At 73.1% G+C, this 53,901-nt stretch carries 53 protein-coding genes and 1 riboswitch; of the genes, 30 read left to right on the forward strand and 23 right to left on the reverse strand.

What is annotated here, in order from left to right; all coding sequences use genetic code 11:
* The first annotated feature begins 158 nt into the window (after positions 1-158).
* The gene (locus tag ACZ4TG_RS35555; RefSeq protein ID WP_468171634.1) at positions 159-1,613 is read left to right on the forward strand and encodes an amino acid permease; all 1,455 of its coding nucleotides are present in this window, start codon (positions 159-161) and stop codon (positions 1,611-1,613) included.
* 10 nt (positions 1,614-1,623) lie between these two features.
* The gene (locus tag ACZ4TG_RS35560) at positions 1,624-2,079 is read left to right on the forward strand and encodes an Lrp/AsnC family transcriptional regulator (RefSeq protein ID WP_030388502.1); all 456 of its coding nucleotides are present in this window, start codon (positions 1,624-1,626) and stop codon (positions 2,077-2,079) included.
* Between the two features lie 89 nt (positions 2,080-2,168).
* Here ACZ4TG_RS35560 and ACZ4TG_RS35565 read toward each other — a convergent pair whose 3' ends face one another.
* The 6 genes from ACZ4TG_RS35565 to ACZ4TG_RS35590 all read right to left on the reverse strand — a co-directional run bounded on the left by ACZ4TG_RS35565 (position 2,169) and on the right by ACZ4TG_RS35590 (position 7,300).
* Complete coding sequence (locus ACZ4TG_RS35565) at positions 2,169-2,462, reverse strand: WhiB family transcriptional regulator (RefSeq protein ID WP_468171638.1); 294 nt, start codon at positions 2,460-2,462, stop codon at positions 2,169-2,171.
* 92 nt (positions 2,463-2,554) lie between these two features.
* Positions 2,555-3,724, reverse strand: a complete 1,170-nt coding sequence (locus ACZ4TG_RS35570; RefSeq protein WP_468171641.1) for an LLM class flavin-dependent oxidoreductase — start codon at positions 3,722-3,724, stop codon at positions 2,555-2,557.
* Between the two features lie 46 nt (positions 3,725-3,770).
* Positions 3,771-5,138 carry an NtaA/DmoA family FMN-dependent monooxygenase gene (locus ACZ4TG_RS35575; RefSeq protein ID WP_468171644.1) on the reverse strand — a complete coding sequence of 456 codons (1,368 nt, stop codon included), beginning with the start codon at positions 5,136-5,138 and terminating at the stop codon, positions 3,771-3,773.
* Positions 5,139-5,157: 19 nt separating this feature from the next.
* The gene (locus ACZ4TG_RS35580) at positions 5,158-6,330 is read right to left on the reverse strand and encodes an LLM class flavin-dependent oxidoreductase (protein ID WP_468171647.1); all 1,173 of its coding nucleotides are present in this window, start codon (positions 6,328-6,330) and stop codon (positions 5,158-5,160) included.
* 64 nt (positions 6,331-6,394) lie between these two features.
* Positions 6,395-6,517: a putative leader peptide gene (locus ACZ4TG_RS35585; RefSeq protein ID WP_468171650.1), complete on the reverse strand. Its 123-nt coding sequence runs from the start codon at positions 6,515-6,517 to the stop codon at positions 6,395-6,397.
* Positions 6,518-6,589: 72 nt separating this feature from the next.
* Positions 6,590-7,300: a GNAT family N-acetyltransferase gene (locus tag ACZ4TG_RS35590; RefSeq protein ID WP_468171653.1), complete on the reverse strand. Its 711-nt coding sequence runs from the start codon at positions 7,298-7,300 to the stop codon at positions 6,590-6,592.
* A 46-nt stretch (positions 7,301-7,346) separates the two neighbouring features.
* Between ACZ4TG_RS35590 and ACZ4TG_RS35595 the strand changes: the two genes are divergently transcribed.
* The 4 genes from ACZ4TG_RS35595 (at position 7,347) to ACZ4TG_RS35610 (ending at position 11,345) form a co-directional block, all read left to right on the forward strand.
* On the forward strand, positions 7,347-7,574 hold the full coding sequence (locus ACZ4TG_RS35595; protein WP_468171656.1) for a hypothetical protein: 228 nt from the start codon (positions 7,347-7,349) through the stop codon (positions 7,572-7,574).
* 427 nt (positions 7,575-8,001) lie between these two features.
* On the forward strand, positions 8,002-8,631 hold the full coding sequence (locus ACZ4TG_RS35600; protein ID WP_468171659.1) for a glutathione S-transferase family protein: 630 nt from the start codon (positions 8,002-8,004) through the stop codon (positions 8,629-8,631).
* A 156-nt stretch (positions 8,632-8,787) separates the two neighbouring features.
* Positions 8,788-9,588 (forward strand): carbon-nitrogen hydrolase family protein, encoded by an 801-nt coding sequence (locus tag ACZ4TG_RS35605; protein WP_468171662.1) that lies wholly within the window; start codon positions 8,788-8,790, stop codon positions 9,586-9,588.
* A gap of 59 nt (positions 9,589-9,647) precedes the next feature.
* Positions 9,648-11,345, forward strand: a complete 1,698-nt coding sequence (locus tag ACZ4TG_RS35610) for a flavin monoamine oxidase family protein (RefSeq protein ID WP_468171665.1) — start codon at positions 9,648-9,650, stop codon at positions 11,343-11,345.
* Between the two features lie 76 nt (positions 11,346-11,421).
* Here ACZ4TG_RS35610 and ACZ4TG_RS35615 read toward each other — a convergent pair whose 3' ends face one another.
* The 4 genes from ACZ4TG_RS35615 to ACZ4TG_RS35630 form a co-directional block, all read right to left on the reverse strand.
* Positions 11,422-12,006 (reverse strand): hypothetical protein, encoded by a 585-nt coding sequence (locus ACZ4TG_RS35615; RefSeq protein WP_468171668.1) that lies wholly within the window; start codon positions 12,004-12,006, stop codon positions 11,422-11,424.
* Positions 12,007-12,048: 42 nt separating this feature from the next.
* Complete coding sequence (locus ACZ4TG_RS35620) at positions 12,049-12,690, reverse strand: DUF5995 family protein (protein ID WP_468171671.1); 642 nt, start codon at positions 12,688-12,690, stop codon at positions 12,049-12,051.
* Between the two features lie 136 nt (positions 12,691-12,826).
* Positions 12,827-14,233, reverse strand: coding sequence for a uracil-xanthine permease family protein (locus ACZ4TG_RS35625; protein ID WP_468171854.1), 1,407 nt, complete (start codon positions 14,231-14,233; stop codon positions 12,827-12,829).
* A gap of 78 nt (positions 14,234-14,311) precedes the next feature.
* On the reverse strand, positions 14,312-15,526 hold the full coding sequence (locus tag ACZ4TG_RS35630; RefSeq protein WP_468171674.1) for an MFS transporter: 1,215 nt from the start codon (positions 15,524-15,526) through the stop codon (positions 14,312-14,314).
* Between the two features lie 56 nt (positions 15,527-15,582).
* Between ACZ4TG_RS35630 and ACZ4TG_RS35635 the strand changes: the two genes are divergently transcribed.
* Positions 15,583-16,740 (forward strand): ROK family transcriptional regulator, encoded by a 1,158-nt coding sequence (locus tag ACZ4TG_RS35635; RefSeq protein WP_468171677.1) that lies wholly within the window; start codon positions 15,583-15,585, stop codon positions 16,738-16,740.
* Between the two features lie 38 nt (positions 16,741-16,778).
* Here ACZ4TG_RS35635 and ACZ4TG_RS35640 read toward each other — a convergent pair whose 3' ends face one another.
* From ACZ4TG_RS35640 to ACZ4TG_RS35650, 3 genes are all read right to left on the reverse strand, one after another.
* The gene (locus ACZ4TG_RS35640) at positions 16,779-17,516 is read right to left on the reverse strand and encodes an SDR family oxidoreductase (protein ID WP_468171680.1); all 738 of its coding nucleotides are present in this window, start codon (positions 17,514-17,516) and stop codon (positions 16,779-16,781) included.
* A 54-nt stretch (positions 17,517-17,570) separates the two neighbouring features.
* Entirely contained in the window at positions 17,571-18,455 is an 885-nt protein-coding gene (locus ACZ4TG_RS35645) for an RNA polymerase sigma-70 factor (RefSeq protein WP_468171683.1), read from the reverse strand.
* Between the two features lie 107 nt (positions 18,456-18,562).
* On the reverse strand, positions 18,563-20,944 hold the full coding sequence (locus ACZ4TG_RS35650; RefSeq protein WP_468171686.1) for a chitinase C-terminal domain-containing protein: 2,382 nt from the start codon (positions 20,942-20,944) through the stop codon (positions 18,563-18,565).
* Between the two features lie 289 nt (positions 20,945-21,233).
* A riboswitch (FMN riboswitch) is annotated at positions 21,234-21,364 on the forward strand.
* A gap of 226 nt (positions 21,365-21,590) precedes the next feature.
* Between ACZ4TG_RS35650 and ribD the strand changes: the two genes are divergently transcribed.
* The 10 genes from ribD to ACZ4TG_RS35700 all read left to right on the forward strand — a co-directional run bounded on the left by ribD (position 21,591) and on the right by ACZ4TG_RS35700 (position 30,257).
* Positions 21,591-22,691 (forward strand): bifunctional diaminohydroxyphosphoribosylaminopyrimidine deaminase/5-amino-6-(5-phosphoribosylamino)uracil reductase RibD, encoded by a 1,101-nt coding sequence (ribD, locus tag ACZ4TG_RS35655; protein ID WP_468171857.1) that lies wholly within the window; start codon positions 21,591-21,593, stop codon positions 22,689-22,691.
* Positions 22,692-23,330 (forward strand): riboflavin synthase, encoded by a 639-nt coding sequence (locus ACZ4TG_RS35660; RefSeq protein WP_468171689.1) that lies wholly within the window; start codon positions 22,692-22,694, stop codon positions 23,328-23,330. It begins immediately after the preceding gene.
* The gene (locus tag ACZ4TG_RS35665; RefSeq protein ID WP_468171692.1) at positions 23,327-23,980 is read left to right on the forward strand and encodes a nicotinamide mononucleotide transporter family protein; all 654 of its coding nucleotides are present in this window, start codon (positions 23,327-23,329) and stop codon (positions 23,978-23,980) included. The genes ACZ4TG_RS35660 and ACZ4TG_RS35665 overlap by 4 nt, the downstream gene beginning before the upstream one ends.
* Positions 23,977-25,275: a bifunctional 3,4-dihydroxy-2-butanone-4-phosphate synthase/GTP cyclohydrolase II gene (locus tag ACZ4TG_RS35670; protein WP_468171695.1), complete on the forward strand. Its 1,299-nt coding sequence runs from the start codon at positions 23,977-23,979 to the stop codon at positions 25,273-25,275. The genes ACZ4TG_RS35665 and ACZ4TG_RS35670 overlap by 4 nt, the downstream gene beginning before the upstream one ends.
* A gap of 118 nt (positions 25,276-25,393) precedes the next feature.
* Positions 25,394-25,879: a 6,7-dimethyl-8-ribityllumazine synthase gene (gene ribH / locus ACZ4TG_RS35675; protein ID WP_468171698.1), complete on the forward strand. Its 486-nt coding sequence runs from the start codon at positions 25,394-25,396 to the stop codon at positions 25,877-25,879.
* 35 nt (positions 25,880-25,914) lie between these two features.
* The gene (locus ACZ4TG_RS35680; RefSeq protein ID WP_031144947.1) at positions 25,915-26,196 is read left to right on the forward strand and encodes a phosphoribosyl-ATP diphosphatase; all 282 of its coding nucleotides are present in this window, start codon (positions 25,915-25,917) and stop codon (positions 26,194-26,196) included.
* Between the two features lie 86 nt (positions 26,197-26,282).
* On the forward strand, positions 26,283-27,131 hold the full coding sequence (hisG, locus tag ACZ4TG_RS35685) for an ATP phosphoribosyltransferase (RefSeq protein ID WP_468171702.1): 849 nt from the start codon (positions 26,283-26,285) through the stop codon (positions 27,129-27,131).
* A gap of 37 nt (positions 27,132-27,168) precedes the next feature.
* Positions 27,169-27,633 carry a PH domain-containing protein gene (locus ACZ4TG_RS35690; RefSeq protein ID WP_468171705.1) on the forward strand — a complete coding sequence of 155 codons (465 nt, stop codon included), beginning with the start codon at positions 27,169-27,171 and terminating at the stop codon, positions 27,631-27,633.
* A 201-nt stretch (positions 27,634-27,834) separates the two neighbouring features.
* The gene (locus ACZ4TG_RS35695; RefSeq protein WP_468171708.1) at positions 27,835-29,184 is read left to right on the forward strand and encodes a hemolysin family protein; all 1,350 of its coding nucleotides are present in this window, start codon (positions 27,835-27,837) and stop codon (positions 29,182-29,184) included.
* The gene (locus ACZ4TG_RS35700) at positions 29,181-30,257 is read left to right on the forward strand and encodes a hemolysin family protein (RefSeq protein WP_468171711.1); all 1,077 of its coding nucleotides are present in this window, start codon (positions 29,181-29,183) and stop codon (positions 30,255-30,257) included. Before ACZ4TG_RS35695 ends, ACZ4TG_RS35700 begins: the two co-directional genes overlap by 4 nt.
* A 28-nt stretch (positions 30,258-30,285) precedes the next feature.
* Here the strand turns inward: ACZ4TG_RS35700 and ACZ4TG_RS35705 are convergent, their stop codons facing one another.
* Together ACZ4TG_RS35705 and ACZ4TG_RS35710 are read right to left on the reverse strand one after the other, a co-directional pair.
* Positions 30,286-32,238, reverse strand: coding sequence for an AAA family ATPase (locus tag ACZ4TG_RS35705; protein ID WP_468171714.1), 1,953 nt, complete (start codon positions 32,236-32,238; stop codon positions 30,286-30,288).
* A 378-nt stretch (positions 32,239-32,616) separates the two neighbouring features.
* Complete coding sequence (locus ACZ4TG_RS35710) at positions 32,617-33,288, reverse strand: uridine kinase family protein (RefSeq protein ID WP_468171717.1); 672 nt, start codon at positions 33,286-33,288, stop codon at positions 32,617-32,619.
* Positions 33,289-33,507: 219 nt separating this feature from the next.
* Here ACZ4TG_RS35710 and ACZ4TG_RS35715 point away from each other — a divergent pair, with 219 nt between their 5' ends.
* The 3 genes from ACZ4TG_RS35715 to ACZ4TG_RS35725 all read left to right on the forward strand — a co-directional run bounded on the left by ACZ4TG_RS35715 (position 33,508) and on the right by ACZ4TG_RS35725 (position 35,795).
* Positions 33,508-34,923, forward strand: a complete 1,416-nt coding sequence (locus tag ACZ4TG_RS35715) for a peptidase C39 family protein (protein ID WP_468171720.1) — start codon at positions 33,508-33,510, stop codon at positions 34,921-34,923.
* A 178-nt stretch (positions 34,924-35,101) separates the two neighbouring features.
* Complete coding sequence (locus tag ACZ4TG_RS35720) at positions 35,102-35,530, forward strand: SPW repeat protein (RefSeq protein ID WP_468171723.1); 429 nt, start codon at positions 35,102-35,104, stop codon at positions 35,528-35,530.
* Positions 35,531-35,642: 112 nt separating this feature from the next.
* Positions 35,643-35,795, forward strand: coding sequence for an SCO1431 family membrane protein (locus tag ACZ4TG_RS35725; RefSeq protein WP_468171726.1), 153 nt, complete (start codon positions 35,643-35,645; stop codon positions 35,793-35,795).
* 94 nt (positions 35,796-35,889) lie between these two features.
* On the opposite strand, the gene ACZ4TG_RS35730 is transcribed toward ACZ4TG_RS35725, so the two are convergent.
* Together ACZ4TG_RS35730 and ACZ4TG_RS35735 are read right to left on the reverse strand one after the other, a co-directional pair.
* On the reverse strand, positions 35,890-36,804 hold the full coding sequence (locus ACZ4TG_RS35730) for a DUF6114 domain-containing protein (RefSeq protein ID WP_468171729.1): 915 nt from the start codon (positions 36,802-36,804) through the stop codon (positions 35,890-35,892).
* A 38-nt stretch (positions 36,805-36,842) separates the two neighbouring features.
* The gene (locus tag ACZ4TG_RS35735; RefSeq protein WP_468171732.1) at positions 36,843-37,451 is read right to left on the reverse strand and encodes a DUF6230 family protein; all 609 of its coding nucleotides are present in this window, start codon (positions 37,449-37,451) and stop codon (positions 36,843-36,845) included.
* Positions 37,452-37,611: 160 nt separating this feature from the next.
* On the opposite strand from ACZ4TG_RS35735, the gene ACZ4TG_RS35740 reads away from it, so the two are divergent.
* A complete protein-coding gene (locus ACZ4TG_RS35740) occupies positions 37,612-38,250 on the forward strand; it encodes a TetR/AcrR family transcriptional regulator (protein WP_468171735.1) in 639 nt (212 codons plus the stop codon).
* A 147-nt stretch (positions 38,251-38,397) separates the two neighbouring features.
* On the forward strand, positions 38,398-39,570 hold the full coding sequence (locus tag ACZ4TG_RS35745) for an acyl-CoA dehydrogenase family protein (RefSeq protein WP_468171738.1): 1,173 nt from the start codon (positions 38,398-38,400) through the stop codon (positions 39,568-39,570).
* A gap of 473 nt (positions 39,571-40,043) precedes the next feature.
* Here ACZ4TG_RS35745 and ACZ4TG_RS35750 read toward each other — a convergent pair whose 3' ends face one another.
* Positions 40,044-40,271: a hypothetical protein gene (locus ACZ4TG_RS35750; protein WP_468171741.1), complete on the reverse strand. Its 228-nt coding sequence runs from the start codon at positions 40,269-40,271 to the stop codon at positions 40,044-40,046.
* A 142-nt stretch (positions 40,272-40,413) separates the two neighbouring features.
* Between ACZ4TG_RS35750 and ACZ4TG_RS35755 the strand changes: the two genes are divergently transcribed.
* A complete protein-coding gene (locus ACZ4TG_RS35755; RefSeq protein ID WP_468171744.1) occupies positions 40,414-41,088 on the forward strand; it encodes a hypothetical protein in 675 nt (224 codons plus the stop codon).
* Between the two features lie 99 nt (positions 41,089-41,187).
* Here ACZ4TG_RS35755 and ACZ4TG_RS35760 read toward each other — a convergent pair whose 3' ends face one another.
* Complete coding sequence (locus ACZ4TG_RS35760) at positions 41,188-41,808, reverse strand: hypothetical protein (RefSeq protein ID WP_468171747.1); 621 nt, start codon at positions 41,806-41,808, stop codon at positions 41,188-41,190.
* A gap of 219 nt (positions 41,809-42,027) precedes the next feature.
* Here ACZ4TG_RS35760 and ACZ4TG_RS35765 point away from each other — a divergent pair, with 219 nt between their 5' ends.
* Positions 42,028-43,161, forward strand: coding sequence for an Rv3169 family protein (locus ACZ4TG_RS35765; protein ID WP_468171750.1), 1,134 nt, complete (start codon positions 42,028-42,030; stop codon positions 43,159-43,161).
* Positions 43,162-43,224: 63 nt separating this feature from the next.
* Positions 43,225-44,322, forward strand: coding sequence for a phosphotransferase family protein (locus ACZ4TG_RS35770; protein WP_468171753.1), 1,098 nt, complete (start codon positions 43,225-43,227; stop codon positions 44,320-44,322).
* A 14-nt stretch (positions 44,323-44,336) separates the two neighbouring features.
* Here the strand turns inward: ACZ4TG_RS35770 and ACZ4TG_RS35775 are convergent, their stop codons facing one another.
* Positions 44,337-44,771, reverse strand: coding sequence for a hypothetical protein (locus ACZ4TG_RS35775; RefSeq protein WP_468171756.1), 435 nt, complete (start codon positions 44,769-44,771; stop codon positions 44,337-44,339).
* Positions 44,772-44,989: 218 nt separating this feature from the next.
* On the opposite strand from ACZ4TG_RS35775, the gene ACZ4TG_RS35780 reads away from it, so the two are divergent.
* The 4 genes from ACZ4TG_RS35780 to fxsA all read left to right on the forward strand — a co-directional run bounded on the left by ACZ4TG_RS35780 (position 44,990) and on the right by fxsA (position 48,940).
* Complete coding sequence (locus tag ACZ4TG_RS35780; protein ID WP_365918508.1) at positions 44,990-45,430, forward strand: Lrp/AsnC family transcriptional regulator; 441 nt, start codon at positions 44,990-44,992, stop codon at positions 45,428-45,430.
* Between the two features lie 84 nt (positions 45,431-45,514).
* On the forward strand, positions 45,515-47,143 hold the full coding sequence (locus ACZ4TG_RS35785) for an amidohydrolase (RefSeq protein WP_468171759.1): 1,629 nt from the start codon (positions 45,515-45,517) through the stop codon (positions 47,141-47,143).
* Positions 47,144-47,454: 311 nt separating this feature from the next.
* Complete coding sequence (locus ACZ4TG_RS35790) at positions 47,455-48,222, forward strand: polyprenol monophosphomannose synthase (protein WP_468171762.1); 768 nt, start codon at positions 47,455-47,457, stop codon at positions 48,220-48,222.
* 136 nt (positions 48,223-48,358) lie between these two features.
* Entirely contained in the window at positions 48,359-48,940 is a 582-nt protein-coding gene (gene fxsA, locus ACZ4TG_RS35795) for an FxsA family membrane protein (RefSeq protein WP_468171765.1), read from the forward strand.
* A gap of 122 nt (positions 48,941-49,062) precedes the next feature.
* On the opposite strand, the gene ACZ4TG_RS35800 is transcribed toward fxsA, so the two are convergent.
* The 3 genes from ACZ4TG_RS35800 to ACZ4TG_RS35810 all read right to left on the reverse strand — a co-directional run bounded on the left by ACZ4TG_RS35800 (position 49,063) and on the right by ACZ4TG_RS35810 (position 51,971).
* Complete coding sequence (locus ACZ4TG_RS35800; RefSeq protein WP_007262928.1) at positions 49,063-49,437, reverse strand: RNA polymerase-binding protein RbpA; 375 nt, start codon at positions 49,435-49,437, stop codon at positions 49,063-49,065.
* A 313-nt stretch (positions 49,438-49,750) separates the two neighbouring features.
* Positions 49,751-51,133, reverse strand: coding sequence for an MFS transporter (locus ACZ4TG_RS35805; RefSeq protein ID WP_468171768.1), 1,383 nt, complete (start codon positions 51,131-51,133; stop codon positions 49,751-49,753).
* Between the two features lie 67 nt (positions 51,134-51,200).
* A complete protein-coding gene (locus ACZ4TG_RS35810) occupies positions 51,201-51,971 on the reverse strand; it encodes a glycerophosphodiester phosphodiesterase (protein WP_468171771.1) in 771 nt (256 codons plus the stop codon).
* Between the two features lie 237 nt (positions 51,972-52,208).
* Here ACZ4TG_RS35810 and ACZ4TG_RS35815 point away from each other — a divergent pair, with 237 nt between their 5' ends.
* The gene (locus ACZ4TG_RS35815; protein WP_468171774.1) at positions 52,209-53,711 is read left to right on the forward strand and encodes an SCO1417 family PLP biosynthesis transcription factor; all 1,503 of its coding nucleotides are present in this window, start codon (positions 52,209-52,211) and stop codon (positions 53,709-53,711) included.
* Positions 53,712-53,901: the final 190 nt, after the last annotated feature.

Below are 53,901 nucleotides of genomic sequence, written 5' to 3' on the forward strand. Positions count from 1 at the left end.
TATCCCTCAGCTCGTAGGCTCACTCGCTGTACGTGGAGTGGCGCGGACCGCCTGCTCGGCGGTCCCCCATGCCCAGGCTGGCTCCTGCCCGCCTGCTCCTGCTCCGGACCGCTGCGGTCGATGCCTTATCCCCACCCGCAGTGTCAAAGGAGTCACCCGTGCTCGAAACCGGCCAGGCGCCACCGCTCACGTCCGAGCCCAGTAGGCCCGTCCACCCGCTGATGCGCCGCAAGCCCGTCGAGCAGCTCGTCGCCGAAGGCGGCCAGGGCGAGGGCGGCTCGCTGCGCCGCTCGCTCACCATGTGGCAGCTGACGATGATCAGCATCGGCGCCACCCTGGGTACCGGCATCTTCGTCGTCCTCGGCACCGCGGCCCCCAAGGCCGGCCCCGCCGTGACGATCTCCTTCGTCATCGCGGGCCTGACCGCCCTGTTCTCGGCGCTCTCCTACGCGGAGCTGGCCGGATCGGTCCCGGTCTCCGGGTCCTCGTACTCGTACTCCTACGCCACCATGGGCGAGCTCGTCGCCTGGATCTGCGGCTGGTGCCTGGTCCTGGAGTACGGCGTGTCCGTGGCGGCGGTCGCCGTCGGCTGGGGCGAGTACCTCAACGAGCTCCTCGACGGGACCATAGGCATCACCATCCCCGAGCAGGTCTCCGCGCCCCTCGGCGACGGCGGCTTCATCAACCTGCCGGCGCTGGTCGTGGTCCTGCTCGCGATGGTCTTCCTGATGCGCGGCGCCAAGGAGAGCGCCCGGGTCAACTCGATCATGGTCGGCGTGAAGATCGTCACCCTGCTGCTCTTCATCGGCATCGGCTTCATGGGCATCAAGGCCGGCAACTACGCCCCGCTCGCCCCGCTCGGCGTCACCGGCATCAGCGCCGCCGCCTCCACGCTCTTCTTCTCGTACATCGGCTTCGACGCCGCCTCCACCGCCGGTGAAGAGGCCAAGAACCCCAAGCGGGATCTGCCCCGCGCGATCATGCTCTCGCTGCTGATCGTCACCGTGCTGTACGTGCTGGTCGCCTTCGTCGCCGTCGGCGCCATGCCGTGGCAGGACTTCGAGGGCACCGAGGCCGCGCTCGCGCAGATCATGACCGACGTCTCCGGCCACACCTTCTGGGGCGTCGTCCTCGCCGCCGGCGCCGTCGTCGCCATCGCCTCCGTCGTCTTCGCCGTGCTCTACGGCCAGACCCGCATCCTCTTCGCCATGTCCCGCGACGGCCTCGTCCCCAAGGTCTTCGCCAAGGTCAACCCGAAGACCGGCGCGCCCCGCGCCAATGTGGTGATCGTCTCCCTCTTCTGCGGAGCCCTCGCGGCCTTCATCCCGCTCGGCAAGCTGGCCGACGCCACCAGCATCGGCACGCTCTTCGCCTTCGGCCTGGTCAACGTCGCCGTCATCATCCTGCGCAGGACCCGCCCGGACATGCCGCGCACCTTCAAGGTGGCGCTCTTCCCGATCACCCCGATCCTCGGTGTGATCGCCTGCGGCTACATGATGTTCAGCCTCGATACCGCCACGTGGATCGTTTTCGGTGGCTGGATGGCCGCTGGCCTCGTGTTCTACTTCCTGTACGGCATCCGCCGCTCCCGACTGGCCACAGCAGAGAAGTGATCCACCCGCAGTGCGACTGAACGATCTCGACGAACGCATCGTGCACGCCCTCGCCGAGGACGCCCGACGTTCCTACGCGGACATCGGCTCCGAGGTCGGGCTCTCCGCTCCCGCCGTCAAGCGGCGCGTCGACCGGCTGCGCGCCGAAGGAGCCATCACGGGCTTCACGGTCCGCGTGGACCCCGCCGCCATGGGCTGGGAGACCGAGGGCTTCATCGAGATCTACTGTCGCCACAACACCTCGCCGGACGACATCCGGCGAGGACTGGAGCGCTACCCCGAGGTGGTGGCCGCGTCGACCGTCACGGGCGACGCGGACGCCCTCGTCCAGGTCTTCGCCTCCGACATGCGCCACTTCGAGCGGGTGCTGGAGCGGATCGCGGGCGAGCCCTTCGTGGAGCGCACCAAGTCGGTCCTGGTCCTCTCGCCGCTGCTGCGCCGCTTCACCTCGGGCGCGCCGGCATAACGGCAGGCACACGCAACGGGCCGGACGCGTCGACGCGTCCGGCCCGTTGCGGCGTTTGCGGGGAGTGCCGCTGCTCCCGAAGAGACGGCCTAGACGTGAGCGGGAGTGCGCCGCCGGCCCAGGAGGGAGTGGCGTTCCTCCTCGGTCAGGCCGCCCCAGACCCCGAAGGACTCACGGGTGCGCAGCGCGTGCTCCAGGCAGGCCGCGCGCACCGGGCATCCGGCGCAGACCCGCTTGGCGGCCTCGTCGCGTTCCTCGCGGTCCTCACCCCGCTCACCGGCGGGATGGAAGAACCGCCCCGGCCCCAGGCTCCGGCAGGCCGCGTGCTCCTGCCACTGCCAGTGGTGCTCGGCGGGTCCGGGCAGCCGGGAGACGTCGGTCATGGCAGGTCCTTTCCATGGAGTACGTGGGTTCCTCCGCGTGTGACCGCTCCCCGCACCCTGAAACCCGCCCGGACGTAAGGGCCGTAGGACGATCACTGCCGCCGGGCCCACTCCTCCGCCAGCAGCCGGTACGAGCGCACCCGGTCCGCGTGGCCGTGCGTGATCGTGGTGATCAGCAGCTCGTCCGCGCCCGTGGCCTCCTGGAGCCGCTCCAGGTGGTCGGCCACCGTCGCGGCCGACCCCACGAACTGGGTCTCCACCCGGTCGGCGACCAGCGCGTGGTCCGCCGCCGACCAGGCCGCGGTCAGCTTCCGGGCCTGCGCCGGGGTGGGGAAGGGGATCGCGCCCTCGGCCGTACGGATGCTGCGCACCCACGGCCCGTACCCGGCCGCCAGCTCGCGCGCCGCCGCGTCGTCCTCGGCGACCACGACATCGGCGGACACGGTCAGGTACGGCCGGTCCAGCTCCGCGGACGGCTTGAAGGCCGCCCGGTAGCCCTCGGCCGCCTCCAGCACGCTCGCCGGGCTGACGTGGTAGTTCGCCGCGAACCGCAGCCCGTTCCCGCCGGCCGCCTCCGCGCTCACCCCGCCGCTGCTGCCGAGGATCCACACCTGGAGGTCCGCCCCCTCGCCGGGCACGGCGTGCGCCTCCACCCCCTCGGCCGACCGGTACTCGCCGCGCAGCAGGGCCAGTACGTCGCCCACCTGCTCGGCGTAGTCCTGCGGGCGGGCCCCCGGCAGGTTCAGCAGCTGCCGCTGGAGGGCCACCCGGGGGTGGCCCAGGAGCTGCTCGAAGGAGAAGCGGGGCGGGATCCGCAGCCCGTTCTCCGTCGTGTAGCCGCCCTCCGCCGCGGCGGGAGCCTCGGGAGCCTCGGCAGCGGGGGAAGCCGCCCCGGGAGCCTGCGCCGGCCGCTGCGGGGGGCGTCCCGCCGAGCGGCCCAGTCCCAGGTCGAGCCGCCCCGGGTGCAGGGCGTCGATCAGGCCGAACTCCTCGACCGTGGACAGGGCAGTGCGGTGGCCGAGCTGCACCGCGCCCGAACCGATCCGGATCGTGGAGGTCGCGGCGGCGGTCAGCGCCAGCACGACGGCCGGCGAGGTCCCGGCCACACCCGGGTTCAGGTGGTGCTCGGCGAACCAGTAGCGGGCGTAGCCGAGCCGCTCGGTCTGCCGGGCCAGGTCGATGCTGTTGCGCAGCGCCTCGGCGGCGGTGGAACCGGACGTGATCGGTACGAGGTCCAGGACCCCGAGCGGGATGCCGGGCATGGTTGTCCTCCTCAGCGGTCGGGGGTCGGCGGTCGGGGCGGGCGGGTCAGCGGTCCGCGGCGGCGAGCACGCGGGGCGTCTCCAGCCCGAGGTGGTCGCGCAGGGTCGGGCCCGCGTACTCGCGGCGGAACACCCCGCGCTCCTGGAGCAGCGGCACGACGGTGTCCGCGAACGCGTCGAGCCCGCCCGGAGTGAGGTGGGGCACGAGGATGAACCCGTCGGCCGCGTCCTGCTGCACCAGGTCGTTGATGGACCGGGCGACCGTGGCGGCCGAGCCGACGAAGTTCTGCCGGCCGGTGGTCTCGATCACCAGCTCCCGGATCGACAGGTTCCGGGCGGCGGCCAGCTCCCGCCACTCCTTGGCCACCGCCAGCGGGTCGCGGTTCATCCGCACGCTGGCCCGCCCGAGCGCGATGGTGTTCTCACCGGGGTCCGGGTCGATCTCCGGCAGCGGCCCGTCCGGGTCGTAGCCGGACAGGTCCCGGTTCCAGACGTGCTCCAGGTACTTGATCGCGGTGGCCCCGCTGACCTGCTTGAGCCGCACCTCCCTGGCCAGCTCCCGCGCGTCCGCGTCGGTGTCCCCGAGGACGAAGGTGGCCGCGGGCAGGATCTTCAGCTGGTCCGGGGTCCGGCCGTACCGGGCCAGGCGGCCCTTGACGTCGGCGTAGAAGGCCCGGCCCGCGTCCAGGGTGCTGTGCCGGCCGAAGATCGCGTCGGCGTCGGCCGCCGCGAACTCCCGGCCCTCGTCCGAGTCGCCCGCCTGGAAGATCACCGGCCGGCCCTGCGGGCTGCGCGGCACGTTGAACCGCCCCGAGATGTCGAACTGCTTCCCCCGGTGGACGAACGCCCCCGCGCCCGCGTCCCGCAGGAAGGTCCCGGAGACCGGGTCGGCCGCCACCTCGCCGCCGTCCCACGAGTCGAACAGCTCGTGCGCCGTGGCGAGGAACTCCCGCGCCCGCTCGTACCGTTCCTCACGGGGCAGGAAGCCGCCGCGCCGGAAGTTCTCCCCCGTGAAGGCGTCCCAGGAGGTCACCACGTTCCAGGCGGCCCGGCCGCCCGACAGGTGGTCGAGGCTGGCGAACTGGCGGGCCACCTCGTACGGCTCGTTGAAGGTGGAGTTGATGGTGCCGGTCAGCCCGAGGTGTTCGGTGACGGCCGCCAGCGCGGCCAGCACCGTGAAGGTGTCGGGACGCCCGACCACGTCCAAGTCGTAGATCTGCCCGCCCTGTTCCCGCAGCCGCAGACCCTCGGCGAGGAAGAGGAAGTCGAACTTGGCCCGCTCCGCCGTCCGCGCGAAGTGGACGAACGAGCTGAACTCGATGTGGCTCCCGGCCGCCGGATCGCTCCAGACGGTGGTGTTGTTGACGCCGGGGAAGTGTGCGGCGAGGTGGATCTGCTTGAGCGGCTTGCTCATGACGGTCGGTCCTTCCGGCTCAGACGTGGGCGTACCGGCTGGCCGGGCGGGAGAGCCCGAGCAGACCGCGCAGGGTGGAGGAAGCCTCGTAGGACCGCCGGAAGGCGCCCCGCCGCTGCAACTCGGGCACCAGGCCCCGGGTGATCGCCGGGAGGTCGCGGGCCAGCACCCCGGGCCGCAGCCGGAAGCCCGACAGCCCGGCCGCACGCCACTCCAGCAGCAGATCGGCCAGCTCCGCGGGGGTCCCGGTGAAGACCCGGGCGTCACTCGTGTACGCGGCCCCGTGCACGGAATCCAGCCGCTGGAGGCGCCGCGCCGCGGCCCCCGGAGCCTCGTCCAGGAAGACGGCCAGCTCCCCGAAGACGTGCAGCGGCTCCTCCGCGCGCCCGGCCGCCTCCCGGGCCTGCCGGATCCCCGCGACGGCCTCCGCGGCCTGGCCGGCGTCGTGCGGGGTCACGTACCCCACGTCGGCGGCCCGAGCGAGCAGCTCGTACCCGCCGGAGTCCGGGGCGAGCGCGCTCACGGGCGGCCGGCCCTGCGGGGGCCGCGGGGTGATGGACGGGCCCTTGACGCTGAAGTGCCGTCCCTCGAAGCCGATGTAGTGGAGCTTGGTCCGGTCCACGAAGCGGCCCGTGGCCACGTCCCGGACCTCGGCGTCGTCCTCCCAGCTGTCCCACAGCCGCCGCACCACCTCGATGTGGTCGGCCGCCTCCCCGTACAGCTCACCGACGGACAGCGCCAGCGGGTCGCGGCGGCCGAAGTGCCGTGCCTCGTCGGCCCTCCGGGAGATCTGGACGCGCAGCCCGGCGCGCCCGCCGCTGACGTAGTCGAGGGTGGCCACGGCCTTGGAGACGTGGAAGGGCTCCGTATGGGTGGCGACCACGCTCGGCACCAGTCCGATGTGCCGGCTCAGCGGCGCCACCCGGGCCGCCACCAGCACCGCGTCGAGCCGTCCGCGCACCAGGTCGGTGCGCCCGTCGGCCTCGGCCGGGTCGGTGGACTGCAGGCTCAGCGAGTCCTCGAAGGTGACGAAGTCCAGCAGCCCGGACTCCGCCTCGGCGACCAGGTCCGCCCAGTAGGCGGCGGTGAACAACTCGCCCGGCCGTGAACCGGGTTCGCGCCAGGCGGCGGGATGCCAGCCCGCGCCGTCGAGGGCGACGGCGAGATGGACCGTGGCGGGGTGTGCGGGCATGGCTGTGCTGCCTTCCTGATCGGGGAGTGCCGACGGAATCCCGGCACGGGGACGGAAAAGCCGATCAGGAACAACAGAGCGCGGCGGCGACCCGCTCCAGGTCGATGTGGGTCCGGGAGTGCAGCCGGACCAGCCCGCGCGGGGCGAGCCGGGGGGTGGGGCGGTCGCCCGCGTGCTGCGTTCCCACCGCCACCCCCCTGTTCATCGCTACCCACCCCGAAGCTACGGGAGCCGACGGGGCCACTCAATGAACCCCGTGTTAAGCCTTCTTTTCGTCGTCCGGGGTGAGCAGCCCGATGAACACCGGCTCGCGGCGCAGGACGAAGCCCATCGACCGGTACAGCCGGATGGCGTTCACGTTGCCCGCCGCGGCGTGCAGGAAGGGGAGGTCCCCGCGCTCGCGGATACCGGCGGCCACGGCGCGGACCAGCCGTTCGGCCAGGCCCCTGCCCCGGTGGTCGGGGTGCGTGCACACCGCGCTGATCTCCGTCCAGCCCGGCGGCCGCATCCGCTCCCCGGCCATCGCGATCAGCCGCCCCTCCTGCCGGATCCCGAGGTACGTGCCCAGCTCGACCGTGCGGGGCAGGAAGGGCCCCGGCTCGGTCAGCCCGACCAGGGCCAGCATCTCGGGTACGTCGGCGGGCCCGAGGCGGACCGCCTCGGGCGCGGCCTCGGCCCGTACCGCACTGCCCTCCAGCTGGACGCCCGGGATGGACAGCACCGTCCGCCAGCCGGCGGGCGGGGTCGGCAGCCCCGTCAGCCAGACCTCCGAGCCCGGCCCGGCCAGCTCGGCGAGATCCGCCCAGGCGAGCGGGTCGCCCGGGTCGTCGACGGCGGCGAAGGGGTTCGCCTGCGGCAGGTAGTGCGCCGCGCGCCCGGCGGTGACGGCGAAGTCGCGGTGCGGTCCGCTCAGGGCGGCCCAGACCGGATTGTCGAGGGGATGTGTGCCGGGGCCCGTGTCGGGGGACATGAGGTGCGGGGGATCCTTCCGGTCGGATGCGCGGGATCGTCGGTTCGTGACCGCCTTCTTGACGGCCTCGCGCGGCACCGTGAAACTGCGGGGGACGCTCAGCACCGTCAGCGCCCGCGACGGGCGGGTTTATGCCCCGAGGACAGGGATGGGATCGGTGGAGATGGCCCGGACACCAGGCGCGGTGGCACACCCCCTCCGCCGCTGGTGGCTGACCCGGCGCCTGCACATCGACCTCCTGCGCGTCTGCAGCGCCTTCGCCGCGCGGTCCTGAGCCGCGCCGTCCTGAGCGCGCCGTCCTGAGCCGCCCGGCCCGGCCGCTCCGGTTCTGCCGTTCCGGCCCGCCGCCCCCTCGCCGCGCGCCTGCGCCCACGCCCCGCCGCCCGGCCCCGTCGTTCCGCCACGCCTCCGGCGTGCCCAGCCGTGCCCGTGCGCACCCCGGCGCGCCCGCCCGGGGCCGGGTCCGGGCGGCGGCGGGCCTCGCGGCGGCGGGCCTCGCGGGGGCGGGCAAGGCCGCCCCCCGGCCCCGAGCCGCCACACGGCGGCCGGAGGGCCCCGCGCCCCGCGCCCCCGCGCAGGGCGACTCCAGCCGCGCCCGCGTCACGGGAGCGGGATCCGGCCGAGCCCCGACAGCCCGGGGCCGCTCGCCCGGCGGCCCCGCACCGATCACACCCCGCCCCCGGCGGTACAGAAGGAGAGCCATGCTCCAGATGGTCCTGCCCCGCACGGCCCCCGTTCCCGCCCCCCGCGGCCGCATCGGCGCCGGCTTCTCGCCCGTGCCCCGCCGCTACCACCTCTACCTCTCCGCCGGCTGTCCCCGCTCCCTGCGGGTGACCACCGCCCTCGCCCTGCTCGGCCTCACCGGCTCCGTCGGCACCACCGTGCTCGGCGACCCCGCCTCCCACGCGGCCCTCCGCGCCGCGTACGAGGCCGCCGGCCACCACTACGACGGCACCCTCACCGTGCCGGCCCTCTGCGACACCTGGAGCGGCCGCGTCGTCAGCAACCACACCCCCGACATCCTCGACGACCTCGCCGTCGGCCTCGCGGGCCGCCCGGACCTGGCCCCGCCCGTCCCCACCGCGCACGCCGAGGCCGTCCGCACGCTGCTCGACGAGGCCGCCCCGCGGGCCGAGCGGGCCGCGGCCCTCGGCCTGCTGGAGTGCCTGCTCGACCGGCACCCGTACGTCCTGGGCGACCGGCCGACCATCGCCGACGTGGACCTGTGGGTGGCGCTGCGGGACCCCGGCGCATCGACCGGAGCGGGCCAGTCCGTACGCTCGTACCTGCGCCGCCTCCGCGCGCTCCCGGCCTTCCGCGCCGGCGAGTAAAGGGCAGCGGAGGGGGTCCGCGCAACGAATCGCCGTTCGGCCCGTCGAACACGCAACGAATCGATGCTCCGAGCGCAACGGTGACGGCTTGTCCCGGCCGAACGCGCGAACGTACCGTCTAATGACCCCCTCCCCACCTGTCACAGAGGTACGCCCATGCCCCCGCTGCGCACCGCCCTCCTCCAGAGCTCCGGACGGCTCGGCGACACCGCCGAGAACCTCAAGGCGCTCGACGAGGCCGCGGCCCGCGCCGCACAGAGCGGGGCCGGGCTCCTCGTGACCTCGGAGATGTTCCTGACCGGCTACGCGCTGGACCTCCAGGACATCCCCGGGCTCGCCGAAGCGGCCGACGGCCCGTCCGCCGTCGCCATCGGAGAGATCGCCCGCCGCCACGGCGTCGCCGTCCTGTACGGCTACCCGGAGCGGTCGGGCGAGGCCGTCTTCAACTCCGCGCAGCTCATCGGAGCCGACGGGACCGCGCTCGCGAACTACCGCAAGACGCACCTCTTCGGCTGCTTCGAGCAGGACGCCTTCACGCCCGGCGACACCCCCGTCGTCCAGGCGGACCTCGGCGGCCTCCGCATCGGCATCATGATCTGCTACGACGTGGAGTTCCCCGAGAACGTCCGCGCGCACGCCCTGGCCGGGACCGACCTCCTCCTGGTCCCGACCGCGCAGATGCACCCGTTCCAGTTCGTCGCCGAGCAGCTGGTCCCCGTACGGGCCTTCGAGAACCAGATGTACATCGCGTACGTCAACCGCACCGGTCCCGAGGGCGAGTTCGAGTTCGTCGGCCTCAGCTGCCTGGCCGCCCCCGACGGGGTCACCCGGACCCGGGCCGGCCGCGGCGAGGAGCTGGTGATCGGCGAAGCCGATCCCGAGCTGCTGCGGGCCTCGCGCGAGACGAACCCGTACCTGCGCGACCGCCGCCCCGGGCTCTACGCCTCCCTCGTCTGAGCCCTCCCCTCCCCGCCCCCCCTCACCTGCCGCAGTCCGTTCGCAAGGAGCCGTACCCCATGACGTCCACGGTGCCCACCACCGCCGTCCCGCACAGCGACGGACAGCCCCCGATCACCATGTTCGGCCCGGACTTCCCGTACGCGTACGACGACTTCCTGGCCCACCCCGCGGGCCTGGGCCAGATACCGGCGACCGAGCTCGGCACCGAGGTCGCCGTCATCGGCGGCGGGCTGTCCGGCATCATCTCCGCGTACGAGCTGATGAAGATGGGCCTCAAGCCCGTCGTGTACGAGGCCGACCAGATCGGCGGCCGGCTGCGCACCGTCGGCTTCGAGGGCGCGGGCACCGAGGGCCTGACCGCGGAGATGGGCGCCATGCGCTTCCCGCCGTCCTCCACGGCCCTCCAGCACTACATCGACCTCGTCGGCCTGGTCACGGAGCCCTTCCCGAACCCGCTCGCCGAGTCCACCCCCTCCACGGTCGTCGACCTCAAGGGCGAGACGCACTACGCCGAGACCATCGCGGACCTCCCGCAGATCTACCGCGACGTGTCCGCCGCCTGGAACGCCTGCCTCGACGAGGGCGCCGACTTCTCCGACATGAACACCGCGATGCGCGAGCGGGACGTCCCGCGCATCCGCGAGATCTGGGCGAAGCTCGTCGAGAAGCTCGACGACGAGACCTTCTACGGGTTCCTCTGCAAGTCCGAGGCCTTCCAGTCCTTCCGCAAGCGCGAGATCTTCGGCCAGGTCGGCTTCGGCACCGGCGGCTGGGACACCGACTTCCCGAACTCCATCCTGGAGATCCTGCGCGTCGTCTACACCGAGGCGGACGACCACCACCGCGGCATCGTCGGCGGCTCGCAGCAGCTGCCGCTGCGCCTGTGGGAGCGCGAGCCCGAGAAGATCGTCCACTGGGCCCAGGGCACCTCGCTGTCCTCCCTGCACGAGGGCACCCCGCGCCCGGCGGTCACCCGCCTGCACCGCACGGCGGGCAACCGCATCACGGTCACCGACGCCACCGGCGACATCCGTACGTACCGTGCCGCGATCTTCACCGCCCAGTCCTGGATGCTGCTGTCGAAGATCGCGTGCGACGACACGCTCTTCCCGATCGACCACTGGACGGCGATCGAGCGCACCCACTACATGGAGTCCAGCAAGCTCTTCATCCCGGTCGACCGCCCGTTCTGGCTCGACAAGGACGAGGAGACGGGCCGCGACGTCATGTCGATGACCCTCACGGACCGCATGACGCGCGGCACGTACCTGCTGGACAACGGCCCGGACCAGCCGGCCGTCATCTGCCTCTCGTACACCTGGTGCGACGACAGCCTGAAGTGGCTGCCGCTGTCCGCGAACGAGCGGATGGAGGTCATGCTGAAGTCCCTCGGCGAGATCTACCCGAAGGTCGACATCCGGCGCCACATCATCGGCAACCCGGTGACCGTGTCCTGGGAGAACGAGCCCTACTTCATGGGCGCGTTCAAGGCGAACCTGCCGGGCCACTACCGCTACCAGCGGCGCCTGTTCACCCACTTCATGCAGGACCGCCTCCCCGAGGACAAGCGCGGCATCTTCCTCGCGGGCGACGACATCTCCTGGACGGCGGGCTGGGCCGAGGGCGCGGTCCAGACGGCGCTCAACGCGGTCTGGGGCGTCATGCACCACCTCGGCGGCTCCACGGACGCCACCAACCCCGGCCCGGGCGACGTCTACGACGAGATCGCCCCGGTCGAACTCCCCGAGGACTGATCCCCCGGGACCCACGGCCACGGGCCGCCCCCGCGCGAACAGCGCGGTGGCGGCCCGTTCTCATGCCCCCGGCGGTTCACACGTCGTCGCCGTGCCAGACGGCGTTCCAGCGCCGGGCCCGGGCGATCCGCAGATGCAGGTCCGCGGCGGCCGGCTCCCGGCCCAGCCCGTACCCGCAGTGCGCGCACAGCCGGTACACCGCGTAGCCGTTGCCCCAGCTCAGGCTCCCGCGGTCGGCCTCGCACACCGGACAGCCCGGACCGGCGTACTCGCGGGCCCGCTGGATCCGCGGCATCACCCCGGACAGCGGTCCGAGCGGGTGGAACTCCAGGTTCGGGCACGGCACCCAGGCGCGCGGCTGCGGCGGCTTCGGCTGCCGGATCCCCGCCCGCTTCTGTGCCCGGCGCCGCTCCTGCCAGTCCAGGACGTACGGCACCCAGATCTGCCGGGCGGCGTGCAGTTCCTCCACCGCCCGCACCAGCGACCGCGGGTCGTCGGCCGGGTCCCGCGGGATGCCGGCGCTGCCGCGCAGGTGGTGGAAGGTCGCGCGCAGCCCGTACGGGGCGAACTCCGTCAGGCAGGTGCGCAGTGCGGACAACCGCCGGTAGGCCGGGAGCGCGGTGTCGTGCACCCGTAGGCGGTGCGTGGCGAAGCTGGTCATCCGGGGAGCCTAGGCGGCCCTGCGCCCCTGGTCACCGGGGTTTCAGCCCCGCGGGGTCAGCAGGCAGCGGCCGACGAGTCCGACGCCGGCGTCGAGGGAGTCCTCGAACTCCTCGGCCAGGTCGGGGGAGCGGCGCAGGGTCCACAGCAGCCGGGCGGCCGCCCAGGCGCCCGCGCGGGCGCGCTCCAGGCTCCACGAGCCGACCAGGTGCGTCAGCGGGTCGGCGATCTCCAGCAGGTCCGGGCCCGGCATCAGGTCCTCCCGGATCCGCTCCTCCAGGGAGACCAGGGTGTCACCGACCCGGTCGAAGTCCGCTTCGAGGGCTGCCGGTTCGCAGTCGAGGTGCCGGCAGGTGGAGACCACGGCCAGCGCCAGGTCATGGCCGATGTGCGCGTTGATCCCGGCCAGCGCGTGCTGGAGCGGCCGGATGCCGGGGTGGCGGCGGTACTGGAGCAGCGGACGCCAGCAGGCCGGGGCCCGGTCGGCCTCCACCGCCGCCAGGTACCGCTCGGCGAAGCGCACGCTGAGGGTCTGCGCCCGGCGCGGTGCGGGGAACGCCCCGTGGGAGATCCGCTCGTGCAGGGTCTGCGTCACCGTCAGGTAGACCCGGTTGAAGACGGCCACACCGTCCTGCGCGGGCAGCCTCTCGTCCAGGGCGCGCATCCGCGCGAGCACCGCTTCCATGTCAGGCAGCGTCGCAGGCGGGACGCGCCGTGTGGGGAACTTGGCCGCAGGCTTCCCCGGTTCGGGCGAAACCCCGTCAACCCCGCTTGTCTCCGCCCGCCGCATGCGGGCCGGGCGGTGCGGGGGAGCGGAGGCGCTACCGCGACGGCGGGGGAGCGTCGTCCGGGCCGGATCCGTCGTCGTAGGCGGAGGTGCCCGAGTCGAGCAGCGGTTCCTGCTGCTTCAGGTGCGCCGGGGCGAAGTAGCGCAGCGCGTGGTAGCCGGTGATCACCACGATCGTGCCGAGCGCGATGCCGCCCAGCTCGAAGCTGTCGGTGATCTGCAGCTTGACCCCGCCGATGCCGATGATGATGCCCGCCGCGGCCGGTACCAGGTTCAGCGGATTGCGCAGGTCCACCCGGCCGCTCTGCCAGATCTGCGCACCGAGCAGGCCGATCATGCCGTACAGGATGACGGTGATGCCGCCCAGCACCCCACCCGGGATCGCGGCGACGACCGCGCCGAACTTCGGGCACAGGCCGAAGAGCAGGGCGAAGCCGGCCGCAGCCCAGTACGCGGCCGTCGAGTAGACGCGGGTGGCGGCCATGACGCCGATGTTCTCGGAGTACGTGGTGTTCGGCGGGCCGCCGACCGCGGTGGACAGCATGGACGCCGCGCCGTCGGCGGCGATGGCGGTGCCGAGCTGGTCGTCCAGCGGATCGCCGGTCATCTCGCCGACGGCCTTGATGTGCCCGGCGTTCTCGGCGATCAGGGCGATCACCACCGGCAGCGCGATCAGGATCGCCGACCATTCGAAGGCCGGCGCGTGGAAGGCCGGCAGGCCGATCCAGTCGGACGTGGCGACCCCGGAGAGGTCGAGCCGCCAGTGGTCCACCGCCTCCGGGCCGCCCGTGGTCGAGTGGATCTTGCCGAAGGCCAGGTCGAAGATCCAGGAGATCCCGTATCCGAAGACCAGGCCCAGGAAGATCGCGATCCGCGACCAGAAGCCGCGCAGGCAGACCACGGCCAGTCCGGTGAACAGCATCGTCAGCAGCGCGGTCCACTGGTCCTGCGGCCAGTACGTGGACGCGGTCACCGGCGCCAGGTTGAAGCCGATCAGCATGACGACCGCGCCCGTGACCACCGGAGGCATCGCCGCGTGGATGATCCGGGCGCCGAACCGCTGCACCGCCAGACCCGCCAGGAAGAGCGCCACGCCGACCACGAACACCGCGCCCGTGACCACCGCGCTGTCCCCGCCGCCCGCCCGGATCGCCGCCGCGACCCCGACGAAGGAGAGCGAACAGCCCAGGTACGAGGGGACCCGGCCGCGGGTCGCGAGCAGGAAGATGACCGTCGCGACACCGGACATCATGATGGCCAGGTTCGGGTCCAGGCCCATCAGGACCGGCGCCACGAAACTCGCGCCGAACATGGCCACGACATGCTGGGCGCCGAGCCCGGCGGTGCGCGGCCACGAGAGCCGCTCCTCCGGCCGTACCACCGCTCCGGGAGCCGGGGTCCGCCCGTCTCCGTGCAGGGTCCAGCGCACGCCGAGGCCCATGTCCCACCACTTCCGTTTCGCCGACCGGTCAAGCATCCGGGCCGCACCGCGGAGGAACCGCGTGAGCCAGCCGATATATTACGGCCGGATTCCAGCGGATTCGTCCCGATCGGCAGGGGCGGCTGCGCCCGCCACGGGCTTCTGCCGCAGTACGGCGGCCCCCGCCACGAGCGCGAACGCCAGCAGGGTGACCAGCCCGAAGGAGATCACGAGCGAGGTCGCGTCCGCCACCGCGCCGATCGCCGACGGCGCGATCAGGCCCGAGGTGTACGTGATCGTCGCGACACCGGCGATGGCCTGCGCGGGTGCCGGACCGCTGCGCGCCGCCGCCGCGAAGGCCAGCGGGACCACCACGGCGATGCCGAGCCCGATCAGCGCGAAGCCGGCCAGGGCCGCCGCCGGATGCCGGGCGACGACCACCAGCAGCCCGCCCAGAGTGGCGAGTACGCCGCCCGCGCGGACCGTGCGCACCGGGCCGAAGCGGTCCACGACCCGGTCCCCGGCGAGCCGGGCGACGGCCATCGTCAGCGCGAACGCCGTCGTGGAGGCCGCCGCCAGGCCCGCGTCCGTGTCGAGCACGTCCCGCAGGTACACGGCGGACCAGTCCAGGCTGGCGCCCTCCGCGAAGACCGCGCAGAAGCCGATCGCGCCGATCAGCAGGGCCGACTTCGGCGGCAGCGCGAAGTGCGGGGGCGCCTCGGCGTCCTCGGCGCTCCGCAGGTCCAGCACCCCGCGTACGGCGACCAGCCCGGCCGCGGTCAGGGCGAGCGCGGCGACCAGGTGGTGCAGCCGGGCGTCGGCCCCGGTGTGCGCGGCGACGGTGCCGGCCGCCGAACCGACGAGCGCGCCCACGCTCCACATGCCGTGCAGGGAGGACATGATCGAGCGGCCCAGCCGGTTCTCGGTCTCCACGCCGAGCGCGTTCATCGCCACGTCCGCCATGCCCGAGGTGGCTCCGTAGACGAACAGGGCGAAGCAGAGGGTCGCGAGGTTCGGGGCGAGGCTCGGCAGGATGAGGGAGAGGGTCCACAGTGCCAGGAGCCCCCGCAGGGCGGTGCGGGCACCGAACCGGTGGTTGATCCGCCCGGCCAGCGGCATCGCGAGCGCCGCGCCGAGTGCGGGGAAGGCCAGGGCGAGACCCAGGGTGCCAGCGCTGAGCTGGGCGTGCTCCTGGATCCAGGGGATGCGGGTGGCGAACGATCCGGTGACGGCGCCGTGGGCGCAGAAGACGGCGGCTATCGCGAAGCGGGCATGGCGCAGTCGCGCCGGGCTGAGGTCGGTTTCCCCGGTCATGACACGTAAACTATCAGGGACCCTGCCTGATGGTTAATGCTCTGGAGCTCTCTAAGATGGGCGCCGTGACCCCTGCCAAGGCCCTGACCGCCGCCGCGCCGTCCCCCGCGTCCCCGAGCACCGCCCGCGCCATCAACGACCGGCTCGCCCTGCGCCTCCTGCAGGAGCAGGGTCCGCTGACGGCGACTCAGCTCAAGCAGCTGACCGGCCTGTCCCGCCCGTCCGTGGCCGACCTCGTCGACCGGCTCACCGAGGCGGGGCTGATCGAGGTCGTGGGCGAGTCCGGCGAACAGCGCAGGGGCCCCAACGCCCGGCTGTACGGGATCGTCGCCCGCCGCGCCCACCTCGCCGCGCTGGACGTACGGACCGACAGCGCGACCGCGGTCGTCACCGACCTGCTGGGCCGGCCGCTGGCCGAGGCGGCACTGCCGGCCGACGCGGTCGAGGAGGCCGTCGACCGGCTGGAGGAGCTCACCCGCGAGGCCGGCGCGGAACGCCTGCACACCGTCGTGATCGGCGCCCCCGGGCTGGTGGCCCCCGGCAGCGGCGAACTCGCCGACACCCTGGGCCTGCCGTCCTGGCACCGGGACCTCGTCGCGGCCCTCCAGCGCCGGCTGCCCGCCAGGGTGGTCGTGGAGAACGAGACCAACCTCGCGGCCCTGGCCGAACAGCGGGCCGGCGCGGCCCGGGACGTGGAATCCTTCGTGCTGCTGTGGCTCGGCGGCGGAGTGGGCGCGGCGGTGGTCCTGGACGGACGGCTGCGCCGGGGGGCCTCCGGCGGGGCCGGGGAGATCGGCTTCCTGCCGGTGCCGGGCACCGGAGCCCTCCCCTCGGACACCGACTGCGGGGGCGGCTTCCACGCCCTGGCCGGGCGGGAGGCGGTGGCCGCACTGGCGGCCGAGCACGGGTTCCGGGGCCCGGTGGAACAGGCGGTGGCCGGGGCCGCGGGCGAGGCCTTCCTGGACACCCTGGCCGAGCGCCTGGCGATCGGGGCGGCCGCCGTGGCGGCGATCCTCGACCCGGGCTGCGTGGTCCTGGCCGGCGAACTCGGCCACGCGGGGGGCCCCGCGCTCGCCGCCCGGGTCGAGGCCCGGCTGCGCACCCTGACCCCGGTCGCGACGGAGGTCCGCGCCACCGCCCTCGGCGGGGCGGCGGTGCTGGCGGGGGCCAGGCTGGCCGCCCGCGAGGAGGCGCAGCGGGAGCTGTTCGGCTGAGGCCGCCGGGACGGGGGCCGTCACGGACACGACACGGCCTACGGCCGCCGGGCCAGGAACTCGGTGAACGTACCGCGGCCCACGGCGTGCGAGGGGGCGAGGTTCCCTCCCCGCCTGAAGCCCGCGTACGCCTTCCCCGCCAGCGGCAGCGGCACCACCCGGCGCCGCTTGCCCACCGCCGCCAGGTACGTACGCCCCAGCTCGGCCAGGGTGCGGATCTCCGGACCGCCCATGTCCGCGACCCGCCCCGCCGGGACGGGGACCGCCAGCTCCGCCAGCCGGTCCGCGACCTCCTCCACGGCGATCGGCTGCACCTTCACGCCCTTCGGCAACGGCACCACCGGCAGCTTCGCCGCCGCCCCCACCACCTGGGCCACCAGGTCGTGGAACTGCGTGGTCCGCAGGATCGTCACGCCCAGCCCCGACTCCTCCAGCAGCCGTTCCACCTTCCACTTCGTCTTGTAGTAGCCGAAGGGCACGACGTCCACGCCCACGATCGAGATGTAGACGATGTTGGTGACGGTCCCGGCCCGCCGGGCCGCCTCGATCAGATGCCCGGCGGCCACGTCGTCGCCCCCGCGCGGCGCGCTCGCGCAGTGCACGACCACCTCCACGCCGCGCATGGCCGCGTCCAGTCCGCTGCCGTCCCGCAGGTCCACCGGGTGGTCCGGGGAGCGCCTGCTCAGGACCCGCACGTCGTGACCCGCGGCCAGCAGCCGGACGGTGACGAGCGAGCCCAGGTTGCCGGTGCCTCCGGTGACGAGAATGGTGCTCATGGTGTCCGTTCCTTCCCTGAAGGGGTGCGTTCACCAGCTCCGACCGGACAGCCCTCAGGAATGTGACAGCTGCCGCTGGACGAATTCCAGCTTCTCCGGGTTGACCACCACCTGCATTGCGCTGACCAGCCCATTCTCGAACTCCATGACGAACACCGCCATCGCGCCGAACACCAGCGCCGGCGCCCCGTTGACCTCCGCGAAGGACACCGGCACGTCCCCGACGAACTTCTGCAGCGCGCCCACGAGGAAGCGGGCCACCTTCTCCCGGCCCAGGACCGGCCGCCGGGCCGAGTTGACCACCCCGCCACCGTCCGACACGTATCGCGCGTCGGCGGTCAGCAGGCGCTCCAGCCGGGCCAGGTCCCCGCTGCGCGCCGCCGACATGAAGGTCTCCACCAGGCTCTGCCACTGCTCCGGGTCCGGCCGGAAGCGCGGGCGCGGAGCGTCCAGCCGCTGCGCCGCCCGCCGGTAGAGCTGGCGGCAGTTGGCCTCGGTCAGGTCCAGCAGCCCGGAGATCTCCCGGTGGCTGTACGCGAACGCCTCGCGCAGCACGTACACCGCCCGCTCCACCGGCGTGAGCCGCTCCAGCAGGACCAGCAGGGCCATCGAGACGCTGTCGCGCCGCTCCGCCGAGTCCAGCGGGCCGAGCGTCCCGTCCCCGGTGAGCACCGGCTCGGGGAGCCAGGGGCCGACGTACTCCTCGCGCCGGGCGCGCGCCGAGCCGAGCCGGTTGAGGCACAGGCGGGTGACCACCTTGGCGAGCCAGGCGCCGGGGTGCTCGATCTCGTCCCGCTCGGCGGCGCTCCAGCGCAGGTAGGCGTCCTGGACGAGGTCCTCGGCCTCGTGCGCGGATCCCAGCATGCGGTAGGCGATGCCGAACATCCGGGGCCGGTGCTCTTCGAATTGCGCTACGGGCGCGGCGGTGTGTGCGGTCACCGCGACAGCGTACGAGCAGACGCGCGAGGACCCGGTGGCCGCCGGGCCACCGGGTCCTCACCTCACACGCGTCCGGCCACGCGCTCCGCCGCTGGACGCACAGGGCGTCAGCAGGCGCCCTGGTCCTTCCAGACGCCCCAGTCGCCCGTGGTGCCCGGCTCCTCGTTCTGCGTCCACCACTGGGCCTTCCAGGTGTGGCCCTTGTGGGAGACGAGGTTGCCGCTGTTGTAGACCGTGCCCGCGACGTAGGCCGGGTTGGCGCAGGTCCCGCCCGGAGGCGTGGTCGGCGGGGTGGTCGGGGGAGTGGTGGGCGGGGTGGTCGGCGGGGTCGTCGGGGGCTGACTGGACCCCGGCTGGACCACCGTCGTACCGCGGGCCAGGTCCCCGGCCAGGGCGTAGGTGGTGCCGGAGATGTTCACCGTCCAGTTGGAGGGGGTGGACACCGGCAGGTAGTAGTTGAACGCCAGGTCGACCGAGGCGCCCGGGGCCAGGCTCTGCCAGGCCGGGAGCTTGAGGGAGACCCGCTGGAAGTCGCCCTTCAGGCCGCCGATGTTGTTGCCGGTGTGGCCGCTGCTGATCACCTTCGTACCGAAGCCGGACTGGTCGGAGGCGTTGTTCGGGGCCGAGGTGCCGTAGTCGAACTGGAACTCGGTGCCGCCGGGCAGCGTCGCGTTCGTGTTGTTGGTGATCTTCAGCTTCGGGGTGAGCGGGTAGTTGGAGTCGCCCAGCTTGAACTCGGTGAACTCCGTCCTGATGTCCACGGCCTGGGCCGGCAGGGCGGAGCCGGCCTTCTTCGCGCCGTAGGGGGAGGCCGCCTTGAACTTCTGGTACATGGCGTCGGTGAGCGTGTCGCCCGGCTCGTACTGGCCCTTGGCCGCGTTGTACGCGTAGTCGCCCGCGAGCTCCCAGACCATCGTGCCGCCGATGCCCTTGTCGACCACGTAGTCGGCCTTGGCCTTGACGGACTGCTCGTCCTCCGTCGACAGGAAGACCTTCTTCTCCGCGTTCCACAGCCACGGCGCCACCAGCGTGGAGTCGTACTTGCGGACGTAGGCGCCGGTCAGCGTGGTGTTCGCGGGGAAGCCGTACTTGGTGACGTAGTCGCCGACGACACCCTTCTCCAGGTTCTTCGCGTGCCACATCGGGTTGGAACCGGCCGGGGACTCTACCCCGTTGGTGTCCTTGTCGTGCCAGAGGTTGTCGATGCCGACCGCGCCGTCGCCGCACTTCGTCAGGCCCGCGCCGGCCGGGCAGTTGGTGGCCGGAGCCTTGCCCCACAGGCCGTCGGTGCCGCCCTGCACGTTCTTGAACCCGCGGGTGTAGTACGGCAGGCCGATGTTGATGCGGCCGCCGGGCATCGATCCCCGGAAGTAGTGGTACGCCCAGTCGGTGTTCAGGTAGCCGACGCCGCCGTACTGGGAGGTGGAGTAGACGCCCGCGGCCGCCAGTTCGGCGTCCTTGCCGTCGTCGAAGAGGGAGGCGTTCGGGCCGACGTACTCGTTCCAGGCGCCGTGCAGGTCGTAGGACATGATGTTGACGTAGTCCAGGTACTTCTGCATCTGGAACGTCTCCATGCCCCGCAGCAGGTAGCCGGAGGAGGGGGCCGCGACGGAGAGCAGGTAGTGCTTGCCGTCGGCGGCGCCCGCGCGGTCGAGCCTCTCGCGCAGCGACTTCATCAGGGCCGCGTAGCCCTGGACCAGCCCGGCGCGGCGGGCGTTGGACAGCTGCCAGTCCAGCGGGTTGCCCGCGTCCTTCATGGTCGTCGGGTACTCGTAGTCGATGTCGACGCCGTTGAACCCGTACTTCCGGATGAACTCGACCGAGGAGTCGGCGAAGGTGTCGATGCCGGCCTGGTTGACCGAGCCGTCGGCGTTGGTGGCCATGGAGTAGAAGCCGCCGGAGGCGACGCGGTTGCCGTCGTCGCCGAAGTAGCCGCCCGTCTCGGCCCAGCCGCCCACCGAGATCAGCGTCTTCACGTTCGGGTACTGCTTCTTGAACTTGGTCAGCTGGTTGAAGTGGCCCTTGTACGGCAGGGCCGGGTCCATCTCGGCGCCCGCGACACCCGGCCAGGTCATCCCGGTGGCGGCGTTGTTCGCGTTGTCCGAGCCGACCGAGATCTTGTTGTCGGCGCCGACGTGGGCGAAGGCGTAGTTCAGGTGGGTGACCTTGGACCACGGGATGTTGTTGGCGAGGTAGGCGGGGGCGCCGTCCTTGCCGGTGCGCCAGCCGGTGAAGTAGCCGATGACGCGGCGCTGGTGGTCCGCGCCCATCTTCTCGCGGCCTTCGGAGTCGTAGACCGAGCAGTACGGGACGTCGACACCGGCCGTCTTGTACAGCCCGTCGGGGCGACAGCTCTCTCCCCCGGACTCCGCCTGGGGGGACCCCCAGGCGGCATGCGAAAGGGTTGTCGACAGTGCGGGCAGCAGCAGTCCGGCGATCGCCGCGCCGGATGCGAGCAGCATCGCTCTCGTACGTGTGGGGGACGGCATTGTGCCTCCTGGGGAGGGGAGGATGGCAGGACACGACGTGCGGCAACGTGCAGAGGGGTGGCGCTGGTCGGCCCGTGACGTGCGCACGTCGGAGGCCGGCTCCCGGGGAAGATGAAGGGAACGTTAAGAGGACTAGACCAACCCGTCAATAGGTCTGGACCAAAGCCCCGGAGGAAGTGCGGGTGGCGCGATAGCCGCGCTCGAGAACGGCCTGTTTGTGATCCAGGCCACACTTGCTCACTCGCATGGCCCCCGATCACCCATGGCACACTGGGCCTAGTACCAGTAGCAGCGCACTCCGGGGTCGGTGTAATTCCGAACCGGCGGTTATAGTCCGCGACCCGTCCGCAGCCAGCGGCCGGTTGACCAGGTGAAATTCCTGGACCGACGGTTAAAGTCCGGATGGGAGGCAGTGCGCGGCGGGCCAGTCACCGGTACGCCGCCGTCGGCGGTCCATCGGCGTATCCAGCGGATACGTCTCGAAACGGACCGTGTTTTCCGGCCTCGGCGTCCCCGCGTGTGCTACCCGCTTCATCTGTCGTATCCCGACAGGCCCCGGAGTCCGTGCCCGATGAGGCAGGAGGACCCGGTGGCGACACACGCCGACGCGCACCACAGCGACGCATCCGCACGCGATGCGTCCGCCATGGCCCGAGCCATCGAGCTCGCGGCCCGCGGCCTCGGTTCCACCAGCCCCAACCCCGTCGTCGGCTGCGTCATCACCGACCCCGCGGGCACGGTCGTCGGCGAGGGCTGGCACGAACGGGCCGGCGGCCCGCACGCCGAGGTCCACGCCCTGCGCGCGGCAGGCACCGCCGCCCGCGGCGGCACCGCCTACGTCACCCTCGAACCCTGCAACCACACCGGCCGTACGGGCCCCTGCGCGCAGGCCCTCATCGAGGCCGGCGTGACCCGCGTGGTCTACGCCGTGTCCGACCCGGACCCGCAGGCCAGTGGCGGATCCGCCACCCTGCGCGCCGCCGGCGTCAGCACCGAGGCCGGGCTGCTCGCGGACCGCGCCGAGGAGGGCAACGCCGCCTGGCTGACCTCCGTACGCCTCGGCCGCCCGTACGTCCTGTGGAAGTACGCCGCCACCCTCGACGGACGCGTGGCCGCCGCCGACGGCACGAGCCGCTGGATCAGCTCCCCGGAGTCCCGCGCCGACGTCCACCGGCTGCGCGCCGAGGCCGACGCCGTCGTCGTCGGCTCCGGCACGCTGCGCGCCGACGACCCGCACCTCGCGGTCCGCGGACCCGCCGCCCGCGCCGCCGCCGACCAGCCGCTGCGGGTCGTCCTCGACACCCACGCCACCGTCCGGCCCGGCGCCCGGGTCCTGGACGGGGCCGCCCCCACCCTGATCGCCGTCGCCGAGGACGCCGACACCGGGCACCTGCCCGGAGTGGACGTGGCCCGGCTCCCGCACGGCCGGCGCGACGGGCACGGGAAGCACGGCCTCTCCGTCGACGCCCTGCTCGCCGAGCTGCACCGGCGCGGGGTGCGCTCCGTACTCCTCGAAGGCGGCCCGACCCTGGCCGGCGCCTTCGTCGCCGCCGGAGCCGTCGACAAGGTCGTCGGCTACCTCGCCCCCGTCCTCCTCGGCGCGGGCCGCAGCGCCCTCGCCGACGCCGGCATCGCCACCCTCGCCGAAGCGCTCCGCCTGCGGATTACCGACACGGCCCGCACCGGCACGGACATCCGCATCACCGCAGTCCCCGAAGCCCTCCCCACCGCCCTCAAGGAGCACTGAGTGTTCACCGGAATCGTCGAAGAACTGGGCGAGGTCACCGCCGTCGAGCAGCTCGCGGAAGCCTCCCGCTTCCGGCTGCGCGGCCCCCTCGTCACCGACGGCGCCAAGCACGGCGACTCCATCGCCGTCAACGGCGTCTGCCTGACCGTCGTGGAGACCGCCGACGGCGAGTTCACCGCCGACGTCATGCAGGAGACCCTGAACCGCTCCGGCCTCGGCGCCCTGACCAAGGGCTCCCGGGTCAACCTGGAGCGCCCGATGGCCCTCGGCGGACGCCTCGGCGGACACCTGGTCCAGGGCCACGTGGACGGCACCGGCGAGATCCTCTCCCGCACCCCCTCCGAGCACTGGGAGCTCGTCAAGGTCGCCCTCCCGGCGAACCTGTCCCGGTACGTCGTCGAGAAGGGCTCCATCACGGTGGACGGCGTCAGCCTCACCGTGGTCGAGGCCGCCGCCGACTGGTTCACCATCAGCCTGATCCCGACCACCCTCGCCCTGACCACCCTCGGCCTCAAGCAGCCCGGCGACCCGGTCAACCTGGAGGTCGACGTACTCGCCAAGTACGTGGAGCGGCTGCTGGCCGCCGGAGTCGACCCGCTGACCCCGACCGCCACCGAGCGCCCGGAGGACCAGAAGTGAGCGCCCTGACCTGGCTCAACACCGAGGCCTTCGAGATCGTCGGCCAGAAGGTCATCTGGTCCGACATGATCGGCAACCTGATGGGCCTGGCCGCCCTCGCCCTCGGCTGGCGCCGTTCCATATGGACCTGGCCCGCACAGCTCCTGTCCGGCCTGATCCTGATCGCCGCCTACGCCTCCGCCCACCTCGCCGGCGGCGTCGGCAAGCAGCTCCTGGTGATCGGCGTGGCCGTATGGGGCTGGCGCGCCTGGCAGAAGGGCAGGCAGCAGGCCCAGGACGGCTCCATCGCCGTCCGCACGGCGAGCTGGAAGGAGCGCGGGCTCCTGCTGGCCGGCGCGGCCCTCGGCACCCTCGCCGTCGGCGGCCTGTTCACGCTCTTCCCGGACCTGTCGTGGAGCCCCTGGGCCGACGCGTACATCTTCGTCGGCACGATCGTCGCGATGGTCGCCCAGGCCCGCGGACTCGTCGAGTTCTGGTTCGCCTGGCTCCTCGTCGACCTCGTCGGCGTCCCGCTCGCCTTCAGCAACGGCCTGGCCTTCTCCGGCCTCGTCTACGTCGTCTACTTCGCCCTCGTCCTGTGGGGCGCCTACGACTGGTACCAGCGCTCTCGCACCACCCCCGCCACGGCCCTCGAAGGAGCAACGGCATGACCACCCTCAAGCCCGTGCCGGACGTGCCCTCCGCACACGGGGAGACCTTCCGCCTCGACCCCGTCGAGCAGGCCATCCGCGACATCGCGGCGGGCCGCCCGGTCGTCGTCGTCGACGACGAGGACCGCGAGAACGAGGGCGACCTCGTCATCGCGGCCGAGAAGGCCACCCCCGAGATCATCGCGTTCATGATGAGCGAGTGCCGGGGCCTGATCTGCGCCCCCCTGGAGGGCCCGGAGCTGGACCGGCTCGAACTGCCGCAGATGGTCCAGCACAACACCGAGTCGATGCAGACGGCCTTCACCGTCTCCGTCGACGCGAGCGCCGCCCACGGCGTCAGCACCGGAATCTCGGCCGCCGACCGCGCCACCACCCTGCGGCTGCTGGCCGACGGTGTCTCCGGGCCCGCCGACTTCGTCCGCCCGGGCCACGTCTTCCCGCTGCGCGCCAAGCCCGGCGGCGTCCTGGCCCGCAACGGCCACACCGAGGCCGCCGTCGACCTCGCCCGCCTCGCGGGCCTGCGCCCGGCCGGCGCCATCGTGGAGATCGCCGGCGAGGACGGGGTCATGCTGCGGCTGCCCGAGCTGATCCCCTTCGCCCGCAAGCACGGTCTGACGATCATCTCGATAGAGGACCTGATCGCCTACCGCCGCTCCGCCGAGCCGACCGTGCGCCGCGAGGCCGAGGTCAGCCTGCCGACCGCCTTCGGCACGTTCACCGCGTACGGCTACCGCTCCACCGTCGACGGGGTCGAGCACATCGCCCTCGTCCACGGAGAGGTCGGCGACGGCAAGGACGTCCTGGTCCGGATGCACTCCGAATGCCTGACCGGGGACATCTTCCAGTCCCAGCGCTGCGACTGCGGCCCCCAGCTGCACGCCTCCATGGCCCGCATCCAGGCCGAGGGCCGCGGAGTGGTCGTCTACCTGCGCGGCCACGAGGGCCGCGGCATCGGACTGCTGTCCAAGCTGCGCGCGTACGAGCTCCAGGAGCGGGGCCGCGACACCCTCGACGCCAACCTCGAACTCGGCCTGCCCGCCGACGCCCGCGACTACGGGGCCGGCGCGCAGATCCTCGCCGACCTCGGCGTGCACAGCGTCCGGCTGCTGACCAACAACCCCGAGAAGGCCGCAGCCCTGGTCCGCCACGGCATCGCGGTCGACGGCCGGGAGCCGATGCCCGTGACGGCCGGCGAGCACAATCTGCGGTACCTGCGCACCAAGCGGGACCGGATGGGCCACGACCTGCCCTGGCTGGACGAGGTCGTCTCCACGTCGGCCTGCGGCAACCAGTAGCGGCAAACCGGGTACCGGCAACCGAGTACCGGCAACCGAGTAGCGGCAACCGGGTACCGGCAACCGGGTACCGGCAACACCCCACGCGTACGAGCAACCAACACCTAGGAGCAGAGCTGTGAGCGGCAAGGGCGCACCCGAACTGAGTGTGAAGAACTGCGGCGACCTCCGGGTCGCCGTGATCGCGGCCCAGTGGCACGAGAAGGTCATGGACGGTCTGGTCGACGGCGCCCTGCGGGCCCTGCACGAGCTGGGCATCGACGAGCCCACCCTGCTCCGCGTGCCGGGCAGCTTCGAGCTCCCGGTCGTGGCGAAGGTACTGGCCGGTCGCGGTTACGATGCCATCGTCGCCCTCGGAGTGGTCATCCGCGGCGGCACCCCGCACTTCGAATACGTCTGCCAGGGCGTCACCCAGGGCCTGGTACAGGTATCGATCGACACCGGAGTCCCCGTCGGCTTCGGCGTACTGACCTGCGACACCGACGAGCAGGCGCTGGACCGCGCCGGGCTTGAGGGATCGAACGAGGACAAGGGGCACGAAGCGGTCACCGCCGCCGTCTCCACCGCCATGACCCTGCGGACCGTCAGCGAACCCTGGCGCTGAGTGGCGGCGGGAGACCCCTTATTCTGAGGACCATCATGGCGAACAAACCCCCCAAGAGCTTCGAAGAGCTCTTCACCGAGCTCCAGCTCAAGGCCGCCAACGGCGACCCCAGCACCTCCCGCACCGCCGAGCTCGTCTCCAAGGGCGTCCATGCCATCGGCAAGAAGGTCGTCGAGGAGGCCGCCGAGGTCTGGATGGCCGCCGAGTACGAGGGCAAGGAAGCCGCCGCCGAGGAGATCTCCCAGCTGCTCTACCACGTCCAGGTGATGATGGTGGCGCGCGGGATCTCCCTCGACGACGTCTACGCGCACCTCTAGGCCGGAGCTCTCCCCGCGGGCCCCCGCGCACCGCGCGGGCGCGCCCGCACCCACCCTTTCGCAACCTACGCACCAAAGGAAGCCCCATGCTGCGCATCGCCGTCCCCAACAAGGGTTCACTCTCCGGACCGGCGTCGGCGATGCTCCATGAGGCCGGCTACCGGATGCGCAAGGAGTCCAAGGAGCTCGTGGTCGTCGACCCCGAGAACGAGGTGGAGTTCTTCTACCTCCGGCCCAAGGACATCGCGATCTACGTGTCCTCCGGCAAGCTCGACATCGGCATCACCGGCCGGGACCTGCTGCTCGACTCCGGCGCCAGCGCCGAGGAGATCCTGCCGCTGAACTTCGGCCGGTCCACCTTCCGCTACGCCACCATGCCCGGCACGGCGAAGGGCCCCGAGGACTTCACCGGGATGACCATCGCGACCTCGTACGAGGGAATCGTCGCGAAGCACCTCGCCGAGAAGGGCATCGACGCCTCCGTCGTCCACCTCGACGGCGCGGTCGAGACCGCCATCCAGCTCGGCGTCGCCCAGATCATCGCGGACGTCGTGGAGACCGGCACCAGCCTGCGCAACGCCGGCCTGGAGGTCATCGGCGAGCCGATCCTGACCTCCGAGGCCGTGGTCATCCGCGGCAACGGCAGCGACCCCGAGGACCCGCGCGCCCAGCAGTTCCTGCGCCGCCTCCAGGGCGTCCTGGTGGCGCGCAGCTACGTGATGATGGACTACGACTGCCGCGCCGAGCACCTGGAGCGCGCGGTCGCCCTCACCCCGGGCCTGGAGTCGCCGACCGTGTCCCCGCTGCACAACGAGGGCTGGGTCGCCGTCCGCGCGATGGTCCCCGCCAAGGAAGCCCAGCGGATCATGGACGACCTGTACGAGCTCGGCGCCCGCGCGATCCTCACCACCTCGATCCACGCCTGCCGTCTCTGACCCGCGACACGACCTCCAGAAGGCACCCCGAAGCACCATGAGCGAGTCCGCCGCCCAGCCCGCCCCGCCCGCCCTGCCGGTCACCTTCCGGCCGAACCGCACCCGGGCCGTCCTGCTGGGCGTCGGGACCGCCATGTTCGTGACCATCGGATCGATCGCGTTCCTCCTGGAGAACCTGAGCCTGGCGGAGCGGATCAGCTTCCTCTCCACCGCCGCGCTGCTGTCGTCCGTCCTCGTCCTGCTCAGCCGCCCCAAGGTGGTCGCGGACGAGACCGGGGTCACCGTCGTCAACCTCACCACCACCCGCCGCCTGGAATGGGCGCAGATCCTGCGCGTGAACCTCCGCCCCGGCGACCCCTGGGTGTTCCTGGACCTCAACGACGGCACCAGCCTGCCCGTACTCGGCATCCAGCCCGGGGTGGCCAAGGCCCAGGCGATCGGCGACGCCCGCGCCCTGCGCGCCCTGGCCGAGAGCCGCGGAACCGGAGCGAACCACCACTGACCCCGTCGAGGATCGTCGCTGCGTCCCATTGCGGCGGCGATCTCAATGACTACCCTGGTGGGCGGGGCGCAGCTGTGCGCCCTCCCACCGGCCCCGGGACCCCGTGGCCCGTGGGCAACTGCGACTTGAGGAGTGACTCCCTCCAGCAATGGACGGATCGTCCGGTAGTACCCGCGCCGCCCTCCCTGCGGAGGCGGCGGCATGACCATCCCGCTACTCCTGCTCGTGGCGGCTTTCGTCCTGATCCTCGCCAACGGTTTCTTCGTGGCGGCCGAATTCGGCCTCGTCACGGTGGAGCGCGCCGAGGCCGAACGCGCCGCAGCCGACGGTGACCGCCGTGCCCGCACGGTCGTGAGCGCCCTGCGGGAGCTGTCCTTCCAGCTCTCCGGCACCCAGCTCGGCATCACCATCACCTCCCTGGTGGTCGGCATGCTCGCCGAACCGGCCCTGGCAGCCCTGCTGACCGGGCCGCTCGCCGCGACCGGCCTGCCCCGCGGAGCCGTCTCCGGTGTCGCCGTCGTGATCGGCATGCTGCTCGCCTCCGCCGTCCAGATGGTGGTCGGTGAGCTCGTACCGAAGAACTGGGCGGTCTCCCGGCCGCTCCAGGTCGCCCGCTTCGTGGCCGGACCCCAGCAGGTCTTCTCCCGCGCCTTCCGGCCGGTCATCGCGGCCCTCAACGCCGTGGCCAACCGGCTCGTACGGGCGCTCGGCGTCGAGCCGACCGAGGAGATGGCCTCCGCCCGCACCCCCGGCGAACTGGTCTCCCTGGTCCGCCACTCGGCCCAGGCCGGCGCCCTGGAACAGGACACCGCCGACCTCTTCGTACGGACCCTCTCGCTGGGCGAGCTCACGGCCCAGCACGTCATGACCCCCCGCGTGAAGGTCAGCGCCCTCCAGCACACGGCCACCGCGGCCGACGTGCTCAACCTCACCCGGGCCACCGGCCTGTCCCGCTTCCCGGTCTACCGCGAGCGCATCGACGAGATCACCGGCGTGGTCCACCTCAAGGACGCCCTCGCCGTACCCGAGTCCGAGCGCGCCCGCACCAGCGTCAGCCGGATCTGCGTCGCCCCGCTGCTGGTGCCCGGCTCCCTGCCGGTGCAGCCGCTGCTGGAGCGGCTGCGCAGCGAACAGCCGATGGCCGTGGTCGTCGACGAGTACGGCGGCACCGCCGGGGTCGTCACCCTGGAGGACATCGTGGAGGAGCTCGTCGGAGAGGTACGCGACGAGCACGACCTCGCGGAGGACGAGAGCCCCGAACTGGCCGCCGTACCCGCCGAGGACGGCCGCCCCTCCTGGGAGGCCGACGGCAGCTGCCGCGTGCAGACCCTGCGCCGGATAGGCCTGGAAGTGCCCGAGGGCCCCTACGAGACCGTCGCCGGTCTCGTCGCGGACCTGCTCGGCCGGATCCCCGCCCCCGGGGACCGCGCCGAACTCCCCGGCTGGCGGCTGTCCGTCCGCCAGGTCGGCCGCTACCGGGCCGAACGCGTCCGGCTGGTCCGTACCGCCCCGGTGCCCGCCCCGGCCGAGCTCCAGGTGGTGGGCCGGTGAACGCGCTCCAGCTCGTCTTCGCCCTGCTCCTGGTCCTGGCCAATGGTTTCTTCGTCGGCGCCGAGTTCGCCCTGGTCTCCGTACGCCGGAGCCAGATCGAGCCCCTCGCGGCCGGGTCCAAGCGGGCCCGCCAGGTGCTCCACGGCCTGGAGAACCTGCCGCGCATGATGGCCGCCGCGCAGTTCGGCATCACCATGTGCTCGCTCACCCTCGGCGCGGTCGCCGAACCCACCGTGGCCCGGCTGCTGGAGCCCGTCTTCCACGCCGCCCACGTGCCGCAGGGCCTGATCCACCCCCTCGGCTACGCCTTCGCGCTCGCCGCCGTGGTCTTCCTGCACCTGGTCATCGGCGAGATGGTCCCCAAGAACCTCGCCATGGCCGCCCCCGAGAAGACCGCCCTGTGGTTCAGCCCCGGCCTGGTCGCCTTCGCCCGCCTCTGCGGGCCGGTCACCACCGCGCTCGGCGCCTGCGCCACGCTCGTCCTGCGGCTCTTCAAGGTCGAGCCGAAGGACGAGGTCGAGGCCGTCTACACCAGTGCCCAGCTCGGCCGGCTCCTCAAGGACTCCCGGCAGGCCGGGCTCCTGGAGCCGGTGGAGCAGGAGCGCCTGGAGGACGCCCTGGAACTGGGCAGCCGCCCGGTCACCGACGTCCTGCTGGCCCGCGACCGGCTGGTCTCGGTCGGCCCGGCCGTCACCCCGCGCCAGATCGAACAGCTGACGGTGCGCACCGGCTACTCCCGCTTCCCGGTCCGCTCGGACAGCGGCGCCTTCATGGGCTACCTGCACGTGAAGGACGTACTGGACCTGGAGGAACGCGAACGGGCCGTGCCCCAGCGGGTCTGGCGCCGGATGACCACCGTCTGCTCCACCCTCCCGCTGGACGACGCCCTCAGCGTCATGCGCCGGGACGCCACCCACCTGGCCCAGGTCGCGGACCCGTCCGGCCGGGTGCTGGGGCTGGTCGCGATGGAGGACGTCCTGGAGATGCTGGTCGGAGAGGTACGCGACCCCGCGCACCGCACGACTCCGCCGGCCCGCCGGGCACCCGTGTCCGAGGGCGCCATGGCCGGCTGACCCCGCGCCTCCCCGGAGCCCCCGCCGCCTACAGCGGCGGGGGCTCCGGCCGTTCCTGCGGGCCCCGGCCCGACAGGACCTCCCCGTAGGCCTGCATCAGGTCCGCCAGCCGCAGCGTCGCCAGGTCGTCCCGGGAGGGGTCCCCGGCGAAGCCCGCCAGCCGCAGGTCCCGGTACGCGCAGCTCTTCTCGTACAGCGTCCGCAGGAAGCGGCCGTTGCCCAGCTCGTCGATCCAGCCCTGCTCGACCACGTGCCCGCTGATGCTGCGCAGCTCGTCCAGCGCCTCCTCGTCCCACCGGTCGCCGTTCGCGTCCGCCAGCACCCCGCCGATCGCGGTCAGCTCCAGCGGCCGGTAGCTCGGGAAGTCCACCCGGGTGGTGAACCGCGAGGACAGCCCGGGGTTCGTGGCCAGCAGCCGGTCCATCCCGGCCGGGTAGCCCGCCAGGATCACCACCAGGTGGTCGCGGTTGTCCTCGGCCCGCTTCAGCAGCACCTGGAGGGCCTCGTCGCCGTACGCGTCGCCCTTGCTGTAGCCGGAGTTGGACAGGCTGTACGCCTCGTCCACGAACAGCACCCCGCCGATCGCCGAATCGATCAGCTCGTTGGCCTTCACGGCCGTCTGCCCCAGGAACTCGCCGACCAGATCGGCCCGCTGAGCCTCCACCAGGTGGTCGCCGCCCAGCAGCCCCAGCGCGTAGAACACCCGGCCCAGGATCCGCGCCACCGTGGTCTTGCCCGTGCCCGACGGCCCCGAGAAGACGAAGTGCCGCTTCGGCGGCTGCACCGGCAGCCCCTGACCGGCCCGCAGCCTCGCCATGTGCAACTGCGCCGACAGCGCCTTCACCTGACGCTTCACCGGCTCCAGGCCCACCATCCGCTCCAGCTCCGCGAGCGCCTCGGCCAGCGCCTCCGGATCGGCGGGCCCGGCCGGGAGCCCCGCCGGCGCGCCCTGCGGCGGCACGGACACCTTGCGGCGCGCGCCTTCCAGCCGGCCCGCGCCGGACGGCGCCGCCCCCGGCCCGAACCGCTGGTCCGGCGGCTCCGGGCCGGCCAGCGGGTCCGGCTCGACCTGACCGTCCGCCGCGATGTCCTGGACCGGCCCCCCGCCGCCCAGCGCCACCGCCGCGAAGTCCCCGCCGGCCGTGGACAGGCCGTGCCCGGCGAAGCCCTCGCCCGCGTGCCCGTAGCCCGCGTAGCCGTCGGCGCCGTCGACGAAGTCGCTGTCCTCGATGGCCGTCAGCCGGGCCGCCGTGTCCATGAACGCCGGGTCCACCCGGTGCACCGCCCGGTACAGCGGCAGCGCCGCCGCACTGCGACCGGTGCCCTCGTGCGCCCGCGCCAGCCAGTACCGCAGCTCCTTGCGCTGCGGCTGCTCGCTGCGGCAGCGCATCAGCGCCGCCGACAGCATCGGCTCCGCCTGCCCGTACATCTCCAGCCGGACCCGGGCCATCCCGCCGAACAGGCCCGCCTCGATGCCCAGCAGCGGATCGTCCACCAGCGGCTCCGTCTGCCGGACCAACTGCTCCCAGTCCTTGACCAGATACGCCCGGCAGGCGTGCAGGAACCGCACCTGGGAATCCGTGTCCACCGGCGGCAGGGCGGCCAGCGCCTGGTCCAGCTCGGGCACGTGGCGGCCGTCCAGCCAGTGCGAGGCGTGGGCCAGCAGCAGGTCCCGGCGGCTCTCCAGCACCGGCTGCACCCACCAGCCCAGCCAGTACCACGAGTTCAGCGTCCTGCGGTGGCGGGCGCGCTGCTCCCCGAACCGGTCCCGGTGGGCGTACATGCGCAATAAGGCGTTGGTGGTGTCCACCCGGAGCGCGTGCAGGCCCAGCCAGGCGTCGGCCATCGCGGGATCCAGTCGTACGGCCGCCCGGAACTCCTCCTCGGCCTGCGGGTACGCGCCCATGGTGCAGGCGTCGACCCCGCGCAGCCAGGCGAGCTCGGCCGGGGCGTGCGTGCTGCCCGGCGTGCCGAAGTCCATCACATCCCCCACAAGCCTGCCCCCGTGGTACGCGGCAACCCCCGCGTCGCTCCCGCGAGTTGCCTACCGCGCCAGATGAAATCAGGGCTGCATCGTACCTGCGGTGACGCACCTTACCCAGGGTGCGACGGGTGCGCGTCGGGAGTCCGTCCCGGGCCGCTGTGGTCACTCAGGGTAAAGGGCGGGGCGGCAGTCGCGCCCCGATCGGGGCGTCCGACTCGGCCGGAGACAGAACGAAGCCCCCGATCACGGGGGAACAATCGGGGGCTTCGTATCCGCTGCGGCCTTTGCGGACCGCGCATTCAGAACGTAAGGCCGTCGCGGGGGCCAGGTCAAGCGGGTCGGAGAAGGCCCGTCCCGGCGGATTTCCGGCCCCGCTCAGGCCCGGGGGAGTTCGTCACCCTCAGTGATGGAAGCGGCGGTTCCCGCGGTCGCATCCGTCCCGGAAGTCCACTCGTATCCCGTACCGCTCTGGCGCACCAGCGTGTCGGCGAAGGGGCGCGAAGGGTCGTCCGAGAAGTGCGCGAGCTCCGCGCGCTCCCATCCGTCCCAGAAGTCGGAGAGTTCGCGCCCGTCCCGGTCCCGCCCGCGCCCCCAGGACTTCGCGCGCGGCATCTCCATCCACAGCAGCCGCGCCAGCCACGGGCGCAGCGCCCGCCGGCCCGCCCCGACCCCCTCGACGAGCAGCACCGGGGCCGGCTCCAGCGCCCGCTCCGGGCCGAAGCGGCGCTCCACCCAGTCGTACGGGGCCCAGCGCGCCGGCCGGCCGGCCGCGAGCGGCTCCAGCACCTGCGCGCGCAGCCGCCCGTCCCAGGCGAACAGCTCCGCGTGGGTCGCCACGTCGTCCAGGTGCAGCACCGGCGCCCCGCCCAGGGCCGCGGCGAGCCGCCCCGCGAAGGTGCTCTTCCCGGACCCGGCATGGCCGTCGATCCCGATCAGCCGCACCGGGCCGAGGGAGGGGGGCAGCGCGGCGAGCTCCCGCGCGAGCCGCTCCAGGGGTACGGCGGGCTCGGAGGGGGCGCGTGAGGGGGACGAGGGGTCGGGCTCCACCCGGCCAGCCTATGACCTGCGGCCGTCCGGCCCCCAAGCCCTGCCCGGGGCGGCTCCGGACCCGGCCGAACCGCGGGGCCGAACGGCGGTGAGAGTGCCGGGAACCGCGCCCCGGGCGGCGCTCACCGCGACACGGGCCCCTGGCTTCGGCGCGCGGGAGGCGGGAACTGGAATGGTGGAGGAGCCGAGCCGACGCACCGACCCCAGGGGGCCGCACCGATGACCGCACCCACACCACGCAGGGCCCTGCTCGCCGTCGCCCTCGCGGCCGCCGCGGCGGCCACCGTCCCGGGAGCGGCCGCCTCGGCCGCCGGAGCTCCCCGCGGCGGCCCGAAGGACAACACCGGCCCGAAGGACACCCCCGCCCCGGAGGCCGACGCGGGAGCCGCCGCGGCCCGGACGGTCGACAACCGCTTCTGGTACTCCGCCGAGCACTGGCGGGCCGGCACCCACCGGGGCACCACCGCCGTCGGCGGGACCCGCCCCGGCCTGGAGATCGAGGCCCCGGCCGGCCGGACCGGGTACACGGACCCGCACACCGCGAAGAAGGCCACCTGGGAATACGCCACCTGGACCTCCCCGGTGCACCGCTCCTCGGTCCCCGCCACCGAGGCCATCGCCTCCTGGAACGCCCGCACCCCGGCCGGCACCTGGATCCAGACCGAGCTGCGCGGCACCTACACCGACGGCACCGCCACCCCCTGGTACGTGATGGGCCGCTGGGCCTCCGGCGACGGCGACATCCGGCGCACCTCGGTGGACGGCCAGACCGACGGCCGGAGCACCGTCTGGACCGACACCCTCGCCCTGGACGGCCCCGCCAAGGCGAGCGGGCTGCGCATCCGGGACTGGCAGCTGCGGCTGACCCTCTACCGCAGACCCGGCGCGGAGGGCGGACCCACCGTCTGGCTCGCGGGGGCCATGGCCTCCGACGTCCCGGACCGGTTCACCGTGCCCGCCTCCGCTCCCTCCGGCACGGCCCTGGAGCTGAAGGTCCCGCGCTACTCCCAGGAGGTGCACATCGGCCGCTACCCCGAGTACGACAACGGCGGCGAGGCCTGGTGCAGCCCCACCTCCTCCCAGATGATCATCGAGTACTGGGGCCGCAAGGCCGGCGCCGAGGCCCTGGGCTGGGTCAAGAAGGGCTACTCCGACCCGCAGGTGTGCCACGCCGCCCGCTCGACGTACGACGCGGCGTACAAGGGCTGCGGCAACTGGCCCTTCAATGCCGCGTACGCGGCCACGTACCGGGAGATGGCCGGGGTGGTCACCCGGCTCACCTCCCTCTCCGAACTGGAGACCCTGGTCCGGGCCGGCATCCCGGCGATCACCTCCCAGTCCTTCCTGCCCCAGGAGCTGACCGGCGCGGGCTACGGCACGGCGGGCCACCTGATGACGGTCATCGGCTTCACGGCGGCCGGAGACGTGATCGCCAACGACCCGAACTCGGCGGACAAGGCGGCGGTGCGCCGCGTCTACCGGCGCGCCGAATGGGAGAAGGTCTGGCTCCGCACCAAGCGCCGCAACGCCGCCGGCAAGGAGGTGTCCGGCACCGGGGGGATCTGCTACCTCTACGCGCCGGCCCGCCCGACGCCGGCGCAGATCGACGCGCTGCGGGCGGTCGGGGTGCTCTGAGGACGCCCCGGAGAGGTGCCTGCGTGAAGTGCCCTCGTGAAGTGCCCTCGTGCAGCGCCCTCGCGAAAAACGGCCGCGGCTCGCATTGCTCCAAATGGGTTGTAAGCGCAAGATAAGGGGCACAAGGGCATATGTAGACAACAGGGCAGATTCAGGCTTCAACAGGAGGCAGCCCGCCATGACCACCCACCCGAGCATCGAACACCACCCTGACCTCGCCGAGATGCGCACCCGCTTCGAACAGGTCACGAGCACGCCCCGCGCGCAGGCGGTCGAGGCGCTGGCCCTGATCACGGGCCTGTACATCGCGGCCTCGCCGTGGATCGCCGGCTTCAGCGGCCTGAGCTCCCTGGCGGTCAACAACCTCATCGCCGGCCTTGCGTACTGTCTGTGCATGGGCGGCCTGGGTTCCGCCTACGAGCGCACGCACGCCATGGCGTGGACCGCGGTCGCCATCGCGGCCTGGACGATCGTCGCCCCCTGGGTCATCGCCGGCGACGTCTCCACCACCCGCACGGTGGTCAGCAACGTCATCGCCGGCTGCGTGGGCCTGCTGCTGGCCCTGGCCATGGCGGGCATGGCGGGCCGCGACCGCCGCGCCACCTGATCCGGCGCACCCGCACGTCACGCCCGCCGGAAACCTCCGGCGGGCGTGACGTGCGCCACCAGTGACGAGCGTCTCTACCGCAAAGGCCGCGAAGGCTGCCACATTGGACGGCATGACCGCACACACCGCAGCCCAGACCGACCGCGCCCGCAGCCTCGTCCGAACGGGTGGCCCCAAGGACGGTTCCAGCTGGCTGGAGCACGTACTGGGCTGGACCCTGGTGGTCGTCGTCGCCATGTTCGTCACCCAGGTCGGCTGGCTCTAGCCACCCCGCCGCCCCCCGCCCGCCCGCTCGCCGGGCGGCAGCCCGTACACCCCGCCCCGGCGATCGCCACCGCCTGGAGCGGCCTGGACCGGGATCACGAGGCCTCCAGACGCAGCCCGTCGGTGACGATCACGTCGGAGGTGACCAGCGCCTGCTCGGCGCTGACCTGGGTCATGAAGACGAACGGCGGGATCACCGGGGGAGCGGGCAGCCCGTCGGGGCTGAAGGTGACGCACAGCAGGCCCTCGATGCAGCCGCTGAACCTGGTCAGGTACAGGGTCACGTTGCCGCGCAGCTCCAGGGACCCGGCCGCCAGCCCGTACTCGCCCCGGCCGTCGTGGGTGCGCAGCCGGTAGTCGCGGAGCGAGGCCGCCGCCATCTTCAGCACCAGCACCTTGCGCGGCCCGTCGACCGTGGCCAGCTGGGTGACCCCGGCCAGGGCGAAGCCCCGGGGCGCGAAGAGCGAGGTGGTCACCGTCGGGGGAGTCCGGGCGGCCGTCGGCGGGCCCGGCGCGGCCTTCGCCTGCCCGGTCCCCGAGACCAGCGCGGCCAGCAGCACCACCGGCAGCGCGGCGGCCAGGGTGCGCGGCCCGCTGCCGTCCGGGCTCGGCACGTACGGGCCGCCCTCCTCGCCCGCCTCTCCGTCCGGCAGCGGGGTCCAGCCGAAGGCGAGCGCGCTGCCCGCGATGCCCAGCAGCATGCCGACCAGGAACCCGCCCAGGTTCGTCGCCACGAAGGACAGCACCGAGAGCAGCAGGGCGTGCACCGATACGTACGCCCGGGCCTGCGGGAGGAACCAGAGGAACAGGCCGGCCACGATCAGCGCCGCACCGATCCCGATGGCCGCGATCCCGCCGAGGCCCAGGCTGACCAGCACGGTCAGCGGGGACAGCGGGACCAGCAGCAGTTCGGCTCCGCCCAGCACCAGCAGCAGACCGCCCCAGAACGGCCGGGTCCGGCGCCAGGCGCGCAGCCGCTCGCGGGGGCCGGGCAGCGGAAGCCGCCACACCGCGCGTCCGCCGCCGTGTCCCACGGGTCGGCGCGGGCCTAGAAGCACTGCTTGCCGTCCAGGCCGACGCTCAGCTTCATGCCCTTGAGCCGGAAGTTGCCGCCCGTCGCGGACCAGGCGTGCGACTTCACGTCCAGCACCTCGATGTTCCCGGCCTGGAGGCCGAACTTGCCCGGCTCGCCCCTGACCCCGTCGACCGCGTCGAGGGTCGAGGCGTCCCGGCCGATCTGCGCCGTTCCGAAGGTGGCGTCGCCGTCCAGGTCCTCACCGTCGATCACCAGGTTGCTGGCGGTGACCTGCCCGGCCGGCCCGCCCGCGGTCAGCTTGAAGACCACCTTGCCCAGCGGGGTGCCCACCTCGGCGGACTGGCAGATGTCGGAGAGGGTGGCCTCGCCGATGCCGAGCAGTGCGACCGGATGCCCCTTGCCGTCGACGGAGCGGTCCGTCTGCACGTAGGAGGCCAGGCCCTTGCTGCTCAGCTTGGACGAGGAGACCTGGAAGGAGGTCCCCGAGACGGCGAAGGAAGCGGCGAGCGCCCCCTGGGCCATGACCATGGCCATCGCCCCGACCGCGACCACCGCGGGCATCGCGACGGCGGCCGTCTTCCTCCACTTGACCCGGCCCTCGCGGCTGCTGTTCTTGCTCATGGAAGTGCCTCCCGTACGTCGTTCCGTGCGCAGGGGAAGTGCATGAGACAGGTCTGCCATACTGCGGGCATCCTGTGGGAGTTCGAGGCTAGGGCTGAATTTGAATAATAGTCAACAGCGCGGCACGACCGAGCGTTCGCAGGTCCGCAGGGCCGAACTCATGGCGATCGGACGGAAGTTGTTCGCCGACACCTCGTACGACGCGCTCTCCATGGACGACATCGCCAAACAGGCGGGCGTCGCCAAGGGGTTGATCTACTACTACTTCAAGAGCAAGCGCGGCTACTACCTCGCCATCGTCGAGGACTCCGTCGCCGAACTCGTCGCCCGCGCGGGCGCGGAGCCCGAACTGACCGGCGCCGAAAGGGCCCGCCGCACCATCGACGGCTACCTGCACTACGCCGAACACCACCGGTCCGCCTACCGCACCATCGTCACCGGCGGCGTCGGCTCCGACTCCGAGGTGCTCGCCATCCGCGACGCGGTCCGCGAGGAGCTGATGGCCACGATCGCCGAAGGCGCGTACGGCCGCCGCACCGTGCCGGCGGTCGCCCGGCTCGCGCTGGTGGGCTGGCTCTCCGGGGTCGAGGGGATCACCCTCGAATGGATCGGCGGCCTCGGTGCGGCGGACGGCCCCGACCGCGCGGAGGTCGGGGCGCTCCTGGTCCGCCAGCTCCGCGCGACGCTGACCGTGATCGAGGAGTTCGTGCCCGAGTGCCCCGCTCCGCCCTCGCTCGAGGACCCCGCGGATAGCCTGGGAGGCCTTGGTGATCATGCACCGGTGACGGGAAGCCCCTGATCGGGCATACTCAAGCCGCCGCAGCCGCTGAACAGCCCCTCCCGCGATCCGGGAGGGCAGTATCGGCTGTGAGAGCACCGAGATCCGGCGGCGCGTCCCACACCTCACGCGTCGCCGCCGTGCCCGATGAGGGAGGAGAGCGCCGCCATGAACGACCGCGCCCCGCAGCCGGTGGACCGACAGCTGCCCACCGAGGAGTCCCGCGATCTGCTCGCGCTCGTACGAGAGATCGCGCAGCGGGAGATCCGCCCCCGGGCCGCCGAGGAGGAGGACGCCGGCCGCTTCCCCCGGGAGGTCTTCACGCTCCTGTCGGAGGCCGGCCTGCTCGGACTCCCGTACGCCGGTGAGTTCGGCGGCGGCGAGCAGCCGTACGAGGTCTACCTCCAGGTGCTCGAAGAGCTCGCCGCGGCCCGGCTGACGGTCGGCCTCGGAGTCAGCGTGCACTCGCTGGCCTGCCACGGCCTGGCCGGGTACGGCACCAAGGAGCAGCAGGGCGCCCACCTCCCCGAGATGCTCGGCGGCGGCCTGCTCGGCGCGTACTGCCTCTCCGAACCGGCCGCCGGCTCGGACGCGGCCTCGCTCACCACCAAGGCGGTGCGCGACGGAGACGACTGGGTCATAAGCGGCACCAAGGCCTGGATCACCCACGGCGGGGTCGCGGACTTCTACACCGTCCTCGCCCGGACCGGCGGCCAGGGCCCCAAGGGCATCACCGCCTTCCTCGTGCCCGGCGACGCGGAGGGCCTGACGGCGGCCGTCCCGGAGAAGAAGATGGGCATGAAGGGCTCGCCCACCGCCCAGCTGCACTTCGACGGCGTACGCATCCCCGACACCCGGCGCATCGGCGAGGAGGGCCAGGGCTTCACCATCGCGCTCGCCGCCCTGGACGCGGGCCGCCTCGGCATCGCGGCGTGTGCGATCGGCGTGGCCCAGGCGGCCCTGGACGAGGCCCTGGCCTACGCCCTGGACCGCAAGCAGTTCGGGCACCCCATCGCGGACTTCCAGGGGCTGCGCTTCATGCTGGCCGACATGGCGACGAAGATCGAGGCGGGCCGGGCGCTCTACCTCGCGGCGGCGCGGCTGCGGGACGCGGGCAAGCCGTTCTCCCGGCAGGCGGCGATGGCGAAGCTCTTCTGTACGGACGCGGCGATGGCCGTCACGACGGACGCCGTCCAGGTGCTCGGCGGGTACGGGTACACCGCGGACTTCCCGGTGGAGCGGCTGATGCGCGAGGCGAAGGTGCTCCAGATCGTCGAGGGCACCAACCAGATCCAGCGCATGGTCATCGCCCGCCACCTGGCCGGCCCCGAGACCCGCTGACGCCCCCGCCCGCCCCGGCCCGGCCTACCCGGACCCGGCGGTACCGGCCCGACCCGCCGGGCGCCGGTCCGATCCGCCCGGCTAGCGGCCGGACCCGCGGGGCGCGGACCCGATCCGCCGGGCGCTGGCCCGCCCCGGCCGGCAAGCGGCCCGACCCGACCGGCGCGGGTCCGACCCCGCTGCGCGGAACCGACCCGCCGGGTGCCGGTCCGACCGGGCGCCGGTCCGACCCGCGCGGCGCGGAACCGACCCGCCGGGCGCTGATCCGATCCGGCCGGCGAGGGGTCCGACCCGCGCTGCGCGGAGCCGACCCGCCGGGCGCTGGCCCGATCCGGCCGGCGAGGGGTCCGACCCGCGCGGCGCAGAGCCGACCCGCCGGGCGCCGGTCCGATCCGGCCGGCGAGGGGCCCGATCCGCGCGGCGCGGATCCGACCCGCCCGGCGGCGGCCGGTCCGGACCGCTTGGCGGGCGGGTCAGCTGCCGAACAGCGGGCCGCTCGGCCAGATCGGGGACGAGGCGATCTTGGACCACTCCGGGTCGCGCCGCCCCGGGAGGGTCCGGCCGTCGGCCGCCCAGCGGGCGATGAGGGCGCCGTAGATCGGCGGATCGGGCTGCCGCTGCTGAACCGATTCTTCGTGCCCGTGAGCAGGGGGCCGCCGACGGCGACCCGTTCTCGGCGTGGAGGTTTCAAGCGTGCTCATGCAGGGCCAACGCGAGACCCGATCGACCGGTAACCGCCCCCCGCCCACGCCCATCCGTTCGACCCGTCCCCGGTACGGCGGCCCACGTCACAAACCCATCACTTCCGGGTCACGCCCCCCGCAGCCCGGCGATCATGGCGGAATGCGCACACTGCACACCGTCACCGCCGTCCCCCTCGCGGTCGCCGCCGCGCTCCTGGCCCTCACCGGCTGCCAGGACACCTCGGCGCCGGGCGCCAGGACAGCCGATCCCAAGGCGCCCGGCACACCCGCCGCCTCGGCGACCGCCTCCGGCCCCGCGACCGCGCCGCCACCGTCCAAGGCCCCGCTCCAGGGCGCCAAGAGCGGCGCCCTGCCCAGCCTCGTGGGCAAGGGCCTCCAGAGCGCGCAGGACGAGGCCCAGGCGGCCGGCTTCTACCGTCTGAAGTCGCACGACAGCCTGGGCCGCGGCCGGGCCCAGGCCTTCGACCGGAACTGGAAGGTCTGCACCCAGAACCCCGGGCAGGGCACCCTGTCCACCGACACCACGATCGACTTCGGCGCGGTCAAGCTGGAGGAGGACTGCCCGGCAGCCGACGCCGGTGCACCGCCGCAGGCCGGTGCCACGATGCCGGACTTCGCCGGCAAGTCCGTCAAGGTGGCCCGCGGCGCCCTGCCGTCCAACGCGAGCGTCACCGTGAAGGACGCGGGGCAGAGCCGGATGGTGCTCCAGGAGTCCAACTGGCAGGTGTGCTCGCAGGAGCCGCAGGCCGGCGCCGCCCTCGACGGCCGGCCGGTGACCCTCAAGGCCGTCAAGTTCGGCGAATCCTGCCCCTGACCCCTGACCCCTGACCCCTGACCGCTGACCGCAGCCCGGACCCCGGACCCCGGACCCCGGATCCGGCCCTCGGCCGGGCCCGCCCCGCGGCGGGTGTCCTCACGCCGCCCGGGAGGGCACCGCGGGGGCGGCGGGCCCGTCCTCGGACCTGTGCCGCCGCCCCATGGGCGCGAGGGCGAGGAGCAGCAGCAGGCCTCCGAGCGGTATCAGGTCCAGGCCGACCGCCATGACCGCGATGCCCGCCACGACCGCGACCGGCTGCCAGGGCGCGATCCGGCGGAGCGCCGCCAGCTGCACGCTGAGGAGCACCAGCCCGATGTAGAACAGCACCGGGCCGACGGTGTAGAAGGCGGGCTCCACCCCGGCATGGCCCTTGATCTGCTGGAAGAGCTCGTCCATGGCGGCCCGGTCCGACCGGAGGAACCCGACGGCCAGGTCGATCCCCGCCTGAACCGCCGCCGTCACGACGCCGATCAGGCCCGCCGCGGCCCCGGCCCCGGCGAACCATCGGACGGCCCGCCCGCGGCCGCGCACCGCCGCACGGCGCATCTCCAGGAAGACCGGGGCGAAGAGCGCCACTCCCGCCAGCAGTGCGATGTGGCCCGCCGACCAGGCGAGGCCCGGGCCGTGCTGTGGATCGGTCAGCCGGATGAGCCCGTAGGCCGTCAAGAGGAGGGGGCCCGCGGTGAAAGCCGTTCGCCGCGGCGTGGAGTTCGTCATGTCCAGATCATTGCCGCGCGGCTGCCGAGAGGGCCTCGGGGCAAGCCCCGATCCGACCCTGAGTCGTCCCTTAGCGGGTCGTCGGCCCCCGGGGTGACCTGGCCGGGTGTGCCGGGCTGTCGCGGAGTGCCACAACTCTGGTCCTCGAAGCCATTTCTGACGTACCGTCAACTTCGCTCGAGCCGCCGTCGCCACACCACCGCGCCCAGGAGGTCCGCCATGTCCGCCGACCGGCCCGTCCCCCTCGACGAATACCCCGTCCACCAGGCCCCGTTGTCGATGAAGCACCTCGTCAGCGGCGACCGCAACGCGTACGACCGGTGCATCTTCCACGTCTTCGACCACGCCGGCCGGGCCGTCCTTATCCTCGGCCTCGGCGTCTACCCCAACGCCGGGGTCATCGACGCGTACGCCACCCTCCGCATCGGCGACGAACTCCTTGCCGTCCGCGCTTCGGACGCCCTCACCGACGACCGGATGAACCTCTCCGTCGGCCCGCTGCGGATCACCGTCGACGAACCCCTCAAGCGGATCGGCCTCCACTGCGAAGCCGACCCCGCCGATCCCCGGGGGCTCTCGTACGACGTCACCTGGAACGCCGAGTTCCCCGCCGTCTGGGAGCCCCACCACGTCCAGCGCCGCGGCGACCGCCTCATGCTCGAAGGCCGCCGCTTCGTCCAGGCCGGCAACGTCACCGGGACCATCCGCGCCAAGGGCGAGGAACTCACCCTCACCCCCGGCGAATGGACCGGCACCCGCGACCGCAGCTGGGGCGTCCGCCCCATTCCCGGCGAGGACGGCGGCCGGGCCGCCGAGGAGCACCGGCCCGAGGGCTTCCACTGGCTCTGGATCCCGGTCCGCTTCGAGGACCGCTTCCTCATGGTCATCGCCCAGGAGGACGCCGACGGCCACCGCACCCTCAGCGAGGCCGTCCAGGTCTTCCCCGAGGGCAGAGGCCGGCCCGACGTGCAGCTCGGCTGGCCGCACACCGACATCCGCTACCGGCCCGGCAGCCGCCACCCCGAGAGCGCCGTCGTCCACCTCACCGACCCCGCCCGCAAGCCCCTCGAACTCGGCGTGGAGATCCTGAACTCCTCCCCCCTCGCCGTCGGGGCCGGCTACCCGCCCGCCGCCGACTGGCAGCACGGCACCTGGCAGGGCCGCGGCTGGACCGACCGCCGCGTCTACGACCTCTCCGACCCCGCCGCGCACCCCATGGCCGCCTTCGGGGTCACCGACCACTCGGCCCGCTTCACCCTCGACGGCCGGGTCGGCCACGGGATCTTCGAGCACGGCAGCTTCGGCCGCCACGACCCCAGCGGGTTCGCCGACTACTCCTCCGTCGCGCCCTAAGGGCTGTCCCGCCGCGCGAGAGCACCGAGCACGAGAACCCGTAGGAAAGGAAGGCGGTACGCCATGGCAACGGCACCACGTCCCCGCACCTCCACCCGCGAGCCCGAAGAACTGGGCCGCCGCCTCACGGCGTGGCTCGACGGCAAACTCCCCGGCGCGAAGGTCACCAACACCTCCGTCCCCGGCTCCAACGGCATGTCCAGCGAGACCCTGCTCTTCGACATCGAGCACCCCGGCGCCCCCGACCGCGCCTGCGCCCTGCGCCTCGCCGCCGACCCGGCCGCCTACACGGTCTTCCCCACGTACGACATGCCCCGCCAGCACCGCGTGATGAGCCTGGTCGCCCGGCACACCGACCTGCCCGTGCCCCGCGTGCGCTGGCTGGAGGAGGATCCCGGCCCGCTCGGCGCGCCCTTCTTCGTCATGACCCGCGCCGAAGGCCGGGTCCCGCCCGACGTCATGCCCTACACCTACGAGGGCAACTGGCTGCACTCCGCCACCGCCGCCGAGCGGGCCCGCCTCCAGGAGGCGAGCATCTCCCTCCTCGCCCGGCTGCACGACCAGTTCCCCGCCGAGGAGGCGGAGTTCCTCCTGCCGCCCGGCGGGGGCAGCCCGCTGCGCCGCCACGTGGACGGCCAACGCACCTACTACGACTGGGTGGTGAGCGGGCTGGCCCGCTCACCCCTCCTGGAACGGGCCTTCGACCGCCTGGAGGAACTCTGGCCCGCCGACGAGGGCGACCCCGTCCTCAACTGGGGCGACGCCCGCATCGGCAACGTCATCTACCAGAGCGACGGCTTCGAGCCGGTGGCCGTACTCGACTGGGAGATGGCCGCGTACGCCCCGCGCGAGGTGGACCTCGGCTGGACGGTCTACCTCCACCGCTTCTTCCAGGACCTGACCGTCGGCTTCGGCCAGCCCGGACTGCCGGACTTCCTGCGCCGCGCCGACATCGAACGCCGGTACGCCGAACTCACCGGCCACACCCCGCGGGACATGGAGTTCCACACCCTCTACGCCGCCCTGCGGCACGGGATCGTGATGCTGCGCATCGCCTACCGGCAGGCGCACTTCGGCGAGGTCGAGGTCCCGGCGGACCCCGACGGCCTGATCCTGCACCACGCCAGCCTGGCCGCCATGGTGCAGGGCACGTACTGGTAGGACGTGAACGCCGGTCAGGCGGCCTGCGCGTGCTGGCGCATCTGCGGCGGCAGCGGGGCCGCCACCCGGACGGGGCGCGAGCCCGGACCGCCGACGTGCGAGAAGGGCTGCGTCCGCCAGTCCAGTCCGTGCGGCAGCGACAGGTGCACGACCGGGTCGAGCTCCGGCCCGTCCTGCTGGAACACGCCGACGGTCGGCAGGGCGTCGGAGGCCGGGCGGCCCGTGCCCGCGCACACCGTGAGCCCGAACGGGTTCCACGGGGTCAGGCAGAGCGCGTGCTCCGGCAGGTACTCCTCGTCCGCGACGAGGGCGATCGACTGACCGCAGTCGGGGCAGATCGCGTGGTGGATCTCGAACCCCTCGGCGTCTTCGAGGTAGTCGTCTTCCTCGGGATCGAGAAGTTCCAGGGGCTCCGGTTCGGTGCGACCGGCGCGCTTGGTGTTCAGCATGGATGTACTCCCCCTTGGGTGGGCCGGGCGGGCAGGTTCTTCAGCCACGGCCACAGCAAGCACTTCCCGTCGCGCGGCACGAGTAACCACAACCGCCCCCGGTACGCCTCCATACCTCTGTGGGCTTGGTCACATGCCCGCCGCAGGTGCCACTTCTCTCGTGGACACCGCTGTGCCTGGAGCGGTCCTGGGCAATAGGTTGAGCGGCTATGAGCGCAATGGAGGAGCTGGACCGCCAGATCGTTGATCTGCTCGTGCGGGACGGGCGTATGAGCTACACGGATCTGGGCAAGGCCACCGGACTGTCCACGTCGGCGGTCCATCAGCGAGTACGCCGCCTGGAGCAGCGCGGCGTGATCCGCGGCTATGCGGCCGTGGTCGACCCCGAGGCCGTCGGGCTGCCCCTGACGGCGTTCATCTCGGTGAAGCCGTTCGATCCCAGCGCACCCGACGACATCGCCGAGCGGCTGGCGGGCGTCCCGGAGATCGAGGCCTGCCACAGCGTCGCCGGCGACGAGAACTACATCCTCAAGGTGCGCGTGGCCACCCCCCTGGAGCTGGAGGACCTCCTGGGCCGCCTGCGCGCCCTGGCCCACGTCTCCACCCGTACGACCGTGGTCCTCTCCACCCCGTACGAATCCCGCCCACCCCGCGTGTGACCCCTCCGGGGCCCGGCAGGCCGCGACGCGGCCGCGCCGGGCCCCGAGGTCGGGCCCGCCCGGCCGAGGCGGGAGACTGGTCCCATGACAGACCGCACCTCCGCCACCGCCGCCGGAGCCCCCGCAGCCGAACGCACCGTCCTCCTCCGCGGCGGAGAGGTGCACAGCCCCGCCGACCCGTTCGCGACCGCGATGGTGGTCGAGCGCGGGCACATCGCCTGGGTCGGGTCCGAGGGCGCGGCCGACGCCTTCGCGCAGGGCGTGGACGAGGTCGTCCACCTCGACGGGGCCCTCGTCACGCCCGCCTTCACCGACGCCCACGTGCACACCACCTCCGCCGGCCTCGCCCTCACCGGCCTGGACCTCTCCGGGGCCCGCTCGCTCCCGGACGCCCTGGAGCTCGTACGGGCCCACGCCGCCCGCCGCCCCGCCGACCGGGTGCTCCTCGGCCACGGCTGGGACGCCTCCCGCTGGCCCGAGCGCCGCGCCCCCCGCCGCGAGGAGCTCGACCGGGCCACCGGCGGCCGCCCGCTCTACCTCAGCCGCATCGACGTGCACTCGGCCGTGGTCACCACCGCCCTGCTGGACCTCGTTCCCGGGGCCGCCGTCACCGGCGACGAGCCGCTGACCGCCGACGCCCACCACGCCGTACGCAGGGTCGCGCTCGGCGCCGTCGGCCCGGCCCAGCGCGCCGAGGCCCAGCGCGCCGCCCTGGACCGGGCGGCCTCCCTCGGCATCGGCTCCGTGCACGAGTGCGGCGGGCCCGAGATCTCCTCCCCGGAGGACTTCAGCGCACTGCTCGACCTGGCGCGCACCCACCCCGGCCCGCGCGTCTTCGGCTACTGGGCCGACCAGGACCTCGACCGGGCCAAGGCCCTCGGGGCGGTCGGCGCCGCGGGCGACCTCTTCGTGGACGGGGCCCTCGGCTCGCACACCGCCTGCCTGCACTCCCCGTACACCGACGCCGCCCACACCGGCACCGGCTACCTGGACGCCGACGACGTCGCCGCGCACGTGGCCGCCTGCACCGAGGAGGGGCTGCAGGCCGGGTTCCACGCCATCGGGGACGCCGCCCTGACCGCCGTGGTCGAGGGCGTCCGGGCCGCCGCCGAGAAGGTGGGCCTGGCCCGCGTCCGGGCCGCCCGGCACCGCGTCGAGCACGCCGAGATGATGACCCCGGCCACCATCGCCGCCTTCGCGGAGCTGGGCCTGACCGCCTCCGTGCAGCCCGCCTTCGACGCGGCCTGGGGCGGTGAGGACGGCATGTACGCCGACCGGCTCGGGGCCGAGCGCGCCCGCACCCTCAACCCGTACGCCGCGATGCTCAAGGCCGGTGTCCCGCTCGCCTTCGGCTCCGACGCGCCGGTCACCCCGCTCGACCCCTGGGGCACCGTCCGCGCCGCGGCCTTCCACCGCACGCCCGAGCACCGGATCTCCGTACGGGCCGCCTTCGCCGCCCACACCCGCGGCGGCTGGCGGGCCCTGGGCCGGGACGACGCGGGCATCCTCGTCCCCGGCGCGCCCGCCGACTACGCCGTCTGGCAGACCGAGGAACTGGTGGTCCAGGCGCCCGACGACCGGGTCGCCCGCTGGTCCACCGACCCGCGCTCCGGCACCCCCGGACTGCCCGACCTGACCCCCGGCGGGGATCTGCCGGTGTGCCTGTCCACGGTGGTCGGTGGCCGGGAGGTATTCGTACGGCCACAGGGGTGATCCGACCGGCCTCGGTTCGGTACGGGCGGCCGGACCCGGATAGGTTCGGCCGGGTCCACCACAGGACGTCCGTACCGGACGGATCCGTCCGCTCAGCGCACCCGCGCCTCGGGGGCGAGGGAAGGTTTCGCCGGGCGGCAGGTGGCCCCAGGTCGGGGCCCGGCGGTCCAGTAGACAACGGTCACGGCGATCCGCATCCAGCGGGAGCGCGGCCGGCCCGAAGGACCGCGGGCCCCGATCGCTGTTCTAAAATCGTCCCGCTGTGACGTGACGTACGTGGCGGGCCGGACGAGAAACTGCAAGGGGACCCAGTGAGCGACGGCGGACAGCGGACCTACGGGCCGCTCGGCACCACCCTGGTGATCATTCCGACGTACAACGAGGCGGAGAACATCGGCCTGATCGTCGGCCGCGTCCGCGCAGCCGTCCCGGAGGCCCACATCCTGGTAGCCGACGACAACAGCCCCGACGGCACCGGGAAGCTCGCCGACGAGCTGGCCGCCTCCGACGACCACGTCCACGTCATGCACCGCAAGGGCAAGGAGGGCCTCGGCGCGGCCTACCTGGCCGGCTTCGCCTGGGGCCTGGAGCACGGCTACGGCGTCATCGTCGAGATGGACGCCGACGGCTCCCACCAGCCCGAGGAACTGCCCCGGCTGCTCACCGCGCTCGGCGGCGCCGACCTGGTCCTGGGCTCGCGCTGGGTGCCGGGCGGCCGCGTCGTCAACTGGCCCAAGAGCCGCGAGATCCTTTCCCGCGGCGGGTCCACGTACTCCCGGCTCATGCTGGACGTCCCGATCCGCGACGTGACCGGCGGCTACCGCGCCTTCCGCCGCGAGACCCTGGAGGGGCTGGGCCTGGACGAGGTCGCCTCGGCCGGCTACTGCTTCCAGGTGGACCTGGCCCGCCGGGCCGTCCGCAAGGGCTTCAAGGTCGTGGAGGTGCCCATCACCTTCGTCGAGCGCGAGTTCGGCGACAGCAAGATGAGCAAGGACATCGTGGTGGAGGCCCTGTGGCGGGTCACCCAGTGGGGCGTCAAGGCCCGCACGGCGAAGCTGACCGGCAAGCCGGAAGCCTGAGCCCGCCCGCCGGACACCGCGGGAGCTCCGGACACCACAGGAGCTCCGGACACCACAGGAGCTCCGGACACCCCTAGGGGATGTCCGGTACCTCCGACTGAGGCCGCTTTTACGCCACCCCAGGCACACTGGTGGTATGACGACCGGCATTTCGACGGCCCCACGACGGCGCTCGCCCGCCCGTACGTTCCTCCCCTTGGCGGTCGCCGCCTGGCTGATCCTGGAGATCTGGCTGCTCAGCCTGGTCGCCGGGGTGGCCGGCGGGCTGACCGTCGCCCTGCTGCTCCTCGGCGCGATGCTGCTGGGCGGCGTGGTCATCAAGCGCGCCGGGCGCCGCGCCTTCAAGAACCTGACGCAGTCCCTCCAGCGGGCCCAGGAGGGCCGGCCGCCCGCTCCGCAGCAGCCCGGCCAGGGCAACGGCCTGACCATGCTGGCAGGCCTGCTCCTGATCATGCCGGGTCTTCTCTCGGACGCGGCCGGACTGCTCCTGCTGCTCCCGCCGGTCCGGGCGCTGATCAGCCGGCGGACGGCCCGCACGCTGGAGCGCAAGATGGCCGCGGCGCCCGCCGGCAGCTTCGGCGACGCCTTCCAGCAGGCCCGCATCCACTACCCGGACGGCAAGGTCGTCCAGGGCGAGGTCATCCGCGAGGACCAGCGGCAGCCCGGCCCGGGCCCGGCCGGCCCGGACACCGGCTACCGGCCGCCGCTGACCCCGTGAGGGCTCCGGCCCGCTGAGAACGCGCCCCGGGAAACCGGGGGACGGGCACGCCGAGGGCCCCCGCCACGGAAGTGGCGGGGGCCCTCGGCGTTGTACTCGGTGCCTTGTGCTCAGTCCGGCTGTCAGGCGGACTTGCGGCTGTCCCGCGGATGCACGGCAATGTTCATGGCGCCGGAACGAAGGACCGCGAGCCTCTCGGCCAGCACTTCCTCCAGCTCCTCGCGGGTGCGTCGCTCCATGAGCATGTCCCAGTGCGTTCGCGCAGGCTTGCCCTTCTTCTCTTCGGGCCCGTCCCCGTCCACCAGGAGTGCCATGGCGCCGCACGCCTTGCACTCCCACTCCGGCGGAATTTCTGCCTCAACCGAGAACGGCATCTCAAATCGATGTCCGTTCTGGCATGCGTACTCCACCGCCTGGCGCGGGGCCAGATCGATGCCGCGGTCCGTCTCGTAGCTGGTAACCACGAGCCGCGTACCGCGGAGAGCTCGCTCACTCATGAATCGTGCCTCCCGGGCTTGTCGCCCACAGGACAGGTGTCGCTGTCGTCGTCATCCGGTCAACGTCCGGTCGGCGGTATAGATTCCCGCTCCGGGTCATGCGTCGCCCGTCGTGCCGCCCCTTGTTGTACCCACCAATGCCCGTTTTGTCACATCTGGCAGCAGATGTCACCCAACGTCTACAGTTCCCAAGCGCGCAGTAACGGTCCGCCTGGCAGGCCAAAGGCGTACACTACCGGCCCTTCGCTTGAACGTCGAAATTCGTTCCGAATTCGTTCCCGGATCCGTGCTCGGAACCGGCTCGAACCCGCGGTCAGATCCGTTCGGGAACAGGATTGCCCGCCGCCTCCACCGCGCGCCGTACCGGCACCCTGGCGAGGAGCACGAAACCCAGTGCGAAGAACACCACCAGCGAGATGATCGCGTCCCGGTAGCTGCCCGTTACCTGGTACGTCAGGCCGAAGACCAGCGGTCCCACCCAGCTCAGCCCCCGGTCGCTCATCTCGTACGCGGAGAAGTACTCGGCCTCCTTGCCCGCCGGCACCAGGTGCGAGAACAGCGAACGCGACAGCGCCTGGCTGCCGCCCAGCACCAGCCCGATCATCGCGGCGAGTGCGAAGAACCACACCGGGGTCCGGGCCGGCAGGAAGTAGCCGGCCGCCAGCGTGAGCGCCCAGGCGGCCAGCGAACCCAGGATCGTGCGCTTGGCGCCGTGGATCCGGGCCAGCCGGCCCATCCCCAGCGCCCCGAACACCGCCAGGATCTGTACCAGCAGCACCGCCACGATCAGCGTGGACTGCTCCAGTTCCAGCTCCTCGGAGCCGTAGATCGAGGCCTGGGAGATCACCGTCTGCACGCCGTCGTTGTAGATCAGGTAGGCGAGCAGGAAGGACAGGGTCAGCGGATAGCGCCGCATGTCCTTCAGGGTCGCGACGAGCTGCTTCCAGCCGCTGACGGCCGGGCCGGCCCCCGGCTCCCGGACCACGGCCCGGTCCCGCAGCCGGCGCAGCGGGATCAGCGCGAAGGCCCCCCACCACAGGCCCGCCGAGGCCAGGCAGATCCGTACCGCCGTGCCCTCGGAGAGGCCGAAGGAGTCGTGGCCCGTGTAGAGCACCAGGTTCAGCACGAGCATCAGGGAGCCCGCGGTGTAGCCGAAGGCCCAGCCCCGAGAGGAGACCGTGTCCCGCTCGTCGGGGGTGGAGATCTGCGGCAGGTAGGCGTTGTAGAGCACCATCGAGACGGACAGCGCGGCGTTCGCCACGATCAGCAGCAGCCCGCCCAGCAGATAGCGCTCACCGCCGAGGAAGAACATTCCGGCCGTCGCGGCGGCGCCCGTGTAGGCGGCCACCGCCAGCATCGGCTTCTTGCGGCCGGTGCGGTCGGCGACGGCCCCCGCCAGCGGCATGAGCAGGACGGCCAGGATCACCGAGGCCGAGACCGAGTAGGCGAAGAAGGAGCCCGCCCGCACCGGGACGCCCAGCGGGTGCACGAAGCCCTCGGCGTCCGCGGCGGCCTTGGCCACCGAGGTCAGGTACGGCCCGAGGAACACCGTGAGCACGCTCGCCGAGTACACCGATACGGCGAAGTCGTAGAAATACCAGCCCCGCTGCTCGCGCTTGCGCGCGGCCGCCGCCGTGGCGGCCGATCTGCCGTCGTCGGCCCCGGATTCCGCTTCGTCTTCCGTCTGCGCACTCATGAGCGCCCCCTCGCTGGTCCCCGTGGCGCGCGGCCCCCGGATGCCCGCGCGGAGCCCGAACGGGCGGTCAGGCCCAGGCGCCGCGCCGGTCCAGAACCGTGCGCAAGATGTCGATCCGGTCGGTCATGATGCCATCGACTCCCAGGTCGAGAAGAGCCTCCATGCGTTCCGGTTCGTTCACGGTCCACACGTGCACCTGGAGCCCCCGTGCGTGCGCGGTCCGTACGAAGCGCCGGTCGACCACCCGGATGCCCGCCTGGCGCTCCGGCACCTGCGCCGCCACCGCCCCCACCCGCAGCGCCGCGGGGATCGCGAACGAGCGCAGCCGCAGCCCCAGCACGCCGCGCACCCCGTACGAGGTGGCCAGCCGGGGGCCCGCGATCTTCTGGGCGCGGGCCACCCGGCTCTCGGAGAACGAGCCCACGCACACCCGGTCCCAGACCCCGGCCCGCGCGACCAGGTTCACCAGCGGGTGCAGGGCCGACTCGGACTTGATGTCGATGTTCCAGCGGGCGTCCGGGAACTCCTCCAGCAGGTCCTCGAACAGGGCCAGCGGTTCGCTGCCCGCCACCCGGGCCTCGCGGACCCGGCTCCACGGCAGCTCGGCGATCCTGCCGCGCCCGTCGGTGACCCGGTCCAGGGTCGAGTCGTGGAAGGCGACCAGTTTCCCGTCGGCCGTGGCGTGCACATCGGTCTCGAAGTACCGGTAGCCCGCGTCGGCGGCCCGGCGGAAGGCGGCGGCGGTGTTCTCCAGCCCGTCCGCGGCCCCTCCCCGGTGTGCGAAGGGGATCGGAGCAGGGTGGTCCAGATACGGGTGGCGAAGGCGTACGTGCGTCACGGCGGCAGTATGCCCCCTGTTCGCGGTGGGACGGGAGCGCCGCGATGGCCGCGCGGTGAACGAGGGACCCGCCATCCTTCCGCGACGCACCGAGCGTCCGGCCCGCCGGGGAGCCACGAGCCGCGCCCTGGCCCGAATGGACTGCTCCATGACACCCTGAACCCCGCAGAACCAATCCAATACCGGCCGCGGTCGCCCGCCGGGTGGGGCCAATTCGATGAAGGTGGACCGGACAGCATGGCTCAGTGGACCTCAGCGGTCGGCGCCGCACAGCTCGCCCGCCTGATCACCTCGCAGCAGGAGCGGCCCCCCGCTTCGGGCGCGCGCAAGCCGCCCGCCTACCGGACGCTCGCCGACGGCATCCGGCTCCTCGTGCTCGAAGGCCGCGTCCCGGTCGCCGCACGGCTGCCCGCGGAGCGGGAGCTGGCCGTCGCGCTCTCCCTCAGCCGCACCACCGTCGCCGCCGCCTACGAGGCCCTGCGCGGCGAGGGGTTCCTGGAGTCCCGCCGGGGCGCCGGCAGCTGGACCTCCGTACCGGCCGGCAACCCGCTGCCCGCCCGCGGCCTGGAACCGCTGCCGCCCGAAGCCCTCGGCTCGATGATCGACCTCGGCTGCGCCGCCCTCCCGGCCCCCGAGCCCTGGCTCACCAAAGCCGTCCAGGGCGCCCTGGAGGAACTCCCGCCGTACGCCCACACCCACGGCGACTACCCCGCGGGGCTCCCCGCGCTGCGCCGGATGATCGCCGACCGCTACACCGAGCGCGGCATCCCCACCATGCCCGAGCAGATCATGGTCACCACCGGGGCGATGGGCGCCATCGACGCCATCTGCAGCCTGTTCGCCGGGCGCGGCGAGCGCATCGCCGTCGAATCCCCGTCCTACGCCAACATCCTCCAGCTCATGCGCGCCGCCGGGGTGCGCCTCGTACCCGTCGCCATGGCCGCCGGGCTGACCGGCTGGGACATGGACGTCTGGCGGCAGGTGCTGCGCGACTCCGCCCCCCGGCTCGCCTACGTCGTCGCCGACTTCCACAACCCCACCGGCGCCCTCGCCTCCGACGACCAGCGGCGCGCGATGGTGGAGGCCGCCCGCTCGGCCGGCACCGTGCTCGTCGCCGACGAGACCATGGCCGAGCTGCAACTGGACCCGGCGCTGGAGATGCCGCGCCCGGTCTGCTCCTTCGATCCCGCCGGCTCCACGGTCGTCACCGTCGGCTCCGCCAGCAAGGCCTTCTGGGCCGGGATGCGGATCGGCTGGGTCCGCGCGGCCCCCGACGTCATCCGGAGCCTGGTCGCCGCCCGCGCGTACGCCGACCTCGGCACGCCGGTGCTGGAGCAGCTCGCGGTGAACTGGCTGATGCGGACCGGCGGCTGGGAGGAGGCCGTCGGGATCCGCCGCGACCAGGCCCGGGAGAACAGGGACGCGCTGGTCGCCGCGGTGCGCCGGGAGCTGCCCGACTGGGAGTTCCAGGTGCCGCAGGGCGGGCTGACCCTGTGGGCCCGCGCGGGCGGGCTGTCCGGCTCCCGGCTGGCCGAGGTGGGGGAGCGGGTCGGAGTCCGCGTCCCCTCGGGCCCCCGGTTCGGCGTCGACGGGGCCTTCGAGGGCTACGTCCGGCTGCCGTTCACCGTCGGCGGGCCGGTGGCCGAGGAGGCCGCCGCCCGGCTCGCGGCGGCGGCCCGGCTGGTCGGCACGGGCGCCGGCGGCAGCGGGGCGGAGCCGCCGCGGACGTTCGTCGCGTAGCGGTCCGCGGGGCTGCGGCCCCGTGCGCTGCCGTGCCTGCGGCGGCCCTGCGGCCCTGCGGCCCTGCGGCCCTGCGGCCCTACGGGCCTGCGGCCCTGCGGCCCTGCGGCCCTGCGGCCCTGCGGCCCTGCGGCCCTGCGGCCCTGCGGCCCTGCGGCCCTGCGGCCCTGCGGCCCTGCGGCCCTGCGGC

Source organism: Streptomyces sp. NPDC028314 (assembly GCF_055565795.1).

Bases quoted from the DNA above. Each gene is read 5' to 3' on its own strand.
- ACZ4TG_RS35565 (WP_468171638.1), bottom strand. From the start codon at position 2,462: ATGACCGACGTCTCCCGGCTGCCCGGACCCGCCGAGCACCACTGGCAG.
- ACZ4TG_RS35570 (WP_468171641.1), bottom strand. From the start codon at position 3,724: ATGCCCGGCATCCCGCTCGGGGTCCTGGACCTCGTACCGATCACGTCC.
- ACZ4TG_RS35575 (WP_468171644.1), bottom strand. From the start codon at position 5,138: ATGAGCAAGCCGCTCAAGCAGATCCACCTCGCCGCACACTTCCCCGGC.
- ACZ4TG_RS35580 (WP_468171647.1), bottom strand. From the start codon at position 6,330: ATGCCCGCACACCCCGCCACGGTCCATCTCGCCGTCGCCCTCGACGGC.
- ACZ4TG_RS35590 (WP_468171653.1), bottom strand. From the start codon at position 7,300: ATGTCCCCCGACACGGGCCCCGGCACACATCCCCTCGACAATCCGGTC.
- ACZ4TG_RS35600 (WP_468171659.1), top strand. From the start codon at position 8,002: ATGCTCCAGATGGTCCTGCCCCGCACGGCCCCCGTTCCCGCCCCCCGC.
- ACZ4TG_RS35605 (WP_468171662.1), top strand. From the start codon at position 8,788: ATGCCCCCGCTGCGCACCGCCCTCCTCCAGAGCTCCGGACGGCTCGGC.
- ACZ4TG_RS35610 (WP_468171665.1), top strand. From the start codon at position 9,648: ATGACGTCCACGGTGCCCACCACCGCCGTCCCGCACAGCGACGGACAG.
- ACZ4TG_RS35615 (WP_468171668.1), bottom strand. From the start codon at position 12,006: ATGACCAGCTTCGCCACGCACCGCCTACGGGTGCACGACACCGCGCTC.
- ACZ4TG_RS35620 (WP_468171671.1), bottom strand. From the start codon at position 12,690: ATGGAAGCGGTGCTCGCGCGGATGCGCGCCCTGGACGAGAGGCTGCCC.
- ACZ4TG_RS35625 (WP_468171854.1), bottom strand. From the start codon at position 14,233: ATGGGCCTCGGCGTGCGCTGGACCCTGCACGGAGACGGGCGGACCCCG.
- ACZ4TG_RS35630 (WP_468171674.1), bottom strand. From the start codon at position 15,526: ATGACCGGGGAAACCGACCTCAGCCCGGCGCGACTGCGCCATGCCCGC.
- ACZ4TG_RS35635 (WP_468171677.1), top strand. From the start codon at position 15,583: ATGGGCGCCGTGACCCCTGCCAAGGCCCTGACCGCCGCCGCGCCGTCC.
- ACZ4TG_RS35640 (WP_468171680.1), bottom strand. From the start codon at position 17,516: ATGAGCACCATTCTCGTCACCGGAGGCACCGGCAACCTGGGCTCGCTC.
- ACZ4TG_RS35650 (WP_468171686.1), bottom strand. From the start codon at position 20,944: ATGCCGTCCCCCACACGTACGAGAGCGATGCTGCTCGCATCCGGCGCG.
- ribD (WP_468171857.1), top strand. From the start codon at position 21,591: ATGGCCCGAGCCATCGAGCTCGCGGCCCGCGGCCTCGGTTCCACCAGC.
- ACZ4TG_RS35670 (WP_468171695.1), top strand. From the start codon at position 23,977: ATGACCACCCTCAAGCCCGTGCCGGACGTGCCCTCCGCACACGGGGAG.
- ACZ4TG_RS35680 (WP_031144947.1), top strand. From the start codon at position 25,915: ATGGCGAACAAACCCCCCAAGAGCTTCGAAGAGCTCTTCACCGAGCTC.
- hisG (WP_468171702.1), top strand. From the start codon at position 26,283: ATGCTGCGCATCGCCGTCCCCAACAAGGGTTCACTCTCCGGACCGGCG.
- ACZ4TG_RS35690 (WP_468171705.1), top strand. From the start codon at position 27,169: ATGAGCGAGTCCGCCGCCCAGCCCGCCCCGCCCGCCCTGCCGGTCACC.
- ACZ4TG_RS35695 (WP_468171708.1), top strand. From the start codon at position 27,835: ATGACCATCCCGCTACTCCTGCTCGTGGCGGCTTTCGTCCTGATCCTC.
- ACZ4TG_RS35705 (WP_468171714.1), bottom strand. From the start codon at position 32,238: ATGGACTTCGGCACGCCGGGCAGCACGCACGCCCCGGCCGAGCTCGCC.
- ACZ4TG_RS35715 (WP_468171720.1), top strand. From the start codon at position 33,508: ATGACCGCACCCACACCACGCAGGGCCCTGCTCGCCGTCGCCCTCGCG.
- ACZ4TG_RS35720 (WP_468171723.1), top strand. From the start codon at position 35,102: ATGACCACCCACCCGAGCATCGAACACCACCCTGACCTCGCCGAGATG.
- ACZ4TG_RS35725 (WP_468171726.1), top strand. From the start codon at position 35,643: ATGACCGCACACACCGCAGCCCAGACCGACCGCGCCCGCAGCCTCGTC.
- ACZ4TG_RS35735 (WP_468171732.1), bottom strand. From the start codon at position 37,451: ATGAGCAAGAACAGCAGCCGCGAGGGCCGGGTCAAGTGGAGGAAGACG.
- ACZ4TG_RS35740 (WP_468171735.1), top strand. From the start codon at position 37,612: ATGGCGATCGGACGGAAGTTGTTCGCCGACACCTCGTACGACGCGCTC.
- ACZ4TG_RS35745 (WP_468171738.1), top strand. From the start codon at position 38,398: ATGAACGACCGCGCCCCGCAGCCGGTGGACCGACAGCTGCCCACCGAG.
- ACZ4TG_RS35750 (WP_468171741.1), bottom strand. From the start codon at position 40,271: ATGAGCACGCTTGAAACCTCCACGCCGAGAACGGGTCGCCGTCGGCGG.
- ACZ4TG_RS35755 (WP_468171744.1), top strand. From the start codon at position 40,414: ATGCGCACACTGCACACCGTCACCGCCGTCCCCCTCGCGGTCGCCGCC.
- ACZ4TG_RS35760 (WP_468171747.1), bottom strand. From the start codon at position 41,808: ATGACGAACTCCACGCCGCGGCGAACGGCTTTCACCGCGGGCCCCCTC.
- ACZ4TG_RS35765 (WP_468171750.1), top strand. From the start codon at position 42,028: ATGTCCGCCGACCGGCCCGTCCCCCTCGACGAATACCCCGTCCACCAG.
- ACZ4TG_RS35770 (WP_468171753.1), top strand. From the start codon at position 43,225: ATGGCAACGGCACCACGTCCCCGCACCTCCACCCGCGAGCCCGAAGAA.
- ACZ4TG_RS35775 (WP_468171756.1), bottom strand. From the start codon at position 44,771: ATGCTGAACACCAAGCGCGCCGGTCGCACCGAACCGGAGCCCCTGGAA.
- ACZ4TG_RS35780 (WP_365918508.1), top strand. From the start codon at position 44,990: ATGGAGGAGCTGGACCGCCAGATCGTTGATCTGCTCGTGCGGGACGGG.
- ACZ4TG_RS35785 (WP_468171759.1), top strand. From the start codon at position 45,515: ATGACAGACCGCACCTCCGCCACCGCCGCCGGAGCCCCCGCAGCCGAA.
- fxsA (WP_468171765.1), top strand. From the start codon at position 48,359: ATGACGACCGGCATTTCGACGGCCCCACGACGGCGCTCGCCCGCCCGT.
- ACZ4TG_RS35800 (WP_007262928.1), bottom strand. From the start codon at position 49,437: ATGAGTGAGCGAGCTCTCCGCGGTACGCGGCTCGTGGTTACCAGCTAC.
- ACZ4TG_RS35805 (WP_468171768.1), bottom strand. From the start codon at position 51,133: ATGAGTGCGCAGACGGAAGACGAAGCGGAATCCGGGGCCGACGACGGC.
- ACZ4TG_RS35815 (WP_468171774.1), top strand. From the start codon at position 52,209: ATGGCTCAGTGGACCTCAGCGGTCGGCGCCGCACAGCTCGCCCGCCTG.